Genomic DNA, 56,444 nt, shown 5'->3' on the forward strand with positions numbered 1-56,444 from the left:
AGGCGCGGAGCCAGCGCCGTCGCCCCGGCCGCCGCCGTCACCGCCAGCGCCGACAGCGGCACCCAGTCGCCCAGCCGGACGTACCAGGTGCGGGCCGCCGGATCGGCCGGCGACAGCCGCACCGTCACCGCGCCCGCCTCGCCCGTGGTCATCCGCGCCAGCCGCCGGCCCTGCGCGTCGTACGCCACCGACTCGCCCGTCAACGCCGCCTGCACCACCGGCCGGCCGGACTCCGCCGCGCGGATCGCCCCCAGCGAGGCGTGCTGCGCCGGCGCCCAGGTCGACTGGAAGGTCGAGGTCGCCGACTGGTAGACGATCACCTCGGCGCCCTGCCGGGCCGCGGTCCGCGACATGTCCGGGAACGCCGACTCGAAGCAGATCAGCGCGCCGACCGGCAGCGGCCGCCCGCCCCGACCCTCCACCGGCAGCAGGTGCACCGCGCGGCCCGGCGCCCGGTTCTCGCCCGCCGCCGCGCTCACCCCCGCCACCCAGCCCAGCAGCGGACGCAGCGGAATGTACTCGCCGAACGGCACCAGCCGGATCTTGCGGTAGCGGGCCAGCACGCCCGACGGGTCCACCAGCACCGCGTCCTTGGAGATCCGGCCGTCCGCCTTCCGGGCGTCCTCGCCGACCAGCAGCTGGGCGCCCGTCGCCGCGGACAGCGCCGTCAGCCGCTCCAGCGTCGCGCCGTCGCGGTCCAGGTCGGCGGTGGTCGAACTCTCGCCCCACACCACCAGGTCCACCGGGCGGCCCGCCAGGGAACGGGTGATCCGGATGTTCGCCTCCAGCCGGGCCCGCTCGTCCGCCGTCCCGCCGGCCTGCACCAGCGCCACCGACACCGGGGCGCGGGCCGCCGGCGCGGCCTGCGCCGCGAACGCCGCCGGGCCCGCCAGTACCGCCGCCACGGCCGTCGCCTCCGCGAGCAGCCGGGTCCGGACACCGCGCGCCACCAGCAGGACCACCACCGCGGTGTTGACCGCGACGAGCGCCCAACTCACCAGCCACACCCCGCCGATCGAGGCCAGGCCGAGCACCGCCGGATGCTCCCACTGCGACGCGCCCAGCAGCGCCCACGGCCCGCCCAGCGCATGCCAGGACCGGGCGAACTCGGCGCCCACCCACACCGACGGGACGACCACCAGTGCCGCCGCCGACCGCCGCAGCGCAGGCTCGCCGCCCAGCAGCCACCGGACGGCCAGGCCCACCGGCGCCTGCAGCACCCCGAACAGCACCGCCAGCACCGGCAGCGCCGGACCGATCGACGGGACCAGCCAGTACATCGCGGTCAGGATGAACCCCGCGCCGAACCACCAGCCCCGCACCAGCGCCTCGCGCGCCGTGCCCGCCGCCCGCATCAGCAGCAGCCCCGGCACCAGCGCCACCCAGGCCAGCACGGCCAGGCCGGCGCCCGGGAACGTCAGGACGGGCAACGCGCCCGCGGCCAGCGCGCCGTAGCGCGCCGGGCGGGTCAGGGCGGTTCGCAGGCTCATGCGGAGATTGTCCGCCCGGGCGGACCGGAAGACACCCCCGCGCGATCACCGCCCGTCAAGTGTCGTCCGGCGTTCATCCCCGGGGAACCTCGAAGCTGCGAGCGGCGTCACTCGCCCTCCAGGTCGCCCTCCGTCTCCAGGAAGACCTGCCGCAGCTCCGCCAGCAGCGCCGGATCCGGCTCCGCCCACAGGCCGCGCTCGGCGGCCTCCAGCAGCCGCTCCGAAATGCCGTGCAGCGCCCACGGGTTGGCCTCGGCGAAGAACTCCCGGTTGACCGGGTCGAGGACGTACTCCTCGGTGAGCTTCTGGTACATCCAGTCCGCGACCACGCCCGTGGTGGCGTCGTAGCCGAACAGGTAGTCCACCGTCGCGGCCATCTCGAACGCGCCCTTGTAGCCGTGCCGGCGCATCGCCTCCAGCCAGCGCGGGTTCACCACCCGGGCCCGGAACACCCGGGCCGCCTCCTCGGTGAGGGTGCGGGTGCGGACCGTCTCCGGGCGGGTCGAGTCGCCGATGTACGCCGCCGGGCTGCTGCCCGTCAGCGCGCGCACGGTGGCCACCATGCCGCCGTGGTACTGGAAGTAGTCGTCCGAGTCGGCGATGTCGTGCTCGCGGGTGTCGGTGTTCTTCGCCGCCACCGTGATCCGCCGGTACGCGCTCTCCATCTCCTCCCGGGCGGGCCGCCCGTCCAGGTCGCGGCCGTACGCGTAGCCGCCCCACACCGTGTACACCTCGGCCAGGTCGGCGTCCGTGCGCCAGTCCCGGCTGTCGATCAGCTGCAGCAGACCCGCGCCGTACGTCCCCGGGCGGGAGCCGAACACCCGGACGGTGGCCCGGCGTTCGTCGCCGTGCTCGGCCAGGTCCGCCTGCACGTGCGCCCGGACGAAGTTCTGCCCGGCCGGCTCCTCCTGCCGGGCCGCCAGCCGCACCGCGTCGTCCAGCAGCGCCACCACGTGCGGGAACGCGTCCCGGAAGAAACCCGAGATGCGCAGCGTCACGTCGATCCGGGGACGGCCCAGCTCGTCGAGCGGGATCGCCTCCAGGCCGCTCACCCGGCGCGAGGCGTCGTCCCACACCGGACGCACACCCAGCAGGGCCAGCGCCTCGGCGATGTCGTCGCCGGCGGTGCGCATCGCCGAGGTGCCCCACAGCGACAGGCCCACCGACGGCGGGAACTGCCCGTCGTTGTCGGCCCGGTAGCGCTCGACCAGGGACGCGGCCAGCGCCTGCCCGGTCTCCCAGGCGAGCCGCGACGGCACCGCCTTCGGGTCCACCGAGTAGAAGTTCCGGCCGGTCGGCAGCACGTTGACCAGCCCGCGCAGCGGCGAACCCGACGGCCCCGCCGGGACGAACCCGCCGCGCAGCGCGTGCAGTACCGCGTCCAGCTCGTCCGTGGTGCCGGACAGCCGGGGCACCACCTGGGTCGCCGCGAAGGTCAGCACCTCGGCGACGGCGGCGGGCAGGCCGGCGGCGACCCGCTCGACGGCCGCTGGATCCCAGTCCGCGGCCTCCATCGCCTCCACCAGCGCCCGCGCCTGCGCCTCGGCCGCGTCCGCCGCGCCCAGCGTCGGCGCCGCCTCGTCCAGGCCGAGCGCCTCCCGCAGGCCCGGCAGCGCGCTGACGCCGCCCCAGATCTGCCGCGCCCGCAGGATCGCCAGCACGATGTTCACCCGGTCCGTGCCCACCGGCGCCTGGCCGAGCACGTGCAGGCCGTCGCGGATCTGCGCGTCCTTCACCTCGCACAGCCAGCCGTCCACGTGCAGCAGGAAGTCGTCGAAGCCGTCGTCCTCCGGCCGCTCCGCCAGGCCCAGGTCGTGGTCCAGCTTGGCGGCCTGGATCAGCGTCCAGATCTGCGCCCGGATCGCCGGCAGCTTCGCCGGGTCCATCGCCGCGATGTTCGAGTGCTCGTCCAGCAGCTGCTCAAGACGCGCGATGTCGCCGTACGAATCGGCCCGCGCCATCGGCGGCACCAGGTGGTCGACCAGCGTGGCGTGCGCCCGCCGCTTGGCCTGGGTGCCCTCGCCCGGGTCGTTCACCAGGAACGGGTACACCAGCGGCAGATCGCCCAGCGCCGCGTCCGGACCGCACTCGGCCGACAGCGCCGCCGTCTTGCCCGGCAGCCACTCCAGGTTGCCGTGCTTGCCCAGGTGCACCACCGCGTGCGCGCCGAAACCGCCGTCCTGCTGCGCCGCCGCGATCCAGCGGTACGCCGCCAGGTAGTGGTGGCTCGGCGGCAGATCCGGGTCGTGGTAGATCGCCACCGGGTTCTCGCCGAACCCGCGCGGCGGCTGGATCAGCACCAGCAGATTGCCCGAACGCAGCGCCGCCAGCACGATGTCGCCGTCCGGGTTCTGCGAACGGTCCACGTACAACTCGCCCGGCGGCGGCCCCCAGTGGCGCTCCACCCGCTCGCGCAGCGCCGCCGGCAGGGTGGCGTACCAGCGCCGGTAGTCGGCCGCCGGGATGCGCACCGGATTGCGGGCCAGCTGCTCCTCCGTCAGCCACGCCTGGTCGTAGCCGCCCGCCTCGATCAGCGCGTGGATCAGCGCGTCGCCCTCGTGGCCGTGCTCGGTGTCGGTGTCCAGGCCCGGCAGGCCGTCGCCGAGGTCCATGCCCTCCGCGCGCAGCCGCTCCAGCAGCCGGATCGCGGACGCCGGGGTGTCCAGGCCGACCGCGTTGCCGACCCGGGCGTGCTTCGTCGGATAGGCGGACAGCACCAGGGCGAGACGGCGCTCGGCCGCCGGAATGTGCCGCAGCCGGGCGTGCCGCACCGCGATCCCGGCCACCCGCGCCGCCCGCTCCGCATCCGCCGCGTACACCGTCAGCCCGTCCTCGTCGACCTCCTTGAACGAGAACGGGACGGTGATCAGCCGGCCGTCGAACTCCGGCACCGCCACCTGCGTCGCGGTGTCCAGCGGCGACAGCCCGTCGTCGCTGCCCTCCCACTGCGCCCGCGACCAGGTCAGGCACAGCGCCTGCAGGATCGGCCGGTCCAGCGCCGCCAACGCGCCCGCGTCCCAGGCCTCTTCGTCGCCGCCGGCCTGCGCGTCCGCCGGCCGGGTGCCGCCCGCCGCCAGCACCGTCGTCACGATCGCGTCGGCCGCGCCCAGCTCCGCCAGCAGCTCCGGCTCCGCGCCGCGCAGCGACGCGCAGTAGTACGCGCGGGCCTGCGCGCCCTGCTCCTCGATCGCCCGGCAGAGCGTCTCCACGAACGCCGTGTTGCCGCTCATGTGGTGCGCCCGGTAGTACAGCACCGCGATCCGCGGACCCTCCACGGGCGCGGCGACGCGTTCCAGCGGACCCCAGGACGGGGCCGAGGCCGGCGGCGCGAAGCCGTGACCGGTCAGCAGCACCGTGTCCGACAGGAACGCGCCCAGCTCCGCCAGGTTCGCCGGGCCGCCGTGCGCCAGGTACGCGTGCGCTTCCGCCGCGATGCCCGCCGGCACCGTCGACAGCTCCATCAACTGCGCGTCCGGCGCCTGCTCGCCCGTCAGCACCACCACCGGACGCGGCCCCGCGAGCAGCACGTCCAGCCCCTCCTGCCAGGCCCGCCGCCCGCCCAGCAGCCGCACCACCACCAGCTCGACACCGTCCAGCAGTTCGGGCAGCGCGGCCGGGTCCAGCCGGGCCGGGTTGCCCCACCGGAACCGCACCGGACCGCTCGACGCCCGGGCACTCAGCAGGTCCGTGTCGGACGTGGACAGCAGCAGGATCATGCGAAAGCCCTCCCGGGCGTCTCGAACAGCGCGGACAACCCGGACGCGGAAGCACAGGAGCGGTCGAGGACACGGAACGGCCCGGCGGGGACGAAGCCCGCGGGCACCCGCGGGGACGCAGGCATGCGGCAGCGCATGGCACGAACCTTCCTCGGGGTCCTCGCCCCGGGCAGTGGAGGACGGCCGGAGTTCCTGGCTCCCGCGGCTCACTGAGCCGCGGTCACAGTGGCGGGACCGCACCGGATTCGCACCGGACTTCCTCCGCTGTGCCGTCGCTGGCAGCGGACGCCCCGAGAGGCGCCCGCCAGCATCGTACGGGTTGATGGGCCGTCCGGGGGAGTGTGAGCTGCGACGCGCCTGCGCCGCCGGCCCCTCGCACCGCGCTGAGCTGGGCGAACGCGCGCGATCGCGGGCCGCGGCGGAGCGGGCGCGGGCGCCGCGACGGGCCGGCCGGGGCGGCGGTGGGCGGGCGGTCGCGCGCTCCCCGGCGGGACGGTCGGGGCAGTGGCGCACGCGGCCGCCATGGGTATGCTCGCCGCCATGCCACCCACACCCGACGCCTTCGCGGCACCCTCCGTCGGGCCCGACCGAGGCCGCGCCGACGCCTGCCCCGGCGCGCTCCGGCTGCACCCCGCCGAAGACGGACACCTCGCCCGACTCCGGCTCCCCGGCGGCTATTTGACGCACCGTCAGCTGCTCGCCCTGGCCGATGCCGCCGACGCGCTCGGCGACGGCGAGGTCGAGATCACCTCCCGGGGCAACCTCCAACTGCGCGGCCTGCGCGAACACTGCGCCGCCGACCTCGCCGAACGCCTGCGCGCCGTGGGCCTGCTGCCCTCCGACACCCACGAACGCGTCCGCAACATCGCCGCCTCCCCGCTTGCCGGCCTCGACGACCGAGGCCGCCCCGACGTCGATCTGCCGCACTGGGTACGGGAGTTGGACGCCGCCCTGTGTGCCGCGCCGTGGGCCGCCCGGCTCTCCGGCAAATTTCTGTTCGCCCTCGACGACGGCCGCGGCGACACCGCCGCCCTCGACGCCGATGTGACCTTGATCGCAATCGGCGACGGCCGCGCCCTGCTGCGCCTCGGCCGCGCCCGCCGCGCCAGCGCCGTCGAGCGCCCCGTGGCCGCCGCGCTCGACGCCGCCCGGAGCTTCCTCGACCTGGCCGGCGGCCGCGCCTGGCACCTGCGCGAAGTGCAGGACGAACTGCCCGACGGCGAGCTGCCGCTGCCGCGCTTCGCCGGGGAGCGGCCCGCCCTGGGCGTCGTCGGCGACGCCGTGTCCGTCGGCCTGCGGTTCGGACGGGCCAGCAGCGCGCAGTGGCGACTGCTCGCCGAGGCCCTCGGCCCCGACGCCGCCGACAGCGTGCGGCTCACCCCGTGGCGCGGCGCCGTGGTGCCCGGGGTCGGGCCCGAGTGGCTGCCGCGCCTCGCCGACGCGGGTTTCCGGACCGCGTCCGGCGGACCCTGGGAGGGCGTCAGCGCCTGCACCGGCCTGCCCGGCTGCGGGAAAGCGCTTGCCGACGTCCGCGCGCAGGCCTCCCGGGCGATCGCCGCCGCCCCCGCCGAAGGCCTGCCCGTGCACTGGTCCGGCTGCGAACGCCGCTGCGGGCACCCCGCCGGACGCTGGGTCGACGTGCTGGCCACCGCCACCGGACACCGCGTCACCGTGGACGGCCGGGTCCGCGAGATCCACCGCCGCGCCGTGGCGGGCGAAGCCCCCGAGATGGACACCACCGAGAACGAGACCGCCGAGGCAGTGGCCGAGGCGCGCGATGCCGAATGGCGGAGGACCCGATGATCGACTACGAGAAGGACGGCGCGGCCATCTACCGCCAGTCCTTCGCCACCATCCGCGCCGAGGCCGACCTCGCCGCGCTGCCCGCCGACGTCGCCCAGGTCGCCGTCCGGATGATCCACGCCTGCGGGATGACCGACCTGGTCGAGGACCTGCTGTGGTCGCCGAACGTGGTCGCCGACGCCCGCCGCGCCCTGCACGCCGGTGCGCCGATCCTGTGCGACGTCAACATGGTCGCCAGCGGCGTGACCCGCAAGCGGCTGCCCGCCGACAACGAGGTGATCTGCACCCTCACCGACCCGGCGGTGCCCGAACTCGCCCGCGCCATGGGCACCACCCGCAGCGCCGCCGCCATGGAACTGTGGCTGCCCCGCCTGGAGGGCGCCGTGGTCGCCGTCGGCAACGCCCCCACCTCGCTGTTCCGCCTGCTGGAGCTGATCGAGGCCGGCGCGCCCCGGCCCGCCGCCGTGATCGGCGTCCCCGTCGGCTTCATCGGCGCCGCCGAGTCCAAGCAGGCCCTGGCCGAACACCCGTCCGCCCTGGAGCACTTGGTGGTCCGCGGCCGCCGGGGCGGCAGCGCGATCGCCGCTGCCGCGATCAACGCGATTGCGAGCGAATCAGAATGACGGACCGTCAGGAAATATCGGAGCAGGCCGTCGGGCGGCTGTACGGCGTCGGCGTCGGCCCCGGCGACCCGTCGCTGATCACCGTGCGCGCCGCCGAACTCATCGGCCGGGCCGACGTGGTGGCCTACCACTGCGCGCGGCACGGGCGTTCGCACGCCCGGTCCATCGCCGAACGCTATCTGACGGGCCGTCAGATCGAAGAGCGGCTGATGTACCCCGTCACCGTGGAGGCCACCGACCACCCGGGCGGCTACCGGGGCGCGCTCGACGACTTCTACCAGGAGGCCGCCGACCGGCTCGCCGCCCACCTCGACGCCGGGCGCGCCGTCGTCGTGCTCGCCGAGGGCGACCCGCTGTTCTACGGCTCCTACCAGCACATGCACAAGCGCCTCGCGCACCGCTACCCGACCGAGGTGGTGCCCGGCGTCACCTCGATCAGCGCCGCCGCCGCCCGCCTGGGCACCCCGCTGGTGGAGGCCGAGGAAGTGCTGACGATCATCCCCGGCACGCTGCCCGAGGAGGAGCTGACCGCGCGCCTCGCCGCCACCGACTCCGCCGTCGTGATGAAGCTCGGCCGCACCTTCCCCGCCGTGCGCCGCGCCCTGGAACGCGCCGGCCGCCTGGACGAGGCCCGCTACGTCGAACGCGCCACCATGGACGGCGAACGCACCGGCCGGCTCGCCGAGATCGACGCCGACAGCGTGCCGTACTTCTCGGTCGCCGTGCTGCCCAGCCGGGTCGCCGCCCTCGACTCCACCGGGCAGCCCTTCGAGGCGCTCGCCACCGAACTCCCCGACGGGGCGGCCGAGTCGGGCGAGGTGGTGGTGGTCGGCACCGGCCCCGCCGGACCGCTGTGGCTCACCCCCGAGGCGCGCGGCGCGCTCGCGGGCGCCACCGACCTGGTCGGCTACACCACCTACCTGGACCGGGTGCCGGTCCGCGCCGGGCAGGTCCGGCACGGCTCCGACAACAAGGTCGAGGGCGTCCGGGCCGAATTCGCCCTGGAGCTGGCGCGTCGCGGCCGCCGCGTCGCGGTCGTCTCCTCGGGCGACCCGGGCGTCTTCGCGATGGCCACCGCCGTCCTGGAGGCCGCCTGCGAGGACCCCTACCGGGACGTCCCGGTGCGGGTGCTGCCCGGCATGACCGCCGCGCACGCCGCCGCGTCCCGGGCCGGCGCGCCGCTCGGCCACGACTACGCGGTGATATCGCTCTCCGACCGGCTCAAGCCGTGGGAGGTGATCGCCCGCCGGCTGCGCGCCGCCGCCGAGGCCGACCTGGTCCTCGCGCTGTACAACCCCGGCTCCAAGTCCCGTACCACGCAGGTCGGTTCGGCCCGGGACCTGCTGCTGGAGTACCGCGACCCGGCGACCCCCGTGGTGATGGCCCGCGACGTCGGCGGCCCCACCGAGCGGGTCCGCACCGTCGCGCTCGCCGAACTCGACCCCGCCGAGGTCGACATGCGCACCCTGCTGCTGATCGGCTCCACCCAGACCCAGTGGGTGCGGCGCGGCGAGGACCACGACGTGGTGTGGACCCCGCGCCGCTACCCGGAGGCCTGACTCCTGCTGGTGTGAAGCCAGTCGACCGCCCCGGCGACGTCCGGGGCGGTCAGCACCCCGGGCGGGGCGGGCGGCCGCTGCACGACCACCACCGGAATGCCGAGCTCACGGGCGGCCGTCAACTTGGGGGCGGTGGCGGCGCTGCCACTGTCCTTGGTGACCAGCACGTCGATGCGGTGCACCCGCAGCAGCCCGCGCTCCCCGTCGAGGGTGAACGGCCCGCGCTCCAGCAGCACTTCGATGCGGCCGGGCATCGGCGCCACCGGCGGCTCCACCGAACGGGCCAGGAACCACAGGCCGTCCAGGTGCGCGAACGCGGCGATGCCCTGCCGCCCGGTGGTCAGGAACACCCGCCCGCCCAGCGCCGGCAGCGCCTCCGCCGCCGCCGCCAGGCTCGGCACCGGATGCCAGCGGTCGCCGTCCTGCGGCAGCCAACTCGGCCTGCGCAACGCCAGCAGCGGCGTGCCCGTCGCGGCGACGGCCAGCGCCGCGTTGCGGCTGATGGTCTGCGCGAACGGATGGGTGGCGTCGATCAGCGCGTCCACCCGGTGCGCCCGCAGCCACGCCGCCAGCCCGGCCGGACCGCCGAACCCGCCGACCCGCACCTCCCCGGCGGGCAGCCGCGGCTGCGCCACCCGCCCGGCCAGCGAACTCGTCACCCGCAACGCCGGATCGGCCGCCAGCACGTCCGCCAGCCGGCGGGCCTCGCTGGTGCCGCCGAGGATCAGAACGTGCATGGCGGACTCCGCAGGCCGACGCGATGGGACCGCACCAGCCTAACCGGGCCCGCCGCAGCGACCGAGGGCCCCCGGCGACAGTCGGTCGGGGGCCCGTTCGGAGGCGGCGTCGGGTGGCGGTCGTCAGTCCGTGACGACGGCCTGGGCGTCGATCTCCACCAGCATCGGCTCCTGCGGGAGTTCGACGAAGACGGTGGTGCGGCACGGCTTGACGCCGCCCGGCTTGACGTTCTCGTCGATGAACTCGGCGTAGACCTCGTTCATCAGCGGGAAGTCGGCGCGCTTGGTGAGGTAGACGCGGAACATCACGACGTCCTCGATGGTCGCGCCGCCGGCCTCGACGATGGCCTTGACGTTCTCCAGGGTGCGGCGGGTCTGCGCCTTCACGTCGCCGTGGTACAGGTACTCGCCGGTGGCCGGGTCCTGCGGGCCCTGGCCGGAGACCTGCAGGATCGGGCCCTTGCGGACGCCCTGCGAGAACATCCACGCCGGGGCCGGCGCGCCGTCGGTGCGGATCTCGGTCTTGTCGCTCATGTGCGGTGCTCCAGAAGGTAGTTGACGATGCGTCAGTGATGGCTGCCGCGCGCGGGCAGGCCCGCGTCGGCGGAGATCGCCCGGGTGCAGGCGAGCAGTTGGGGGAGCAGGTCGAGAACCTGCTCGTAGGGCAGGACCACGTCCGGGACGGAGATGGACGCGGCGGCGACCACCCGGCCGGAGACGTCCCGGATCGGCGCGGCCACGCAGTTGATGAACGCCTCGTGCTCGGCGTGGTCCTGCGCCCAGCCCTGCGCGGCGACCTGCTCCAGTTCGGCGAGCAGCGCGTGCGGGCTGGTGATGGTGTTCGGCGTGTGGACGGTGAACTCGATGGTGTCCACCACCCGGCGGCGCTCGGCCGGCGGCAGGTCCGCCAGCAGGATCTTCGCCACCGCCGTGTTGTGCAGCGCCGCCCGCAGTCCGATCCGCGAGTACATCCGCACCGGGTGCCGGGAGTCGTACTTGTCGATGTAGACCACCTCGCCGCCCTCGTACGCGGCCAGGTGCACGGTCTGGCCGGTCGTCGCGTTCAGCTCCGCCAGGTGCGGTGCGGCGGTGCGGCGGATGCCGCGCTGCTCCAGCGCGAGGCTGGACAGCGCGAACAGGCCCGCGCCCAGGTGGTAGCGGTACTGGGGATCGCGGTAGACGAACCGCTCCGCCTCCAGGCTCTGCAGCAGCCGCAGCACGGTGGTCTTGTGCACGCCGAGCAGGTCGGCCAGCTGGTCCAAGGAGCGTTCGCCGTCGCCGAGTTCGGCGAGCAGGCGCAGGGCGCGGGTGACGGTCTGGCTCATGGGTGTCCCGATGTTCCGAGGGTTTTGAGGGCTTCGGGGAGGCTACGGGGTGTCAGGTCCGTCGGGACCGCCGGGTCGGCGGCGGGCAGGCCGGCGGCAGGCGGGTCGGCGTCGAGCGCGCCGGCTGCGCGTGTGGAGGACGCGGCCGGTGAGTGGAGCGCGGGGGAGCGGAGCGCCGGGGCGTCGAGCGCGGGCGAGTCGATGCCGGACGCGGAGACCCGGGTCGCGGCCCAGCTCCGCTCGTCGGCGGCGAGCAGCGCGGCGACCGTGCGGGCGTCCGGCAGGGTGCCGTGGTCGGTGGGGGCGGTGAGCGCGCCGGCGGCCGACAGGTGGCCCAGGCGCAGCCGGGAGCGCTGGTCGAGCCCGCGCAGGGTGCCGGCCAGGTAGCCGGCGGCGAAGGCGTCGCCCGCGCCGGTCGGCTCCACCACCTCGACGCCGAGCGCGGGCTCGCAGACCGCGCCGCCGTCCCGGTCGAGCGCCGTGACCAGGTGTCCGGCGTCCTTGACGACCAGCACGGAGGGCGAGGGGAAGCGCTTTCGGAGGGCGGCCGGGTCGCCGGTGCCGAACGCCTCCTCGGCCTCGTCCGCGCCGAGCAGCAGCACGTCGGCGGCGTCCAGCAGGGCCGGCAGCACCGAGGGGTCGCGCAGGCGCCACAGCGCGGGGCGCCAGTTGAGGTCGAAGGAGACCAGCCGGCCCGGGCGGCGGCGGGCCAGCAGCGCACGCACCAGCGCGAGGCAGTCGTCGGAGAGGGCGGGCGTGATGCCCGTCAGGTGCAGCAGCGGCGCGCCGTCCAGCAGCGCGGCGGCGGCCGGGTCGTCCAGCAGGGCGGGGGAGAGTGCGGACGCGGCCGAGCCGGTGCGGTAGTAGTGCAGGCGGGAGCGGCCCGCGCCGAGGTCGTGCGGGAGGCCGGAGCCGCCGGTCTCCTTCAGGTAGACGCCGGTCGGACGGTGCGGGTCCACGGCGACGGCCGAGACGTCCACGCCCGCCGCCGCCAGGTCGCCGGTGAGGCGGCGGCCGAAGCCGTCCGCGCCGACCCGGCTGATCCACGCGGTCGGCACGCCGAGGGCGGCGAGCGCCGCGGCGACGTTGGACTCCGCCCCGCCCACCGAGGGCCGGAACGCGCCGACGGCCTCGAACGGTCCCGGCCGGTCGGGCAGCAGCGCCGCCATCGACTCGCCCAGGCACACCGCCCGGGCGATCGCCGCCCCGCCGTCCTGATCCGCCATCAATCCCGCTCCCTCACCCTCGGGCCCGTGCCCCCGCTCCCGCCGCGACGGCCCGCAGGCCCCGCGCTCGGCGGTGAGCCCGGATGCTGCGTGCCTGGTGGGAGGGTGGACGGGCCGCGTTGCGGTCCGTTGACCGCCGTCCGGCGTGAATGCTAGAACCGTAACACCAACATGCGCAATAGACGTTGCGTATGTTGCAACATCCCAGCTCGTCGGGCGAGCCGGGACCGGAACGGAGGCAGGCAGGGCCATGAGCGACACGGCAGCAGCACACCAGCAGACCGGGCAGCACCCCGCCGCAGGACCCACCCACTTCGCCGACCCCGTCCACGGACCCGGAATCGACACCGCCGCCGTCGCCGCCCTCGCCGAGGAGACCCTCGACTGGCGCTTCAAGGCCGTCCCCGCCGACGCCTGGGGCCGCACCGTCCGCGACTGGCTCGCCACCGGCCCCACCCTGGACCGGCTCGGCACCCCGCTGCTCACCCTCGACGCCGCCGCCCTCGACCACAACCTGCGCACCATGGCCGCCTGGTGCCGCGACGCCGGCGTGCTGCTCGCCCCGCACGGCAAGACCACCATGGCCCCCGCCCTCTGGCAGGCCCAACTCGCCGCCGGCGCCCACGCCATCACCCTCGCCAACCTCCCCCAACTGCGCGTCGCCCGCGCCTTCGGCGTCCAGCGCCTGCTGCTCGCCAACACCCTCCTCGACCCCGCCGGCCTCGCCTGGCTCGCCGCCGAACTCGACCGCGACCCCGACTTCGCCTTCACCTCCTGGGTCGACTCCGCCGACAGCGTCCGGCAGATGGACGCCGCGCTGCGGGCCGCCGGAGCCCGCCGCCCCGTCGAAGTCATGGTCGAACTCGGCGGCCCCGGCGGCCGCACCGGCGCCCGCGGCATCCCCGCCGCCCTCGACGTCGCCGCCGCCGTGCACGCCGCCCCCACCCTCCGCCTGGCCGGCGTCGGCGGCTACGAAGGCGCCCTCGCCCACGACGCCTCCGACACCGCGCTCACCGCCGTCCGCGGCTACCTGCGCGACCTCGCCGAACTGCACCGCCGCCTCGCCCCCCACTACCCCACCCCCACCCCCGTGATCACCGCCGGCGGCAGCGCCTACTTCGACACCGTCGCCGAAGAACTCACCCCGCTCGCCCAGGAGTTGCCCGGCACCAAGGTCATCGTCCGGGCCGGCGCCTACCTCGCCCACGACGACGGCTTCTACCGCGGCATCTCCCCGCTCGCCCGCACCGCCGGCGCCACCCCGCTGCGCTCCGCGATGCACGGCTGGGCCCGCGTCGTCTCCCACCCCGAACCCCAACTCGCCCTGCTGGACGCCGGAAAGCGCGACCTGCCGTTCGACGAGGGCCTGCCCGAGCCGCAACTCGTGCGCGGCGGAGAGTCGTCGGGCGCTGCATCCGAAGTCTCGTTCGACGGTGGCGAGTTGAAGGGCGCCGAAGTCACCGCGCTGAACGACCAGCACACCTTCCTGCGCGGCGCCGGCGAGCAGGCCCCGATCGGCGCCGTCGTCCGACTCGGCCTCTCGCACCCCTGCACCGCCTTCGACAAGTGGAGCCTGATCCCCGTCGTCGACCACGCGGACGCCCAACACCCGCGCGTGGTCGACCTGGTGAGGACCTGGTTCTGATGCCCGAGCTGCTGCTGCGCGCCGCCACCGTCGTCGACGGCACCGGCGCCGACCGCTACCGCACCGACGTCACCCTCACCGCCGACGGACGCATCGACGAGATAGGCCACGGCCTCACCGCCCGCCGCACCATCGACGCCGACGGCCTCGTCCTCGCCCCCGGCTTCATCGACCTGCACGCCCACTCCGACCTCAACCTGCTCGTCGAACCCGACCACCCCTCCCGCATCACCCAGGGCGTCACCCTCGACGTCCTCGGCCAGGACGGCCTGTCCTACGCCCCCGCCGACGACACCACCCTTGCCGCGCTGCGCCGCCAACTCGCGGGCTGGAACGGCGATCCCGACGGCTTCGAGTGGAACTGGCGCACCGTCGGCGAATACCTCGACCGCCTCGACAGCGGCATCGGCACCAACGCCTGCTACCTCGCCCCGCACGGCACCATCCGGATGCTCGCCATGGGATGGCACAACCGGCCGCCCGGCGAGAGCGAACTCGCCCGCATGCGCGCCCTGTTGGACCAGTCACTGGCCGACGGCGCGGTCGGCATGTCCACCGGCCTCACCTACACCCCCGGCATGTACGCCGACACCGCCGAACTCGTCGAGCTCTGCCGCGTCGTCGCCGCCCGCGGCGGCTACCACGCACCGCACCAACGCTCCTACGGCGCAGGGGCGTTGGAAGGCTACGCGGAAATGGTGGAGATCTCCCGGCGCTCCGGCTGCCCGCTGCACCTCACCCACGCCACCATGAACTTCGGCGTCAACGAAGGCCGGGCCGGCGAATTCCTCGCCCTGGTCGACAGCGCCCTCGCCGACGGCATCGACATCACCCTCGACAGCTACCCCTACCTGCCCGGCTCCACCACCCTGGCCGCGCTGCTGCCCAGCTGGTCCACCGAGGGCGGCCCCGAAGCCACCCTCGCCCGCCTCGCCGACCCCGCCGCCCGCGCCCGCATCCGCGCCGACGTCGAGGAACACGGCAGCGACGGCTGCCACGGCGTGGTCACCGACTGGGACACCATCCAGATCTCCGGCGTCCGCAACAGCGCCCTCGCCGCCGTCGTCGGCCGCCGCGTCAGCGAACTCGCCGCCGAACAGGGCACCACCGGCACCGACGTCTTCTTCGGCCTGCTGCTCGCCGACCAGCTCGGCACCACCATCCTCCAGCACGTCGGCCACGAGGAGAACGTCCGCGCCATCATGCGCCACCCCGCGCACACCGTCGGCAGCGACGGCCTGCTCGTCGGCGCCCGACCCCACCCCCGCGCCTGGGGCACCTTCCCCCGCTACCTCGCCCACTACAGCCGCGACCTGGGCGTCCTCACCCTCGAACAGGCGATCGCCCGGATGACCGGCCGGCCCGCCCGCCGACTGCGCCTCGACCGGCGCGGACTGGTCCGCCCCGGCCACCACGCCGACCTGGTCCTGTTCGACCCGCAGACCGTCCGCGACACCGCCACCTTCGACCACCCGCGCCGACCCGCCGACGGCATCGTCCACGTCCTCGTCAACGGCGTCGCCGCCCTCACCGACGGCAAGCCCACCGGCGACCTGGCCGGGCGCGCCCTGCGCCGCGACGCGGACGGGCTGGTGCGGGCGGCCGGCGGCCGCGACTAGGGCCTAGGGCCCAGGGCCGGACCAGGCGCGGGAACGCACCTTCATCAACAGGAGCCAGTGACAAACCATGGGAACCGAAGTGACCGATCTGCGCGCCGCGCTGGCCGCACAGCCCGTGATAGCCGTGGTACGCGCCCCGGAGATCCCCGACGCCGTCGCCCTGTGCGAGGCGCTCGCCGAAGGCGGCATCGCCTGGACCGAACTCACCTTCACCACCCCGGACGTGACCCGCCACCTTGCCGCCGCCGCCAAGGCCGGCTGCCGCATCGGCGTCGGCACCGTCCTCACCGCCGACCAGGCCCGCCAGGGCATCGACGCCGGCGCCCGGTTCCTGGTCACCCCCGGCCTGCGCCCCGCCGTCGCCGAGATCGCCCGCGACGCCGAAATCCCCGTCGTCATGGGTGCGTTGACGCCCAGCGAGGTCGCCGACGCCCTCGACCTCGGCGCCGCCGCCGTGAAGATCTTCCCCGCCAAGACCTTCGGCCCCGGCTACTTCAAGGACCTCCACGGCCCCTACCCCGGCATCCCCCTGGTCGCCTCCGGCGGCGTCAACGCCACCAACGCCAAGGCCTTCCTCGACCACGGCGCCCTCGCCGTCTGCGCCGGCACCGACGTCGTCCCCCCGCAGGCCGTCGCGGCCGGCGACTGGCCCGAAATCACCCGCCGCGCCAAGGCGTTCATCGCCTCCCTGGCCTGAGCTCACGCCGGGGACGGCCCAGGCCGGGGACGGCTCGGGCCGGGGACGGCTCGGGCCAGGGCGGGAGGCTCAGGCACCCCGGCGAGCCGCTGGCATCAACCGGTCGGTCGGTGCTGGAAGACCACCTCCGGATTGTCCGGCGAGGGGCCGTCCAGCAGCGGACCGGGGATCCCCTTCAGCGTCCGGTCGAAGAACGCCGTCACGTACGCGCGGGTGATCGCCACCCCGCGGGCCGGCGGGAGGGGCGACGCCGGGAACCCGGCCTGCTCCAGGAGCAGTTCCAGGTCGGTGAAGCTGAAGTGGTCGGAGCCGGTGACCGACAGCCACTCCTTGTAGCCGTCGAGGGCCGTCCAGGCCTGCTCCCAATCCTTGTACTGGTCGGTGCCGCCGGGCGTGTGGCTCAGCATGAGGAACGGCCGGTCGAGCTGGCCGGGCTTCGGGACGGGGTGGAAGGTGCCGTCCATGTTCACCCCGGCCCGAACCCGCGGGTCGGCGATCATCGTGGGGACGGTCGCCGCTCCACCCAGGGAGTGCCCGGCCATGCCGATCTCGTGCTTGTCGATGAGGTGCGCCAGGCGCCAGGCCGAATTGCCGTGCGTCAACCGGTCGATCACGAACGACACGTCCAGCGCGCGGCTGGCGGTGACGGAGTCGAAGTCGAGCGTCTCCGGGTGATCGCAGATCGCGCACGGCGGCGTCTCGCCGTTCGCCAGCGTCTCGCCGCTGTCCTCGTGCGTGTGGCCGACGAGCGCGACGACGTAGCCGCGACTGGCCAGCTCGGTCGCGAGCGAGGTGAGCACCATGCGCGGGTCCTCGTAGCCCGGGGAGAGGACCACCAGCGGATACTTGCCGCGCTGCGGCCGCGCGCCGTTGAAGGCGTGCGTGGTGACGCCGGCGAGATTCTGCGCGGTGACGCCGGAACTCGCCGGCATGTTCCGCTGCCGGATGGCGCCGGCGGCCTCGGCGAGAGTCATGTAGGGGGCCGGAGTGCCCGTGCCGGGGACGGCCGGGTACACCATCGTGACGGTCAGTTGACGGGGGCCGGACGACGGCACCCACGGGTCGGGACGGCTCGCGTCGGTGAGGTGGACGACCTCCTCGCCGGCGGCGTAGCGGCCGGTCGGCGCGGGGAGCGCGCCCTGGAAGGAGCGCGGCAGCGCGCCCGTAGCCGTCGCGGCGGCGTGCACGGTGGACGGCGCGGGCGGGACGGGCAGGGCGGGCGGCGCGGCGAATCCGGTGCCGGTCGCGGCCACCGATGCGGCGAGAGCCAGGATCGCGACCGCGCTGATCCGGCGCCTGCGGTTCGAAGTGCTGTTCATGGGCACGATCCTGCCGAGCCCCGCCCTGACGCTCCATCATGCAGGATTCCGTCTTCACGGTGGTGCTGGGTACACCCCCGAGGCCCCGGCGGCGCGCGCTTCCCTTCGCGCGCCGCCTTCGTCCCGGGCGGCATGGTGCCCGCCGGCCGTTGTCACCCGCCGTTGTCGCCGGGCGGGCGAGGTCAGCGGGCCCGGGTGGTCGAGTACAGGTGGCTGTCGCGGAACTCCGTCGCGGCCAGGGTCTGACCCACGATGATCACGGCGGTGCGCAGCACGCCCGCCGCCTTCACCTGGACGGCGATGTCGCCGAGGGTGCCGCGCAGGACCAGTTCGTCCGGGCGGCTGGCCATCGCGACGACCGCGGCGGGGCAGTCGGGGCCGTAGTGGGGGAGGAGTTCCTCGACGACGCTGTCCACGTAGCGGGCCGCCAGGTGCAGGACCAGCAGCGCGCCGCTCCGGCCGAGGACGGCCAGCTCCTCGCCGGGCGGCATCGGCGTCGCCTGCCGGGCCACCCGGGTCAGGATCACCGTCTGGCCGACCGTCGGGACCGTCAACTCTCGCTTCAGCGCGGCCGCCGCCGCGGCGAACGCCGGAACGCCCGGCACCACCTCGTACGGGATGTCTGCCGCGTCCAGCCGGCGCATCTGCTCCGCCATCGCCGAGAACACCGACGGGTCGCCCGAGTGAAGCCGCGCCACGTCCTGGCCCTCGCGGTGCGCCCGGACGATTTCCGCGATGATCTGGTCCAGGTCGAGATCGGCGGTGTCCACCAGCCGCGCCCCCGGCGGGCAGTCCGCCAGCAACTCCTGCGGCACCAGGCTCCCCGCGTACAGGCACACCCCGCAGCTCGCCAGCGTGCGCTGACCGCGCACCGTGATCAGATCGGCCGCACCCGGGCCGGCACCGATGAAATAGACCGTCACTTCGCCGTTCCTCCGACTTCCCGGACCGCACCGGACACCCCGGCGCCGCCGCTCTCCATCTCGCCCTTGACGACGCTCCACTGCGTCACCGGCATCGCCTGCCGCCACCCCGTGAAGCCGCCCACCGGCACCGCGTGCGCCACGCCCAGCTTCACCAACTCGCCGCCGTGCCGCCGGTACCACTGCGTCAGCAGCGCCTCCGACTCCAGCGTCACCGTGTTCGCCACCAGCCGCCCGCCCGGGCGCAGCGCCGCCCAGCAGGCCTCCAGCACACCCGGCACGGTCAGCCCGCCGCCGACGAACACCGCGTCCGGGACGTCGAGTTCGGCCAGCGCCGCCGGCGCCGCGCCGTGCACCACCCGCAGCCGCGGCACGCCCAGCGCCGCCGCGTTGCGGACGATCCGCCCCACCCGGACCGGGTCGCGCTCCACGCTGATCGCGCGGCAACTGCGGTGCGCCCGCAGCCATTCGATGCCGATCGAGCCGGAGCCGCCGCCGATGTCCCAGAGCAGTTCGCCCGGTGTCGGGGCGAGCGCCGCGAGTGTCGCCGCGCGGATGTGACGCTTCGTCAACTGTCCGTCGGACTCGAAGAGTTCGTCACGCAGGCCGGAAGTCAGCTGCGGGCGCGGCGCGTTGGGGTCGGCGACCGCGCAGTCGATCGCCAGCACGTTCAGCGGATCGCCCGCCGGCAGCGACCAGCCGTCCGCCACGCCCTCGCGCAACGCCTCGGCGGGGCCGCCGAGTTGCTCCAGCACCCGCACCCGGCTCGGGCCGAATCCGCGCTCCGTCAGCAGCTTCGCCACCAGCGCCGGGGTCGAGGCGTCCGCGCTCAGCACCAGCACCCGGCGGCCCGGGTAGAGCGCCGCGTGCAGGGACTCCGGGGCGCGGCCGACCAGCGTCACCACCTCGGTCTCCTCCACCGGCCAGCCCAGTCGGGCGCACGCCAGCGACACGGAGGACGGATGCGGCAGCACCCGCAGCGCGCCGACCGGGACGCCGCACTCGATCAGCGTCCGGCCGATCCCGTGGAACATCGGGTCGCCGCTCGCCAGCACCACCAGCCGCTGCCGCGCGAACCGCTCCAGCAGGCCCGGCACCGAGGGCCGCAGCGGCGACGGCCAGGACACCCGCTGCGCCGTCACCTCGGCGGGCAGCAGCGCCAACTGCCGTGTGCCGCCCAGCACCGCCTCGGCCGCGAGCAGCGCGTCCCGGGCCGTCGGTGACAGCCCGGGCCAGCCGTCCGCACCGACCCCCACCACGGTGATCGCAGACACGCGCAAACTCCTCACAGCTCGGGGGACGGGCAGCCGCAGCCTACCCGCAGCCGACCGTCAAACCCCCCACTAGCTGCGAAGATCCGCTGTGCGACATTGGCCACACCGGGCCGGTCCGGGCAGCCGGTCAGCCGGTCAGTGGGGTGCGGGCAGCACCTGGACGGTCGGCGGCGGGGTGGGGGCGGTGGCCGCGTGGTCGGGCGGGCCGGGGAAGGCGCGGTCGAGGAGCAGCAGGGCGAAGATCTCCTGCTTGATGCCGTCCGGGTGGCGGGAGCGCAGGGTGCGGGCCGGCCGGGCAGGCGTCAGGTGGTCGAGCGCGGTGCCGCTGCGGGACTGCCGTGCGTAGCGGGTGGCGAGATCGGCGGCCGGGGCGGCGACGGGGTCGAGCAGGCTGGTGAGCAGCCGGTGGGGCGGGGCGTTGCGGCGGTCGGTGTCCAGTGTGAAGTCGATGACGCGGACCTGCGTCGGGCGGGCGTGCTCGCCCGACCGGCCGGGCGGGGCGGCCGGGTCGGCCTGTTCGACCTGGTCGGTCAGGTGGGAGCCGTCGTCCAGCCGTGCCGTGACGGGGAGTCGGACCCGGGAGGGCACCTGCCAGAGCAGGTCCGCGCCGCCCGCGAGGGCCGCCCGCCAGGTCGCCGGGTCGGTGGTGCCGCGGTCCGCGAGGACGAGCATGTCGCGGGTCAGCGTCGGGTAGATCGCCTCGGCGAGGGCGCGTTCGTGGGTCGACAGCGGGCCGACGTCGGCGGTCAGCGCGGTGCGGGTGCCGCACTCGACCAGCGCGCTGACGCGGGCCTGCGGGTAGCTGTCGGTCTCCTCCGCGCCGAGCCGGGCGGCGACGCCGGGCGTGTGGCGGGAGGCGGTCCGGGTGCGGGCGCGCTTCTCGGCGGGGAACGGACGGCCGAAGTGCGCGGCGTTCGGCGGCGTGTCCGGGACGTCCAGGATCGCGCCGTCCAGGGCGACCAGCCGCCGGCCCCGGTACCAGGCGTCGGCCGTGCCGGGGGCGGGCGGCGGCGGGCAGGTCCGCTCGAACAGGCGGCGCAGCGGCTCCGCTCCGAGTCGGGACCTGGCGCGGCCGATCGCGGTGGTGGTCGGCACCTGCCAGTCCTGCGGCCACCAGCGCTCCCGCTCCAGGTCGCGCACCAGCAGGCGGGCGACGTCCGGGTAGCCGTGCCCGCCGCCGCACAGCGCCATCGCCAGCACGAAGTAGACCACCACCCGCGCGGGCAGCAGCCGGCTGCGCTGCTCGACCCGGCCGCACTCGACGAGCACCTGGTCGACGAGCTCGGGCGGGAACGCACGCGTCAGTATTCCGAGGGTGGCTCGGTCGGCGGGCCGGAACCCGGTCGGTGGGTGGCTCAACGGGTCGCTCTGCCCTGGCGCTGGCACGACCCGTTCAACGAGTGGCGTGCGGCGAAGTCACCACCGTGCGCGGCGGCGTGGTCCCGGCTTCCGGGGTGGGGCGGCGGGGCGTGGGGGCGGGGCGAGGGCGCGGGGGCGGTGGTCGGGCCGCGGGCGGCGGTCGAACGTGTGGGTGGAGGGCGTCAGTCGAGGGTGTCGGCGGCGCGGTGGAGGGCTTCGGCGGCGCGGGCCAGGAGCCGGCGCAGCTGCTCGCGTTCGGCGGCGGTGAATTCGGCGCTCAAGGCGTTCTCGACGGATTCGGCGCGCTCGTCGGCGAGTTCCAGCGCCGCACGGCCCTGGTCGGTGAGGCGGGCCTCCACGATGTTGCGGTGCCAGCGGTGCTGGGCGCGCTCCACCAAGCCGCGCTCGGTCAGGTGCCGCAGCAGGACGGCCATCGCCTGCGGCGTCACCAGGCAGGCCCGGGCGAGTGCGGCGCCGCTGATGCCCGCGTTCTCGGCGAGCACGTACAGGGCCGCGTACTGGGGCACCGTCAGCCCGGCGGGTTCGACGGCGGCGCGCTTCGCGGCCAGGAGTTCCTGGTGGGCGAGGTGCAGATCGAGGCCGAGACGGTCGCTGGCAGGCATTCCCATGGCGAGGATGCTACAAGGGCTGCTCGGCGTACAGGTGTTGACAGGCATCAATGTATTGATGATCATCGGAGTGTTGAACATGGACAGTGCGGTGCTGTCGCCCGCGGCTGCCCGCCACCTTCCCTCCACCATTGTTGATTTGTCGATCTGTCAGCTCGGCCGATGCCCGTGCCCCGGAGGACCGCACCCCGATGACCGACCCGACCGACCTCTCCTTCCTCTCCGCCCCCGGTTTGGCCGCCGGCTTCGCCGCCGAGACCCGCCCGCGGGCCCACGGCGCCGGCATCGACCTCTTCGAGTACGACCGGGTCACCGCCCCGCTGGAGTCGCTGCTCCAGTGGCCCGACGCCTGCCGCGCCGCCGCCCACCGCCACCGCACCGCCGCCGAACAGGCCGCCGCCCGCGGCCGCACCCGGACGGCCGGCGAACACCACCGCCTCGCCGCCCGCTGGTTCCACCTGGGCGCCCTGATCCCCGACCCCGACCCGGCGCGGTCCGCCGAGCTCGAACGGGAGTCGGACCGGTCGATGGAACTCTCGCTCGCCCTGCTCGAACCCCGGGCCCGCCGCCTGTCCGGCGACGGCTTCACCGGCTGGCTGCGCACCCCGGCGGACGCAACGGGCAAGCGCTTTCCCGTTGCGGTGGTGATCCCCGGCATGGACTCCGCGAAGGAGGAGTTCCACGCCGTCGCCGACGCGCTGCTCGCCCGAGGCGTCGCCGTCCTGGCGATCGACGGCCCGGGCCAGGGAGTGCTGGCCGCCACCACGACGCTGAACGCGACGAGCCACCGGCACGCCGTCACCCGGGCCCTGGACGCCCTCGCCGCGCTCGACTCCGAGCCCGGAGCCGACTCGACCACCGCCGCGGAGCGAATCGACCCCGAGCGGATCGCCGTGGTCGGCCTCAGCCTCGGCGGCTACCTCGCCGCCGCCGTCGCCGCCCACGACCCCCGCGTGACGGCGGCGGCACTGGTCAGCGGCCCGTACCGCCTGGAGTGGGACGCGCTCGTCCCGTTCGTCACTGCCACCCTGAGCCGGCACTGCGGGAACCCGGACGCCGCCCGCGAGTTCGCCGACCACCTCGACCTCGCCGCGCTCACACCGCGACTGACCCGCCCGCTCCTGCTGGTGGAGGGCGGCCAGGACCGCATCCCCGGCGTCACCAACGCCGAGGCCCTCGCCGCCCACCTCCCGCACGCCGAGGTCCTGCACGTCCCCCACGGCAACCACCTGCTCGGCAACGCCCTGCCGGACTGGCTGCCGGACACCGCCGACTGGCTGGCCGAGACGCTGCGCGCCGGGTGAGCGAGCCGGACCCTGCTCCACGTCCCGGCGTGAAGCGGCGAACCGCCGACGGCGTGAAAGGTGCGGCGGCACCTCCGGCCGGGGCATCATCGAGCGACCATGGAGTCCTCAATTCCCCTGCTCTACCTCGACGTCGACGGCCCGCTGATCCCGTTCGGCGGCGACCCGGCTCGGCACCGCACCCACCTGACGGCGCGGCGGGTCCGCGAGCTGACCGGCGAGTCGAATCCGCTGCTGATCCGGGTGGATCCGCAGGTCGGACGTCAACTCGCGGCGCTGCCATGCCGGTTGGTGTGGGCGACCACCTGGTTCGAGGACGCCAACGCGTGCCTCGCCCCGCTGCTCGGACTGCCCCCGCTGCCCGTTCTGCCCGACCCGCCCCCCGCTGTGCCCCACCCGGGGCCCCGCGTGCACTGGAAGACTCCCGCGCTGGTCGCCCACGCCGCCGGAAGCCCGTTCGCCTGGGTCGACGACGAGATCGCCGACGCCGATCGCGAGTGGATCGCCCACCAGCATCCCGGGCCGGCCCTGCTGCACCGCGTCGATCCCGAAGTCGGCCTCACCGAAACCGACTTCACCGTGCTCGCCGCCTGGCTGCGCGACCCGACCTGACAGCCCCGCCTGAAGGCCCGGCCCGAATGCCCGGACCTGACAGCGGAGACCGGACCCGCGGAGGCCCGTCCTGGTCGGACGACGGGAGGCTGTTGGGCGCGGGAATGCCCTCCGCCGGGCGACCGGTGGGGGGTCCGGCGCTCGCCCTACGCCTCCGGCCCGTTACGGCGGCCGCGCGGTCCTGCCTACTGTCTCCCCATGGATCTCACCGGGACGTTGGACGAGGCGCTCGAACGCCTGCACCTCTCCGGGCCCGAGCGGCTCGGACGGCTCACCAACCACGCACCGATGGCCGTCGAGGCCCTCGCCGCCCGTGGCCGGGCGGACGCGGTGCACCGCTGGCTCGACCGGTACGCCGACAAGCTGGAGGACCACCCGTCCCGCGTCGAGCCGGTCACGGACGCCAACTGGCCTTCGGCGCTGGGGGATTCGAGGCGGGTGGCCGACTGGATCGAGTACTTCGAGCGCGAACTCGCCGAGCACCCCTGGCGCGAGGTGCTCGGCGCGTGGTGGCCCCGCCTGCTGCCCGGGATCCACGGCGGCTCGACGCACCCGGTGATCCGGGTCGGCCACGCCGTGCGCACCCTGCTGGCCGGCCCGCCGACCGGGCCCCGGCTGGCCGAACTCGCCCACGGCCTGGGCTACTGGGCCGCCCGCCACCGTCTCGTCCCGGCACGTACGGCGCTGCCCGCCGCCGAGTCCGCGGCCGCCGCCCTCGCGCAGGTCCCGCGCATCGCCGTCCAGCAGGGCGGGTTCCCCGACCGGCTCGACCACGTCGCGGCCCTGCCGACCTGGGCGGACGCGACGACCGAACCGGCCGAGGCACAGCGCCGCCTCACCGAACTGGTCCGGGCCGCGACGCACCGGTACGCCACCCACGGCCACGGCGAGCAGACGATGCTGGTGCACGCCGCCACCGCCCCCAACGCCGTCCTGCGCACCCTGCCCGCACTCCCGCCCGCACTGTGGCTGTCGAGCCTGCACGCCGCCTGGACGGCCGCCGCGACCGTGACCGCGATGTACGCCCCGGCCACCGCACTCCACCGCGAACCGGCCGGCGGCCTCACCGCCGAGGACGTCCTCGACCGGGCGCTGGCACACGGCGACGAGCACGTCATCAAACTGACGGACACCGCCCTGGACATCGGCGACCCGCAGTCCTTGGCGGCGGCGCTGCGCGCGATGGAACTGACCGCCCCGATCGGCTGACGACGTCGCTCCCGGGCAGCCCGGCCCCGGGCGACGGCGGAAGCGCAGGTCAGGACGTCGAGTGGTATTCGAGCTGGTACCACGTGCGGGTGTCCGGGTAGGCGGCGCAGGACCACTGGTCGACGCGGGAGTCGTTGTGCTGCAGGGCGGTGCCCGCCTCGAAGCAGTCGAGGTAGGTGCTGAACCCCGCTACCTCGTACCAGCCTTCGTCGGCGGACGCGAGCGGGGCGGCGAGGTAGAGCAGGCCGGTTCCCGCGGCGAGGGAGAGAGCGGTCCAGGCGAGCAGCGAGCGCACGGCGATTCCTCTTCCGGTCGGGCCCGAGGGCGGTTCGGCCGAGGCTATGCCGGGGCCCGTACGGACCGGGCCGCCCGACACAGTGCTGCCGCCCGAGCGCACCCGGACGGCCGAGCGGGGCGGCCGGTGGGGGCGGCCGGTGGGGGCGGCCGGTGGGAGTTCAGCCCGTGAGCGGGCCGCCGAGGTGGCGGTTGCGGGTGCGGCGGGCGGCGAGGCGTGCGGCGTCCGGGAGTTGGGCGAGTTCGGCGAGGGCCCGGGTGATGGCGGCAGCGAGGTGGTCGCGCAGGTGGGCGGGGTCGTCGGTCTCGGGAACGACCTGGTCGACCAGGCCGGTGGCGGTGAGCGCGGCGGCGGTGATGCCCTGGGCGCGGGCGAGTTGAGGGGCGTGCTCGCCGTCGCGGTGGACGATGGCCGAGGCACCCTCGGGCGGCAGCGGGGCGAGCCAGGCGTGCTGGGCGGCGATGACCCGGTCGGCGGGCAGCAGGGCGAGCGCGCCGCCGCCGCTGCCCTGGCCGAGCAGGACGGCGAGGACGGGCGTGCGCAGGCCGACCAGGGTGGTCAGGCAGTGCGCGATCTCCAGCGCCACGCCGTCGAGTTCGGCCTCGACGGAGAGTTCGGCGCCGACCGTGTCGACCACGGTGAGCAGCGGCATGCCCAACTCCTCGGCCAGTTCCGCCTGTTGCCGGACGGCCCGCAAGTCGGCCGCGGTGAAGGGGAGTTCGGAGCGCTGCTGGGCGACCACCATCACCGGGCGCCCGCCGATCAGCGCGAGGGCCCGGACGAGTGCGCTGTCGCCGTCCAGCGGGAGGAGCAACTCTGCGGTGTGTTCGAGGAGTTGGAGTGCGGAGAGCCGGTCGGGACGGCGGCTGCGGAGCACCGACTCCCAAGCGTCCCAGGCGTCCCCGGGGGCGGCGGGGGTGACGGGGGCGTCTCCGGGGGCCGGGGCGGGGGAGGTGGCAGGCGACGGCGGACCCGCGAGGTCCGGTCGGGCGGTGAGGACGGCGAGGGCACGGGAGGCGAACGCGCGCAGCCGCTCCGGCGGGACGATGGCGTCCAGGCGGCCGTTGGCGGCGAGGGTCTCGGCGCGCTGGACGCTGGGCGGCAGCGGCTCGCCGCGCAGTTCCTCGTAGACGCGCGGGCCCAGGAAGCCCAGCCGGGCGCCCGGTTCGGCGAGGACCAGGTGGCCGAGGGTGCCCCAGGAGGCGAACACGCCGCCCATGGTGGGGTTGCGCAGGTAGGACAGGTACGGCAGGCCCGCCGCGCGGTGGGCGTGGACCGCGGCGGTGACCCGGACCATGCACAGGAACGCGGCGGAGCCCTCCTGCATGCGGGTGCCGCCGGAGACCGGCAGGGCCAGCAGCGGGAGGCGTTCGGCGGTGGCACGCTCCACGGCCCGGGTGATCCGCTCGGCCGTGGCGACGCCGATCGAGCCGCCCAGGAAGCCGAACTCGCAGGCGACCAGCGCCAGCGGCCGGCCGTCCAGCAGGGCGCGTCCGGTCAGCACCGCCTCGTCCAGGCCGGTGCGGGCGCGGGCCCGGGCCAGGGCGTCCCGGTAGTCGGGGTCGGCCGGCTCGGTGGTGACGGGCTCGTCCCAGGAGGTGAAGCTGCCGGGATCGACCAGCAGATCGAGGAGCTGGCGTGCCATCACCTGGGGCCTCCGTCGAGGGGGAGCGTGAACACGGGGAGCGTGCGCACGGGGGAGTGTGCCGGGCCGAGGAGCGGGCCGGGCCGGGAAGTGCCGAGCCTACGGGCGGACCGGGGCCGCCGGTGGATGCGCCGCACAGTGGTGACGCGGATCACCGCCGAGCGGGCCGGCCCAGGCTGGTCGGGTCGCCCGGGGCGGTCGGGTCGTCCGGGCCGGTCGGGTCGTCCGGGCCGGGTGCGGGAAACGTGACGCAGCAGACACGGAGCTAATTAGTATCTCAGATACGGAATTGGCTAGAGTCAGCGCCGTGAGGCTGACCAAGAGCACCGACATCGCACTGCGCATCGCCATGCGTCTGGCGGTGCTCGACGAGGACCAGACCCCGACCACCCGCGAGGTGGCCGAGGCGGTCGACGTCCCCTACAACCACGCGGCGAAGGTGGTCAGCCGTCTCCAGCACCTGGGCGTGGTCGAGGCCCGGCGCGGGCGCGGCGGAGGGCTCGTCCTCACCGCCGCCGGCCGCAACGGATCGCTCGGCCGGATCGTCCGGGAACTGGAGGGCGCCGGGGACGTGGTCGGCTGCGAGGACCAGCCGCCGTGTCCGCTGCGCCACTCCTGCCGACTGCGCGGGTTGCTGCGCCAGGCACAGGAAGCGTTCTTCGCGACGCTCGACCCACTGACCGTGAACGACCTGGTCGGTCCGCCGACCGGGCCGGTCCTGCTCGGACTGCCCGGCCGTGGCTAGCCGGGGGTTCGGGGTGGTCCCGGGGCTGCCCCGGCGCGTCCGGAAAGCGCTTTCCAACTGCACTTCGTCAACTGATCGCCAGACGGACGCCGTCGGTCGCCGGCCGATCGCGGGTTGATCGGCACGGGCCAGCAGCAGTCACTTTCCGTCACCATCGGTCAACAGCAGGCATTCCCATACCGTTGAATACGCATCTCAGATGCGAGTTTGGAGCTCCGGATGCTGTCCGAGAAGTCCGCGCAGACCGTTCGCGCCACCCTGCCCGTGGTGGGGGCGGCCATCGAGCAGATCACCGGCTCGTTCTACCAGCGGCTCTTCGCCGCCCACCCCGAGCTGCTGCGCGACCTGTTCAACCGCGGCAACCAGGCCGACGGCAGCCAGAAGTCGGCCCTCGCCGGCTCCATAGCCGCCTTCGCCACCGCCCTGGTGAACAACCCCGACGAGCGACCGGACGCCATGCTCGCCCGCATCGCCCACAAGCACGCCTCGCTGGGCGTCACCGGCCCGCAGTACCAGGTCGTCCACGACCACCTGTTCGCCGCCATCGTCGAGGTGCTCGGCGACGCCGTCACCCCCGAGGTCGCCGAGGCCTGGGAAGAGGTGTACTGGCTGATGGCCAACGCGCTGATCGCGATCGAGGCCCGCCTGTACGAGCAGAGCGGCACCCACGGCGAGCGCCGCCCCTACCTGGTGGTCTCCCGCTCCGCCGAGACCGCCGACGTGGCCACCTTCGTGCTGCGCCCGGCCGACGGCGGCCCCGTCCCGGCCCACAAGCCCGGCCAGTACGTCTCGGTGCAGGTCGAACTCGCGGACGGCGCACGGCAGATCCGCCAGTACAGCCTGTCCGGCCGGCCCGAGAACGGCCTGCGGATCACCGTCAAGCGGGTGGCCGGCGACCCGGCCGGCGAGGTCTCCACCCACCTGCACCAGCACGTCGGCCAGGGCGACACCCTGCTGGTCAGCCACCCCTTCGGCGACGTCCAACTGGCCGACGAGGACCGCCCCGTGGTGCTGGCCTCGGCGGGCATCGGCTGCACCCCGATCATCGGCATGCTGGACCACCTCGCCGAGACCGGCGCCACCCGCAGGGTGATCGCCGTCCACGGCGACCGGCAGGAGTCCGCCCACGCCTTCCGCGAGGACTTCGCCCGCCTGGTCGAGAAGCTGCCGAACGCCGAGGCGCACGTCTGGTACGAGCACCCCGAGGGCGAGTGGCCCGCCGCGCGCACCGGCCGCGTCGACCTGTCCGGCCTGGACGTCCCCGCCGGCGCCGTCGCCTACCTGTGCGGCCCGCTGCCGTTCATGCGCTCGGTGCGCACCCAGCTGCTGGAGGCCGGTCTGCCCGCCGCCGACATCCACTACGAGGTGTTCGGCCCGGACATGTGGCTCGGCCAGAACTGACCCGCCGGGAAAGCGGTTTCCGGCCCCGGTGCGGAACGGCCGCGCCGGGGCCGGGGCTGGGGCCGGGCCCGTCGGCCACAGCGAGGCGGTGACGTCCGCGCCGGGGCCGGATCCTCAGGTCACAGCGAGGCGGTGATCGCGTCCCACAGCGCGACCCGGGCCCGCAGCGCGGTGCGGACCGTCGCCGCGCACTCCTCCCAGCGCTCGGTGTCGTCGCCGCACAGGTCGATCAGCATCTGCATGGCCATCGGGGTGTGCTGCTCGCCGTCCACCTCGATGTGCCGGGCCAGGTAGTCCTTGAAGATGCTCAGCCGGCCCGCCGCGTCGTCGATCCGGACCACCTGCTCGAACATCTCCGGGATCAGGTCCTCCCGGCCGAACGCGAACGCCGCGGCCTGGCAGTGCACCGGCGCGTCCTCGATGATCCCGAACGTGACGGCCGTGAACTCTGCTGCCGCGGACGGGATTTCGGCGAGCTTCGCGGCCTCCGCCACGGGCCGGCCGGAACGCACCGCCGCCAGGAACGCCTCGACCGGGGCGGTGTCGGCCCCCGCCTTCGCCATGCCGTCCAGGTACAGCTCGAAGTGGCTGATGTAGCCGTCGCCGAGCTCGTCGCTCTCCTCCACCAGCACGATCTCGTTGATCAGCCGGCGGCTCGCGGTCGGGCCGTCCGGCAGCCACGGCAGGCTCACACAAGTGAGCTGCCGCTGAAGGCACTTGAGCAGGGACATGAAGTCCCAGACGGCGAACACGTGGGTCTGCTGGAAGGTCCGCACCTTCTCCAGGCTGTCCAGCGCCAGGTACATCGGGTGGGAGACCACCTCGCGGCGGACCTCCTCGATCGACTCGCGCAGGGCGGTCAGGCCGGGGTGGCTGCGGTCCCAGTGGTAGCGGTCGCTCATGGCTGCTCTCCTCAAGGAGTGTGGTGAGGGTGATGTGGTGTGGTGGAACAGGGGGAATGGGGTGAACGGGGGGAATGGGGCCAGCAGGGAACGCGGGGGCAGGGCTACTTGAGGACGGCGCGGATCGCGTCCCGCAGCTGCTCGGCGTCCGGTTGGAGCGCCCGGTCCAGGCCGAGCGCGAACGGCAGCACCGCGCCGTCCGGCCGGGTCACCCGGCGCGGCGGGGCGAGCAGCCGGCCGTCCTCGCTGGCGACCGCCAGCACCTCGGCGGCGAAACCGGCGAAGCGGTTGGAGTCGTCCAGCACGACCAGCCGCCCGGTGCGTTCCAGGGAGGCCAGCAGTGCGGCACGGTCGAGCGGGTACAGGGTGCGCGGATCGAGCACCTCCACCGACACCTCGCCCGCCAACTCCTCGGCCACCGCCAGAGCTTGGTGCACCAGGTGGCCCACCGCGACCACCGTCACGTCGGTGCCCGCCCGGTGCGTGCGGGCCACGCCCAGCGGCACCGGCTCCAGCGGCGCCGTAACGTCCTCGCGGACGCCGAGCGCGCCCGCCGGGGCGAACAGCACCACCGGGTCGTCGTCCGCGATCGCCGAACTCAGCAGCCCGTACGCGTCGGTGGGCGTCGCGGGGACCAGCGTCTTGATGCCGACGTGCGCGAACAGGCCGTAGGGGTGGTCCGAGTGCTGGCCCGCCCAGCCGCTGCGGGAGCCCGAACCCGGCACCACCACGGTCAGCGGCACCCGCGCCTGGCCGCCCGTCATCAGCGAGAACTTGTGTGCCTGGTTGGCGAGTTGCTCGAAGACCAGGAACAGCAGCGAGGGGATCTGCAACTCGATCACCGGCCGCATCCCGGCCAGCGCCGCGCCGATGCCCGCCGAGGTGAACGCCTGCTCCGACAGCGGGGTGTCCACCACCCGCTCGGCGCCGAAGCGCTGCTGCAGGCCCAGCGTCAGCCCGGCCAGGCCCGCGCCCACGTCCTCGCCGAGCACGCACACCGCCGGGTCGGCCGCCAACGCGTCCGTCAGCGCCCGGTTCATCGCCTTCGCGTACGACAGCAGGGTCACAGTGCCGCTCCCGACCGGGGCCGCAGCCCGCTCGCGTACAGGTGGTCGCCGGCCGTCGCCGGATCAGGCTCGGGCGAGGCTAGCGCGAACCCGGCCGCTTCGGAAAGGAGTTGGACGATCTCCGCATCGACGGCGGAGACCGCGGACGCGGACAGCGCGGCCGCCGCCGACACCAGCGGATCGCGGGCCCGCCAGGCCGCCACCTCCTCCGGGGTGCGGTAGGCGAGCCGGAAGCGGCGCTCCATGGTGTGGTGCGCCTCGAAGCGGTACGTCAGGCACTCCAGGAAGGCCGGGCCGCCGCCCGCGCGGGCCCGGGCCACCAGCCGCTCGGCCGCCGCCCGGACGGCCTCCACGTCCATGCCGTCCACCGTCTCCGCCGCGATGCCGAACGCCTCCGCCCGGCCGCACGCCGAGCCGCCCACGGCCGCCCCGGCCGGCAGCGTCGTCGCATAGCCGTTGTTCTCGCACACGAACAGCACCGGGGCCCGCCAGATCGACGCCAGGTTCAACGCCTCCAGCAGCACCCCCTGGTTGAGCGCGCCGTCGCCGAAGAACGACGCCACCACCCGGGAGCGGCCCTGCCGCTGCGCCGCCCAGGCCGCGCCGACCGCGATCGGCGCGCCCGCCCCGACGATGCCGTTCGCGCCCAGGATGCCCAGCGAGAAGTCCGCGGCGTGCATCGACCCGCCCCGGCCCCGGTTCAACCCGCCGACCCGGCCCGCGAGTTCGGCCAGCAGCCGGCCCGGGTCGGCGCCCTTGGCGAGCACGTGGCCGTGGCCCCGGTGGGTGGACGTCAGCTGGTCCTCCGGCGCGAGCGCGGCGCACACGCCGACCGCCACTGCCTCCTGGCCGATGTACGGGTGGGTGCCGCCGACGATCAGCCCCGACCGCACCCACTCCAGGGCCAGCTCCTCGAAGGAGCGGATCAGTCGCATCGCCCGGTACCGCCCGGCCGGGTCCGCGAGGTGGGGCAGGCTCACCGGCCCGACCGCCACAGCACCGGGCAGAACTCCGGGTCCGCGTAGTCGGGAAGGCCGTCCGCCGTCCGCCGCACCACCGCGTCGTGGTTGTACACCACCGGCGAGCCGTCCGGCCGGAGGTACGAGCGGTAGCGGTTGGCACCGTCCTGCAGGTGCAGCGAGACGGCCCGGCGCGGCTGCGCGGAGCGGTTCGGGCCGGAGCCGTGGTAGGTCCGGCAGTGGTGGAAGGAGACGTGCCCGCGGGGGATCTCCACCGGCACGATGTTCACCTCCGAGCCGTTGAACTCCGCGTTCTCGTGCAGCAGTTGCTCCAGCTCGGAGCGGTCGCGGGCGGCGAAGTGCCGGGTCGAGTCGTCGCCGCCCGGGCGCTCCTCCCAGCGGTGGCTGCCGTCCACCATGGCGATGGTGCCCATCTCCCGGGTGCAGTCGTGGAACGGCACGAACGCGGTCAGCATCCGCTGCGAGGTGGAGGTCTGCCAGTAGTGCTTGTCGAAGTGCCAGGGCACGATGTTGCTCGGCTCGCCCGCCACCGGCGGCTTGTAGATCAGCGTCGCCTGGAACACCCGGATCTCCTCGGCCTGCGCCAGGCGCGCCGCGACCGCGCCCAGCAGCGGCTTGCGCAGGATGCGGCCGATCTCCGCGTGCTCGTAGTGCACGTAGTCGTTGTGCCGCTGCACCGGGCCGTCGGCCGGCGTCCAGGACGCCAAGTGCGGCGGCCGCGCGGGCAGTTCGCGATCCCGCTCGCCCGCGTAGTACCGCTCGGTGGCGGCCTGCAGCGCGTCCAGCTCGTCGTCGTCGAACAGCCGCCGCGACAGGTACCAGCCGCGCTCCGCGTACTCCAGCACCTCCTCGGCGGTCGGCAGCAGCGCCGACTCCTCCTCCGACAGCCCGAACGGGTCGATGGCGGTGGTCACTTGAGGGCTCCCCTTCGGTCGATGGTACGGGCGTCGGTCAGTGGTCGGCGGTGGCGGCGCGCTCGCGCTCCACCGCCTCGTAGAGAGCTTTGATGTTGGCGGTGCCGAACGAGCCCGCGCCACGCCGCTCCACCAGTTCGAGGAAGAAGGTCCGGCGCGGATGGGTGGAGCGGGCGAAGATCTGGAACAATTCGCCGCCGTGGTCGCGGTCCACCAGCACGTTCGTCTCGCGCAGCTCGCCGACCGGGATGCCGGTCGGGCCGAGGCGCGCCTCCAGCGCCCGGTAGTACGCGCCCGGCGTGGACAGGAAGGCCACGCCCCGGGCGCTCAACTCCCGTACCGAGGAGGTGATCGAGGCGGTGGAGAACGCCACGTGCTGGACGCCCGCGCCGCCGTGCGCCTCCAGGAAGCCGTCGATCTGGCCGGCCGCCCGCGAGGTGTCCGGCTCCAGCAGGGTGAACGTGACGCGGCCGCACGGGCTCTGCACCACCCGCGAATCCATCGCCTGGGCGCCGACCTCGATGTACTCGCGGAAGATCTCCCGGAAGCCCAGCCCGCGGATCGCCCACTCCACCGAGGCGTCCAACTCCCCGCCCGGCACCACGATCGCGACGTGGTCCAGCTCCAACAGCCCGCCCCCGCCGAGCAGTTCATCCGGGGGAAGGAGGTCCTGCGCGTCCGCGAAGCGCACCGCCAGGTCGCCGAACCCGGAGACCGTGCCCGCGCCGTCCAGGCAGCCGCCACCCGCGTTCAGCGCCCGCTCGGCCGCCGCGGCCGCCGCCACCTGGTCCGCGTGCCGCAGCGCGATCACCGCGACGCCGTCCCCGTGCCGCCGCACCCACTCGGTGACCTGGTGCTCGGCGTCCGCCGCCGAGGTCACCAGCAGCCGGATCGAGCCCTGGTGGGCCAGCACCTGCACGGTGCCCGGCGAGGTGCGCAGCGGCCGGTCCAGTGCGAAGCCCCAGTCGTCGCGCAGCTGCGCGGCGTACTTGTGGGCGTCCTCCACGTACAGTTCGAGGTAGGCGATGCCCGACACGGTCATGAGTTCCCTCCGAGGTGCGTGCCCGCGTGGCCGAAGTGCCGCTCCGCGAGGCCGAGTTGCCGGCCCGGAATGCTCGGCGGGCCGAACACCAGGCTCAGGTTGTGCCCGCCGAAGGCGAACGAGTTGGACAGCGTGTGGCGCACCGGGCGGCGCTCCGCCGAGCCGCGCACGTGCCGCAACTCGCAGTCGGCGTCGACCTGTTCGAGGTTGAGCGTGGGCGGCAGCAGGCCCTCGGCGACGGCCAGCGCCGACACCGCCGCCTCCACCGCCCCGGCGGCGCCCAGCAGGTGGCCGGTCGCGCCCTTGGTGGAGCTGACCGGCGGGCCGGCCGCGCCGAACACCTCGCGCAGCGCGGAGACCTCCGCCCGGTCGCCCAACTTGGTGCCCGTGCCGTGGGCGTTGACGTAGTCCACCGCCGAAGGCTGCAGCCCGGCCGAGCGCAGTGCCGCGCGCATCGCGCTCGCCGCGCCGGCCCCGTCGGGGCGCGGCATGGTCGGGTGGTGGGCGTCGGTGGCCGCGCCCCAGCCGGACAGCTCCGCGTACGCCGACGCGCCGCGGGCCGCCGCGTGCTCGGTGCGCTCCAGGACCAGGACGGCGCTTCCCTCGCCCAGCACGAACCCGTTGCGGCGGGCGTCGAACGGTCGGGACGCCTGCCTCGGGTCGTCCCAACCTGCGGCGAGCGCACGGGAGTTGTCGAAGGCTGCGGCGATCGTGGGGTGCAGCGGGGCCTCGGCCCCGCCGCACACCACCACGTCCGCCTCGCCGCCGCGGATCAGCCGCAGGCCCTCGGCGACGGCCTGGGCGCCGGCCGCGCAGGCGGTGATCACGGCCGAGCTGTAGCCGCGGATGCCGTGCGTGATGGCGATCCGGGCGGCCGCCATGTTGGACAGCATGCCCGGCAGCAGGTACGGGCTGACCGCCGCCCGGCCGCGCTCGCGGCGCCCGGCGGCCTGCTGCTCGTAGCTCTCCAGCCCGCCGCCGCCGGTGGCCAGGACGACCGCCACCCGTTCGGGGTCGGTGTCCTGACGGATCGTCAGTTTCGCGTCGGCGAGGGCGTCGTTCGCGGCGGCCAGGGCGAGCAGCAGGAAGCGGTCGGCGCACCGGGTCTCGGTCGGCGGCAGGACTTCGGCGGCGGGCACGGCCGGGGCGATGCCGGCGACCCGCAGCCAGCCGGCCGCCGGGTGGTCGGCGGGCGGGGCGCTCAGCCCGGAGCGGCCGTCGGCGAGGGCCCGGAACACCTCGGGGACGTCGCGGCCGAGCGGTGTCACCCAGCCGATGCCGGTGATCTGCGCGCCGGGCGCCCTCACCGGGCGCCGGCCGCGTTGAGGTGCTGCTGCCGCAGCAGGACCTTGCGGACCTTGCCGGTCGGGCCGACCGGGATGCGGTCGTCCGGCACGGCGAGCACGGCGCGCACGGTGTCGGCGACGTACGGCTCCAGCGCGGCCAGCACCCGGGCGGTCAGCTCGTCGGACTCGCTTGCGTCCGGGGCGAGTTGGAGCAGCACGTCGGTGACGACGCGGTCGCCGTCGCGGAACGCCACCATCGTGCAGTCGAGCACGTCCGGGCAGGCGGCGAGGACGCGTTCCTCGCCGGCGGCGGTGTGCAGGCGGCGGCCGTCGCCGAGGTCGACAGTGTCGACGGCGCGGTCCACGTGGTAGTAGTAGCCGTCCTCGTCGCGGTACATCAGGTCGCCGGTGAGGAAGTAGTCGCGCAGGCGGGTGCGGTGGGTGGTGGCGGAGTCGTTCCAGTAGCCGACCGCGAGGGTGGGGGAGCGGGTGCCGAGTTCGCCGACCTGGTTCGGGCCGAGCTCGTTGCCGTCGGGGTCGAGGATCGCGCAGTCGACGAAGGCGTGCGGGCGGCCCACGCAGCGGCCGTAGCGGTCGGAGTCGACGGTGTGGGTGATGAAGAAGTGCGAGTGGCCCATCTCGGATGAGCCGAGGCCGTCGATGAACACCGAGCCGGCGGTGCGGACCCGGCCCTGCCGGGTGGCGATCTCGCGGGAGCCCTGGGCGACCAGGCGGCGGATGTGGGTCTCGTGCGCGCAGTCGCCGGTGTTCCACCACAGGCCGACCGAGGACAGGTCGCGGGCGGACAGGTCGTGCCGAGCCAGGTCGGCCCAGGTGGTGGCGAACCCGTACACGCCGAGCGGCTGCCAGCGCTCGACGGCGTCCAGCACCACGCGGCCCGACTGGCTGGACAGCAGGTGCAGTTGGGCGTCGAAGCTGAGCGCCAGGTTGACCGCGATCAGGGTGGCGGCGTGCGCGGCGGGCAGCGCGCTGAGCACCCGGTCGATGCCCTGCGGGCGGGGCAGCAGCAGCCGGTGGCGGATCGCCGCGTACAGGCTCTGATGCGAGTGCAGCACCGCCTTGGGCAGGCCGGTGGTGCCCGAGGAGTGCGTGATGGCGACCGGGTCGGAGGGCCAGTGCCGGTACGGGTCGGGAGCGGACTCCGGATCGCCGTCGGCGAGTTGCTCGGTGCCGGTGAGCAGCTTGGTGCCGATGTCGCGGCCCGCCAGCGCCCTGGCGTGGTCGCTGTCCGCGAGCAGGCCGACCGCGTTCAGGCGGCGCAGGTAGCGAGCCGAAGTGTCGGCGTCCAGCGCCGGGTTGAGCAGCGCGGGGATGGCGCCGAGCCGGGTCAGCGCGAGGAACGCCAGCACCTGGTCGGCCGCCGCGGACGCCTGCACCGCCACCGGATCGCGCCGCCGCACCCCGAGCCGGTGCAGCGTGGACGCCCGCTTCCTTACCGCCAGGTCGAGCTGACGGAGCGTCAGGGCGGTGTGGGCGGGGTGGCCGTCGACGGGCGTGTCGAAGGTCAGGGTCGGCGAGTCGAGGCCGAGTCCCTGCTCGACCCGGGTGGTCAGGACGTTGCCGGCGCCGACGGAACTGTCCTCGGACAGCACGGCGCGCAGGGTGCGGAGGCTCATGGATCCCGTTCTTCTCGTGGTGCTTCTCGTGGTGCGGGGATGTCGGCGGGGCCGGTGCGGGGATGTCGGCGGGGCTTCGGCGTCTCAGGGGGCGAGCAGGACGGCGCTGGCGCGGTCGGGCGGACCCTGGACGGCGGTGATCAGGAGGACCTGCTCGGCGTCGCCGTCCTCGATCAACAGCCGGGCGCGGTCGTGCAGTTCGGCCTCGGCGTCGAAACCGGGGCCGAGCGCGACCACCGGCCCGTCGAGCTGCCAGCGGGCGGCGAGGTGGCCGAGGACGGCGTTCGGGTTGGACTGGAAGAACAGCAGCGGCGGGACACGCCGCCCGGCGCCGGTGGCCCGGGAGAGGGCGTCCGCCGTGCCGGTGTCGCCGGTCGGGCTGACCAGCAGCAGGGCGGTGCACGGCGCGCCGAGGGCGGGCGGCGGGCCGTAGTGGCGGTGCAGGCAGCGGTCGGCGGTGGCGGCCACCAGCGGGTTGAAGCTGGACTCCACGAACCCGGCGATGGGCGGGAGGCGGTCGTCCGGGCGCTCGGGCCAGGCGGCGGACGCCAGCACCCGCAGCGGGCCGGTCAGCTCCCGGGGCGCGAGGGCGTCCTGCGGGGGCGTGGTGACGGCGGCGGTGGTCATGCGGCGGCCACCAGGAGTGCGGTGTTCGCGCCGCCGAACGCGGAGTTCAGGGTGAGTGCCAGGCCGGGTGCGGCGCGGCGCGGACGGTCGAGCACCAGGTCGAGCGGGCAGTGCGGGTCCGGGTGCTGCCAGCCGGCGTTGACGGGCAGCTGCCCGGCCTGCAACACGCCGACGGTGACGGCGAGTTCGAGCAGCGCGGAAGCCTCCAGGGCGTGGCCGTGGACGGACTTGGTGGAGCTGACCGGCGGGGTGCCGGCGGGGAAGACGGTGCGCAGCGCGGCGGCCTCGGCGAGGTCGCCGAGCTTGGACCCGGCCCCGTTGGCGTTGACGTAGCCGATCGCGTCCGGCCTGGCGCCCGCCCGGGCCAGGGCGTGCCGCACCGCCCGGGCCAGGCCGGTGCCGTCGGGGTGCGGCCGGCAGACGTGGTGGGCGTCGCCGGTGCGGGCCCAGCCGGCGATCCGCGCCAGGGGTTCGGGCCCGCCGCGGCGGCGCAGCGAGGGCACCGATTCGAGGACCACGGCCACCACCGCGTCGCCCAGCAGCATGCCCTGCCGGCCGAGGCTGAACGGGCGGACGGCGCCGTCCCCGGCCAGCGCCCGGCCGGCGTCGAACACCGCGAAGGTGTCCGGCTCGACCAGGTAGCCGGCCGCGACCAGCACGCGTTCGCGGCGGCCGGAGGCGATCAGCGCGGCGGCGTCGGCGACGGCCGTGGCGGCCGCCACGCACGCGCCGGTGTACACCCTGGGCCGCAGCCCGGTGCGTTCGGCGACCTCGGCGGCGACCGGTGCGGCCCGCCGGTCGCCGTGCAGGGCGAGCAGCAGTTCCTCGGGTGCGCCGCCGGCGAGTGCGCCCGCCTCGCCCAGCACGGCCACCAACTGGTCTGCCAGACCCGGGAGTTCGGAGCCGGAGGCGGTCGCGGCGCGGTCGGTGCGGTGCCCGGCGGTGGAGAAGCGGTCCACCGGGGCGAACGCGGGACGGCCGGCCAGCGCGCCGTCCAACAGGGCCGGGAGCCCCGGGCCGAACGCGGAGCGGACGCCGATGCCGCCGACCAGGACGGTGCGCCGCGGCGGACCGTTCCGGAGAGCGGTCCCGGTCATTGGGCGGGAGCGGGCCGGGCGGCGGGCGCGGCGGTGACGTCGGCTGGCTCGGCGGTGACGGTGGCGGGCGAGGCGGTGACGGCGGCGGGCGGGGCGCCGTGCGCGGTGAGCTGGGCGCCGATCGCGGCGACCGCGTCGTCCACCGTGCGGATCGCGTCCAAACGGTGGTCGTCCAGGTCGAGTTGGACGCCGTAGGCCTGCTCGGCCTCGGCGATCAGCCAGGTCAGTTCGAGCGAGCCGAGATGGTCGTCGACCTGCTCGGGGGAGCGGTCGCCGTAGCGGGCGAGCATCGCGACCGCCTCGGCCCGGTCGAAGCGCGGCTCGGGGAGGCCGGTGCCCGGCTCGGGGGTGCCGGTGCTCATCAGGCCGCGTCCACCGAGGACTTGGCGATCCGGGCGGCGACCTCGGCGCTGAACTCGTCGATGGTCATCAGCGCGGTGGACTCCATGTCGTCCAGCTCGAAGCGGATGCCGAACTCCTCCTCGACCTGCACCGCCAGGTCGGCCAGTGCGAGGGACTCCAGGTCGAGGCCGGCCGGGCCGAGGTCGGTCTCCGAAGTGACCTGCGAGACGTCGTAGTTCATCGCCGCCAGGGTGTCGAGGATGAACGTGCGGATCTGTTCCTGCATGGACTTGCTCTCTTCAGTGCGTCGGGGTCTGGTCTGGTGCCACGGGGCGGGGAAAGGTGTTCCGGGCAGGGCGCACCGACGGGCGGGCGGACGGTGTCTGGAGCCGTCGCCCGGCCGGGCGCACCGCGTCGGAGCGGGGAGAGGAAGGGGTGCGGATCAGCGGGCGGCGTCGACCTGTCGGCGCAGGGCGGCGACGTCCCGCAACAGCTTCCCGGTGGCGGTCCGGGGGAGCTGCGGCATCAGGTGCAGGCGGCGGGGCAGCTTGTAGCCCGCCAGCTCCCGGCCGAGCAGTTCGCGCAACTGCTCGGCCGCGTCGCCCTGTTGGGGCGATGCGGGGGAGGCGCCGTCGGCGGTCGCGGCGTACGCCTCGATCGCGCCGTCGGCGAACACCACCACGGCCTCGACCACGCCGGGGAGCCCGGTCAGGGTCTGCTCGACCTCGTTCAGGTCGACCTTGAGGCCGCCGATGGAAATCTGTGAGTCGCGCCGCCCCAGCACCGTCACCCGGCCGGTGCCGGCGTCGAGCAGTGCGGCGTCCCTGGTGTGCAGCAGGCCGTCCGACCAGCGGGTCGGGTCGGTCAGGCCCAGGTACGGGGAGCGGGCCCGGGCGATGTGCAACTCGCCCGCTGCCAGCGACAGTTCGAGTCCGTGTACGGGTTGCAGGGCCGGATGGTGGCGGCCCGTCAGGTCGGTGGCGATGACCCCGGTCTCGGTCATCCCGTACATGGTGCCCAGCGGCACACCGTAGCGCTCGCGGAACGCCTCGGGAAGTCCCGGCCGGATCAGCTCGCCGGCCACGATCATCCGCCGCAGCTGCGGGAGTCGGGGCGGCGCGGCCACGGCGGCCAGCAGCTCCGCGTGGAACGGCACCCCGATGACGGTGGTCGGGGCCGATCCGTCGGCGATCGCGGTCAGGATGCCCGCGGGGGTCATCCGCTGCGGCACCACCAGTTCGACGCCCGCGTGCAGGGCGTGCAGCAGCCCGCCGACCAGGCCGAGCACGTGCACCGTCGAGGACAGCAGCACGGTGCGTTCGCCCCGGGCCGGGAACTCCGGAAGCCGTGCGTAGCAGTCGAGTTCGCGCAGCAGGTCGCCCGCCGTGCGACCGATCACCTTGGACGGGCCGGTGGAGCCCGAACTGAGCTGGATCAGCGCGTGGTCGCCGGCCGTGAGCGGCTCGGCGGCCGACCGGTACGGCGGCTCGGCGGCCGTGGACGGCACCGAGCCGGCAGCCGCGGACGGTGCCGGGTCGGCGGCCGGCGCCGCGTCCGGGATCGACCTGAACTGCGGCCGCCCGTCGGCGAGTTCGACCAGCACCCGGGGGCGCAGCCGGTCCACGGCGCGGTCGACCTCGACGGCGGTGAGGCGGTGGTCGAGCAGCACGGCCCGGGCGCCGGCCCGCCAGGCGGCCAGCAGCACCGCGACGAACTCCGCCGACGGCGGCATCCGCAGCGCGACCGTGCCGCACTCGCCGAGGCCGGCCGCGGCCAACTGCCGCTGCCGCTCGGCCACCAGTGCCCGCAGGGTCCCCCTGCTCACCGGAGCGCCGAAGCGCAGGCACGGTTCGCCGTCCGGTCCGGCGAGTAACTGCTCGTCCACCCAGTCCGCGGCAACCGTGCGGCCGCGCACCGGGGTTGGGATCAGCGTCAACGCAACTCCACGCGCTTGGATGGGAAGCATGGGTCGGAAGTTGTGATGCTTCAGTGTGGATCCCCCGTCGGTGCCGACCTTTGCACGGGAGCGCATCAAGGGTCAAGGTCTATACCAGTGGCGGCCGGACCCCTACGCTGTCCCTCGCTTTCGCACCGGTTGACGGATCATCAGGAGGTTCGGAGACGATGGTTCCGCTCACCCTGGCGGACCACGGCGCACTGGCCAAGGGCCAACTGCCCGCCGTGATCTGGGACTTCTTCGAAGGCGGAGCCGGAGCGGAGTGGACCCGGCGCGCCAACCTCGACGCCTGGCGCCGCCACGTGCTGCGCCCGCGCGTCCTGGTGGACGTCTCGGCACCCGACTGCGGCACCGAGCTGCTCGGCGCCCGGCTGTCCGCGCCGTTCGGGGTCGCACCGATGGCCTACCACCAACTCGCCCACCCCGACGGGGAGTGCGCCACCGCCCGGGCCGCCGCCGAGGCCGGCGCCCTGCTGATCGTCAGCATCTTCGCCAGCCGCACATTGGAGCAGATCGCCGCCGCCGCACCCGGCGCGCCGCGCTGGCTCCAGCTGTACTGGCTGCGCGACCGCGAGGCGCTCACCGCGCTGGTGCGGCGCGCCGAACAGGCCGACTACCGGGCGCTGGTGCTCACCGTGGACGCGCCCAAGGTCGGCCGCCGCCTGCGCGACCTGCGCAACGCGTTCGCGCTGCCCGCCGGCCTGTCCGCCGCCAACCTCGACCCCGAACTGACCGACAGCGCCCGGCAGTCGGCGGCCGGCCGGTCCGGCATCGAGGAGCACTCCCGGCAGCAGTTCGACCCCGCCATCGGCTGGGCCGACCTGGCCTGGCTGCGCCGGCGCACCCGCCTGCCGCTGGTCCTCAAGGGCGTGCTCACCGCCGAGGACGCCGCGCTGGCCGTCGAACACGGCGTGGACGCGCTGATCGTCTCCAACCACGGCGGCCGCCAACTCGACGGCACCCCGCCCGCGTTGGCGGCCCTGCCCGAGGTGGTGGACGCCGTCCCCGCCGAGTACCCCGTCCTGGTGGACGGCGGACTGCGGCACGGCGCCGACCTGGCCAAGGCCCTCGCGCTCGGGGCCCGCGCCGCGCTGGTCGGCCGCCCCGTGCTCTGGGGGCTGGCCCACGGCGGCGCGGACGGCGCGCGGGCGGTGCTCGACCTGCTGCGCGAGGAGCTGCTCAACACCATGGTGCTGGCCGGGCGACCCAGGCTCGCGGACCTCGACCGGGCTGCGCTCGCGCCCTGGCCGGCCGAGCCCGCGGCCCGTCCGGGCGCGCCGTTCTCTCCTTATATATAGGGGCTCATGACGAGACACCGACAAGCATCGGTGTCCGTGCACCCCGCCGCCCCTCCTCCAGGCACGAAAGGACACCGTGGCGACCACCGCAGGACCCGAACCCGTCAGACCCGCCGAACCCGTCGGACCCGCCAGATCCGCCGCACCCACCGGACCGGCCGCACCCGCCGCACCCGCCGCATCCGCCGCACCCGCTCGGCCCGAAGCGGACCTGTTCGCCGACTGGGACTGGGAGGACCCCGCCGGGCTCGAAGCCCGCACCGACGCGTTCACCGAGGACCTCGCCCGCTGCACCTCGATCGCGACCGTCCACCCCGAAGTCCCGTACACGCACCAGGACTTCCAGCAGCTCGGCATCACCGGCATCGAGTTCGCCGCGTTCCGCACCCGGCACCCGCAGGGCCTCGGCACCGACCTGGTCGGCCTGCACACCGACCGCGAAGCCACCCGCCCAGGCCCGGTCTACCGGATCGACGGCACAAGCCTGTTCACCCAACTCGACATCACCGGCCCGCTCCCGTTCGCCGACCGCAGCGTCGACTGGGTGTACGCCGAGCACCTGATCGAGCACGTCCCGCTCGCCACCGCCGTGCACTGGCTCGCCGAAGTCCGCCGCATCCTGCGCCCCGGCGGCGTGCTCCGCCTCACCACCCCCGACCTGGCCCGCTACATCGACGGCTACCTCGACGGCCGGGAACAGTTCTTCCGCCGCCACCGCCGCCGCCTGCGCACCATGCGGGTCGGCCCGCCGATGCCGGAGCGCCGCGCCTTCATGCTGAACCAGATCTTCTACCATTTCGGACACCGGTGGATCTACGACGAGGCCGAGCTCCGGCACGTCCTCGACCGCGCCGGCTACCACGAATTCGCGATCGCACGACGGGAGTTCCAGAGCGGCGCACGCCCCGACGTGGCCGACCTCGACACCGCGTTCCGAAAGGACGAGTCGATCTACCTGGAGGCCGTCGCCCCCGGAGGAACGCACTGATGCCACTGCACCCGCAGGCCGAGGCCTGGCGCGCCCGCCGCGCCGCCGCCGGCACCCCGCCGCTGTACACCCGCACCCTGGAAGCGGCCCGCGCCGCCGACCTCGCCGACCTGCGCGCCGCCGCCGGCACCGGTGAACCCGCCGGGGCCGTCGAGGAGTTCACCATCGACGGCCCCGGCGGCCCGCTCACCCTGCGGCACTACCACCCCGCAGCCCGCGCCGAACGGCCCGGCCCCGCGCTGCTGTACCTGTACGGCGGCGGCTGGGCGCTCGGCTCGCTGGAGACCGGCGACCCGATCTGCCGCTCACTCGCCAACGCCACCGGCGCGGACGTCCTCGCCGTCGGCTACCGGCACGCCCCCGAACACCGCTTCCCCGCCGCCGTCCACGACTGCTGGGCCGCCCTCGACTGGATCGCCCGCCACGCGCCCCGCCTCGGCCTCGACCCGGCCCGGATCGCCGTCGGTGGAGACAGCGCGGGCGGCAACCTCGCCGCCGCCCTCACCCTGCTCGCCCGCGAACGCGGCGGCCCCGCCATCGTCCACCAGCTGCTGGTCTACCCCAACACCGACCACCGCGTCCCGGCCGCGGCCCCCGACGGCGAGGACCCGGCACTGTTCAACCGGCGCTCGGTCGCCTGGTACTGGTCGCACTACCTCGCCGACCCCGCCGACGCCGCCCACCCCCTCGCCAGCCCGCTGCGCGCCCCCGACCACCGGGGACTGCCGCCCGCCACCGTCATCACCGCCGAGTACGACCCGCTGTGCGCGGAGGGCGAGGAGTACGCCGCCGCCCTGCGCGCCGCCGGCGTCCCCGTCGTGCTGCGCCGCTACCCGGGCATGCCGCACGGCTTCTTCGCCATGCCGGGCGTCCTGGACGACGGCCGCTCCGCCCAACTCTTCGCCGCGGAACGCCTGGTGGCCGCGTACGCCGAGGCCCGCGCGGCGGTCGGCGCGGCGGCCCCCGCGGCGGCCCCTGTGGCGGCTCTCGCGGCGGACGGAACGGAGGCCGGGCGGTGAGCGGCGTGCTGCGCCTGAGCGAGCTGCACGGCTCGCTGTCGGACCCGCTGCTGGACGCGATGACCTTCCTCAACGAGGTGACCGGACGCTACCCCGAGGCGATCTCCTTCGCCCCCGGCCGCCCCCACGAGGAGTTCTTCGACCCCGCCGACATCCCCGGCCACCTCGACGCCTACCTGCGCCACCTGCGCGAGGACCGCGGGCTGACCGAGAGCCAGGTCCGGCAGGAGGTGTTCCAGTACGGGCGGACCAAGGGCCTGATCGCACCGCTGATCGCCCGGGCCCTGGCGGCCGACGAACGGATCGCCGCCGACCCCGAGGCGCTGGTGGTCACCGTCGGCGCGCAGGAGGGCATGCTGCTGGTGCTGCGCGCCCTGTGCGCCGACCCGGACGACGTGCTGCTGGTCTCCTCGCCGTGCTACGTCGGCGTCACCGGCGCCGCCCGGCTGCTCGACCTGACAGTCCGCCCGGTGCCCGAGGCCGGCCCGGACGGCGGCCTCGACCCGCAGGCCCTCGCCGCCGCCGTCCGCGAACTGCGCGCCGCCGGGAAACGCCCCCGGGCCTGCTACGTCGTCCCCGACTTCGCCAACCCGAGCGGCGCCAGCCTGGACGAGACCGCCCGGCGGCGGCTGCTGGACGTCGCCGAGTCGGCCGGCGTCCTGCTGATCGAGGACAACCCGTACGGCTTCTTCGGCCGCACCGGCCCGGCCAGGCCCACCCTGAAGGCGCTGGACGGCGACCGCCGCAACGTGATCTACCTCGGCTCGTTCGCCAAGACCTGCTTCCCCGGCGCCCGGGTCGGCTACGTCCTCGCCGACCAGCGGGTGGCGGACGCCGACGGCCGGACCGGCCTGCTCGCCGACGAACTCGCCAAGCTCAAGAGCATGACCACCGTCAACACCTCGGCGCTCAGCCAGGCCGTGATCGGCGGCATGCTGCTGACCGGCGGGCTGCGCCTGCGGGAGGCCAACGAGCCCGCCCGGCAGTTCTACGCGCACAACATGGACGTGCTGCTGACCCAACTGGAAACCGCTTTCCGTTCGCTTCCCGGCGTCACCTGGAACAGCCCGGAAGGCGGCTTCTTCGCGGTCGTCACCGTCCCGTTCCGCGCCGACGCGCGGGCGCTGGACACCTGCGCCCGCGAGTACGGCGTGCTGTGGACCCCGATGGACGGCTTCCACCCGGGCGGCGGCGGCGAGCACCAGCTGCGGCTGTCCTGCTCCTACCTGACGCCCGAGCAGATCGTCGAGGGCGTGCGGCGGCTGGCCCGCTTCGTGACGGAGCACGCGGCCCGGCAGCCCTGACGGACGGCAGCACCGAGTGGGGCCCGGCACGGTACGCCGGGCCCCACTCGGTGCTGCGGTGAGCGTGCCGCCGCGGTGGCCGCCGTCAGCGGATCCGGCGGGCGAACAGCCGGGCCGCCCAGGCCACCGCGAGGACCGTCATCAGGCCGGTCAGCAGCAGCCCGCGCCACACCTCGGGCGCGTCCAGGTGGCCGGCGAACAGCGCCCGCATGCCCTCCACGGCCCAGTAGCACGGGTTCCAGGACGCGGCGGTGCGCAGCCAGGCCGGGGCGAGCGCGATCGGCAGCAGGGTGCCGGAGAGCAGCGCCAGCGGCTGCGCGATGGTGTTGACCACGGGGCCGAGCGCGGCGTCGGTCGGAACCAGCAGGGCGAGCCCGTAGGAGACCGAGGAGGCCATCAGCGCCATCAGTGCCAGCAGCGCCATGGCGAGCAGCAGATCGGTGAACCCGACGGTCAGGCCGAACGGGATGGCCAGCACCGCGATCAGCAGCGACTGCACCAGCAGCGCCGTGGTCTCCCGCAGCGCGCGGCCCAGCAGCAGCGCGACCCGGCTGACGGGCGTGACCCGGGAGCGTTCGATGACGCCGGCGTGCAGTTCGCCGAGCAGCGTGAACCCGGTGAACAGGCCGCCCATCACGGCCAGCGCGGACAGCAGGCCGGGCACGTAGACGCGGTAGGCGTCGGCGGTGCTGTGCGCCCCGGAGGCGGCCAGCGCGGAGGTCAGCAGCGGGGCGAACAGCAGCAGGTAGCACAGGGGTTGGAGCAGGCCGACGGCCAGCCACGCGGGGGAGCGGGCCATCAGGAGCAGTTGGCGCTGGTAGACCAGCCAGGTGTCGCGGGCGAGCTTCACGGAGACCTCGGGGCGTCGGGGGAGTGGTGGGCGGACGTCAGCCGGCGTGCACCGGCGGGCGGCCGGTGAGCGCCAGGAACACGTCGTCCAGGCTGGGCCGTTGCAGCTGGACGTGGTCCGGCGCCAGTCCGGCGGCGGCCAGCGCGCCCAGCAGCTGCGGGATCGCGGTGGCGGCGGAGTCCACGTGCAGGCGCAGCCCGTCCTGCTCGGACAGGGCCTCCAGGCGCTGCACGCACGGCAGTTCGGCGAGCACGCGCTCGGCCGCGGCGGTGTCCTCGGCGGCGGGCAGGCCGATGGTGACGGCGTCGCCGGAGATCTCCTGCTTGAGCTGTTCGGGGGTGCCCTCGGTGACGATGCCGCCGTGGTCGACGATGCCGATCCGGTCGCAGAGCGCGTCGGCCTCGTCCAGGTAGTGGGTGGTGATGAGCACCGTCATGCCCTGCTCGCGCAGGCGGCGGACCTCGGACCAGACCTGGGCGCGGCTGCGCGGGTCGAGACCGACGGTGGGCTCGTCCAGGAACAGCACCGAGGGGCGGTGGACGACGCCGAGCGCCAGGTCGAGGCGGCGGCGCTGGCCGCCCGAGTAGGTCTTGCAGGGGCGGTCGCCGAACTCGGTCAGGTCGAAGGCGGCCAGGCCCTGTTCGGCGCGGCGCAGGGCCTCCGCCTTGCGGACGCCGTACATCCGGGCCTGCAGGACGAGCTCCTCGCGGGCGGTGGCCTGGTCGGTGGTGCCGCCGCCCTGGGCGACGTAGCCGATGCGGCGGCGGACCTCGCCGGGCTCGCCGAGCAGGTCGGCGCCGGCCACGGTGGCCGCGCCGCCGTCGGGGGTGAGCAGGGTGGCGAGCATGCGCAGCGTGGTGGTCTTGCCTGCGCCGTTCGGGCCGAGGAGGCCGTAGATCTCGCCCTCCGCGACGTTGAGGTCGATGCCGCGCACCGCGTCGACGGTGGCGGCGCCGCGGCGGGGCCGGAAGGACTTGCGCAGCCCCTTGGTCACGATCAACCCGGACTCCTGTGCTCGGTCGGTGGGTTCGTTTGCGGTGGGATCGCATGCGGTGGGACCGGATGCGGTGGGTGGGTTCGTCTGCGTCGGGTTCTTCGCGTCGGGGATGGCGGCGGGTGCCGAGGCAGGTGGACGCGCAGGCCGGCGCCGGAGCAGACCCTAGGGCCCGACCCCGCCCGCCCACAATGGTCTGGACCAGGTGACGCGCCGGTGGCCTGGGTCGGCTCAGCGCGGTGCGCGCGCGAACCGCTCCAGCCGCTCGACGGCCGCCACCGCGCCGCCGCCCGAGCGGAGTTGAGCTCCGATCGCCTGCGCGGCGGTGCGGTACGCCGGGTCGTCGAGGACGGTTCGCAGCGCCGCACGCAGCTGCTCGGGGCCGGCGGTGGCGAAGTCGACCCGGACGGCCGCGCCGAGGTCGGCCAGCCGTCCCGCCGTCACCGGCTGGTCGTGGCGGATCGGAGCGACCACCAACGGCCTACCGTGGACCAGGGATTCGGCCACGGTGTTCATCCCGCCGTGGCACAGTACGGCGTCCACCGCCCCGCGCTCAAGCAGTTCCAGCACCGGAACGCGCTCACAGGCCACCGCGTCCGGCGGCAGGACGGCGTCGCCGGGCGACGCCACCACGGCCTGCACGTCCGGGAGTTCGGCCAGTGCGGCGGCCGTCCGGCGCAGGAAGCCGCCCGCGACCTCCGCCGACAGCGTGCCCATGGTGACCAGCACCCGGCGGCGTCCCGGCGTCAACCGCTCCCAGGGGAAGGGAAGTTCGGGCCGGTCCGCGAGCAGCGGTCCGACCAGGGCGTACTCGGCGGGCACCCGGTCGAGCCCGGCCAGCTCCCGGCAGGTCGGGGCGATCACCAGGCCGGGGGAGAAGCGCGGGTCGGCGAACTCGTCGGCGGGCAGGCCGGCCCGCTCCCACAGGCCGCGCAGCACCCCGTCCCGCCAGGCGGTCAACTCGCCGTCCCCGCCCAGCGGATCGCCGATCTCCAGCGAGGACGGCGCGAACGTCGCCCACCGCACGCCCGCGCCGTGGGCGGCCAGCGCGCCCGCCGGACTGTGCTGGTCGACCAGCACCACGTCCGGCCGCCACTGCTGGACGGCCCGCCGCACCGCACCGAGCGTGAACCGGGTGTGCGGCACCACGAACCCGTCCCAGAGCGAACGCACCGCCGCCGCCCCGCCCGCCGCCTGCTCCCGGAACACCCGCGCGCCGGTCGGCAGGACCACCGTGTCCGGGCCGAGCACCGGGCGCAGCGCCGACTCCGGCCCCACCCAGGCGACTTGGTGACCGCGCGCGGCCCAGGCCAGGGCCAGTGCGCGGGCCGGCAGCAGGTGCCCGGCGAGCGGCGGCACCACGATCAGCAGGCGCGGCGCGGAGGGTTCGGACATGGGCGGAGTCCTTCCGGGAGGGGGCTCGACGACGGAGCGGAGCAGGCGGGGCGGCCGGCCGGGCGAAGAAATCTGTACGTGTCGTGTGCAAACGACGGGCAACTGGTACAGACCACAAGGGGAAATCGGGAACCGAGCGCCGGAGATCCCTTGTGCGGGCCGGTGAGGCGTGGGAATACTAGCCCGCGTGACCGCTCTGGAAGCAGTCGCCGTCCACCTTCCGCCCGTCGCCGAACCGATCGAACTGGTCGGAGCGCGCCTCGGACTGACGGACCGTCAGATCAGGCTCTTCCGCCGGTTCCACGGCCTCGACCAGGTCAGGGTGGACCACGACGGAGACCTGACCGACCTGCTCACCACCGCAGCGAAGGCCCTGGCCCCGCTGCCCGGAAACGAACACCGCGTGAAGTACGTGCTGCACGCGCGCAGCCTGCCGATCGCGGCGCCCTACCCGCACAACCCGCTGCACGAGGTGCTCGGCCGTCTGGGGCTGACGTACGCACGTGCCTTCACCATCACCCACCACGCCTGCGCCGGCTCCCTGCTGGCACTCGACGTGGCCGGTCGGCTGCTGGCGGCAGACCCCGACCCCGAGGCGCTGGCGTTGATCCTGGCGGGCGAGAAGACCTTCACCCGGGACGCCCGCATCGTCCCGGACACCGCCCTGTTCGGCGAAGGGGCGGCGGCCGCCCTGGTGCGGGCCGAAGGCGAACACGACCGCGTGCTGTCCTACGCGGTCGACCAGCGCGGCGAGTTCGACGGGCGACTCGCCGCCGATCCGGAGCTGATGGCGCGCTACCAGCGCAGCTATCCGGAACTGATGACCGCGGTGATGGAAGCCGCGCTGGACGAGGCCGGCGAGAGCTGGGACTCGATCCGGCTGCTGCTGCCGCACAACGTCAACCAGATCTCCTGGCAACGGATCTGCCGCCGCATCGGGTACCCGCCCGAGCAGGTGGTGCTGGACAACGTCCCGGCGGTGGGGCACAGCTTCGCCGCCGACATCCTGCTCAACCACCACACCGCCACCCGCCGCGGCCTGCTCCGCCGCGGCGACCGCTACCTGGTCGCCGCGTCCGGACTCGGCGCGACCTTCGCCGCCATGGTGCTCCAGCACTGAGGCACGCCCCGATCCCGGGGTGCCCCGGCGAAGGACCCGCGCCGAACGGATGCCGCCCGATCGCCGCACCCGGCCCGCACTTCCCGGGCCCCGCCGACAGGGATTCGCCATGACCGACCCGTCCCCCTCCGCCCCGCCGTCCGGCCCGCCCGCCGACCCCGACCTGCCCGCCGGTGACGCCGACGCCGCACCGCCCGCCGACGCCGCGCCGCCCGCCGACGCCGTCGACCCCGAACTGCGCGGCCGCGCCCTCGACGGGATCCTGCTGCTGCTGCCCCGCGTCCTCAAGCGCGAACTGCCCCAAGTCACCGAGAACGCCTGCCTGTTCGACGAAGTCGGCCTCACCTCCGCCGCCACCCTGGAACTCATCCTGGAACTAGAGGACCACCTCGACGTCCAGATCGACGTCGAAGGCATCGACCAGGACGACCTCCGCTCGGTCGGTACCCTGGCCGGCTTCGTCGCCGGACACGTCATCGCCGAGGACTGAACCGTGCGCGTCCACGGACCGCGGCCCGCCACCACCCTGCCGCGCACCGCCTCCCCACTGCGCCTGACCACCGCCCACGCCCTCGACCTGCCCGGCGACTCCCCGCTCGCCGCCGACCCCGACCTGCGCACCTTCACCGCCGACCTGGCCCGCCCCTACGGCGTGGCCCTCGACGAGGACGCGCTCACCGGGGCCCGCGGCCAGTCCTACGCGGCACTCGCCGAGCTCGCCGTGCGCCGCCTGGTGGACGCGTCGCGCCCCGTCGACCTGCTGGTGCTGGTCTACGCCACCCCCGACGTCCGGCCCGGCCAGTCGGTGGCGATCCAGCTCGGCGGTGAGTGCCCGGGCGAGCCGCTGTCCTTCGCGCTGTGCGACGAGGGCGCCGGCGGCGCCTTCAGCGCGCTGCGCATCGCCGACGCCTACGCCCGCACCGGCGGCGCCCGGCGCGCCCTGCTGATCGCCGTCGAACAGGCCGACCTGCACCACCGGCCGCACCGCTCCGCCCGGCTGCCCGACCGGCACTCCGCCGCCGCGCTGCTCTGGGAGGCGGCCGGCGGCGGCCGCCCGCTCCGGCTGCTGAACAGCACCACCGCGGCGGCCGGGATCGAGGACGTGGCCGCCGAACTGCCCGAGGACGCAGTGCTGGTGCTCGGCCCCGGACTCGCCGACGCCGAGGTGCCGCACCCGGTGGAGACCCGGCGCGCCCGCCCGGGCAGCCCGTACACCGGCGGCTGGGCCGCGCTCGGCGAAGCCCTCGCCGACCCCCGGCTCGCGGGCCGTCCGCTCGCGCTCGCCGACCTGGAACCCGAGACCGGCCGCCTCGACCTGGCCTGCTGGGCGCCCGAGGAGCCCGCCCGATGACCGAGATCTGGCTGATCGAGGCCGACATCACGCCCGAACAGGCTCTCGCCGCATTGGAGTTGCTCGACCCGGACGAGCGCGCCCGGGCCGCCCGCACCCCCGACGGCCCGCACCGCCGCCGCTGGATCGCCGCCCACGCCGCCGCCCGCCGACTGACCGCCGCCGTCGCGGGCATCCCGCCGGAGCGCGTCCGCTGGCGGCGCGGCCCGCACGGCCGACCCGAACCCGTCGGCCTGGCAGCCGAGTTGAGCGTCAACCTGAGCACCGCCGGCCGCTGGGCGCTGTTCGCCGTCCAGCGACGGGCCCGCGGCGAAGGCGAGATCGGCGCCGACCTGGAACCCGTCCCGCCGGACAGCGCCGCCGCCCGGCTCGCCCACCGCTACTACCGGCCGTCCGAAGTCAACGGCGGCGCAGCCGAGTTCACCCTCCGCTGGACCCGCAAGGAGGCGTACGCCAAGGCCCATGGCGGCCGCCTCGCCGACGGGCTGCGCACCCACGCCGGACCGGTCGACGGCCCCGGCCCGCACCGGATCGACGGGCCGCTCGGGCCCTGCACCGTCCACGACCTGCCCGCGCCGTCCGGCCACCGGGCCGCCGTCGCCCGCACCGGCACCGTGCCGCTCCGGCCCCGCCTGCTGTGCTACCCCGCCGACCCGGCAGGCGAGTTCGGCACCCCCCTCCCCGCCGCTGCCGGCCGGCCCGACCCCGAAAGCAGACCATGACCCGCCACCCCGACGACGCCACCCCGCTGCCCACCGAGGCCCCCGGCGTCCAACTCCAGCCCGCCGCCTACGAGAAGCTGCTCGTCGCCCTGCGCGGGTCGATCGCCCGGCTCGCCGCCGACGAGCCCTTCGAGCGGCTGGTCGTGCCGCCCGTGATCTCCCGCGCCACCATCGAACGGGCCGGCTACGTCGCCTCCTTCCCGCACCTGCTCGGCACCGTGCACAGCTACACCGGCAACGCCGCCGACTGGCGCCGACTCGCCCCGCTGATCGCCGAATCCGGGCCCTGGCACCTGCGGCAGACCGTCTCCGACCTGGTCCTGCTGCCCGCCGCCTGCTACCCCGTGTACGCCGGCCTCACCGGACGCGAACTCGGCGAGCACCCCGCCAGGTTCAGCGTCGAAGCCCAGTGCTTCCGGCAGGAGGCCACCGCCGAACCCGGCCGCCTGCGCACCTTCCGGATGGCCGAACTCGTCACCGCGGGCACCCCCGACCACTGCCTCCACTGGCGCGAACACTGGCTCGACAGGGTCACCGGCTGGCTGGAGGCGCTCGGCCTCAAGCCGACGGTCGAACTCGCCGACGACCCGTTCTTCGGCGGCGGCCGACGCATCTACCAAGCCGCCCAGCGCGCCCAGGAGTTGAAGTTCGAACTGCGGGTCGAACTCGCCGCCGGACACGTGCAGGCGATCGCCTCCGCCAACATCCACAAGGACCACTTCGGCGAGGCCTTCGCCTTCACCGCCGACGGCGGCCCCGGCCACACCGCCTGCACCGCCTTCGGCCTCGACCGGATCGCCCTGGCCCTGCTGCACACCCACGGCCCCCGGCCCGTCGACTGGCCCGAGGCCATCAGCACCGCCCTGAACGGAGACTGATCGCGTTGTCCCAACCGCAAGACGTCGCAGTGCAGTTCAGCGTCGAAGGCGTCGACGCCGAGGGGCCGCTCACCCTCGGCCAGGACAACATGATCCGCTGCCTGCGCCACGACGAACCCTCGCACATGAACAAGCAGGCCACCTGGACCGTCCCCGCCGGCGTCGACCTCCCCGCGGCCCTGGCCGCCCTGCGCACCCTCGCCGAACGGCACGCCGCCCTGCGCACCGTCTTCCCCGGCCCCGCCGACCGCCAGCCCGAACGCCAACACGTGCGTCACCAAGGCGAGTTCACCGTCCGGCTGATCGAACTCGACCACGACGAGGACCCCGCCGAACGCGCCGAACGCTTCTGCTGGGACGGCCGCCGCCGGGCCTTCGACCTGGCCTCGGAATTCCCGCTCAGATTCGCCCTGCTCACCCGCCACGGCACCCCTGTGCTGCTCGCCGTGGTCATCTGCCACGCCCAACTCGACGGCGTCGCCACCGGGTTGCTCTACCAGGAGTGGCTGATCCTGGCCGCCGGAGGCACCCTGCCGCCGCACGCCGCACCCACCCCGATCGAGGTCGCCGAACAGGAACGCTCCAGCTCCGGACAGCGCCGCACCCGCGCCGCCCTGAGGCACTGGGAGCACATCCTCACCGACCGGCCGTCCGCCGTCTTCGCCGACGACCGGATCGGCCCCAACGACACCCTGCTGCCCACCCTCGGCGTCCGCTCCACCGCCGGCGCCGCCGCCCTCGCCCGCGCCGCCGCCCGCACCGGGGCCTCCAACTCGGCCGTCCTACTGGCCTGTTACGCCGCCCTCGCGGCACACCGGGCCGCCCGCAGCACCGTCGTGATGGCCGCGCTCTCCGCCAACCGCCACCGCCCCGGACTCGCCGACCACATCGGCACCCTCGCCCAGGACGCCCTGCTCGCCGTCGACACCGACTGCCCCGACCTCGACACCCTGATCGGCCGCACCCAGGCCCAGGCCCTGTCCGGCTACTGGCACGCCACCTTCGACGCCGAACGGATCTGGCAGCTCATCGAGGACACCGCCCACCGCCGAGGCGCCCGCTTCGCCCGCCACGTCGTCGTCAACGACCTCAGCACCACCGTCCCCGCGAGCGTCGCCGCCGCCCGACCCGACCCGGCCGTCGAACCCGACCTCGCCTGGTACCCCGCCGAACCCACCCCCACCCGCCTGATGCTCAACATCTGGCGCACCACCGGCTGCCTCGAACTCACCCTGCACACCCACCCCGACGTCCTGGACCGCGAAGAGACCGAACTCTTCGCCCACGCCCTGCTCCGCCTCCTCGACCTGGCCGGCCACCGCACCGTCCGCCTCGGCCCCGACGGCGAACTCGCCGACCTGACCGGCCTCCCCACCGGCCGCCGCGACAAGGCCCGCTGGCAGCAGATCGGCGCCAACTGGATCGACCTGGACGCCGTCGCCGACCTGGTGCGCGCCGCACTCGACGACGCACGGAACGTCGAAGTGCACTACCAGGACGGCGAATTGACCGCCACCGCGGACTCCTCGACGACGCCCCGGCAGGCCCACGCCGCCGTGATGGCCGCCCTCCCCGGCCACGACACCGCGATGGCGCCGCACCGCTACGTCCTCACCGGCGGCACCGGTACCGGCCGGGACTGACCGGCGGCACCCGGGCGGAGCAGTCTGCGCACCGCCCGGGCGCGTCGCGGCCGGGCCCCGAGCAGCACGCCGCCAGGATGGGACGCGACACCGTCCCCGATTCGTCCAACCGGAGCGCGCCATGGACCTGTTCCCGCCCCTGCCCCTGGAGTCCTGGCGGGACACCAAGGAGACCCTGCACCGATTCGCCCAGGTCATCGGCAAGATCCGGTTGGCCGGCAGCCCCCGCCGCAACCACTGGTGGAACGTCCCCTTCCACCTCACCGGGCGCGGCATCACCACCCGCCCCACCGGCCCCACCCGCGGCGGCGACGCCTTCACCATCGACTTCGACTTCACCGACCACCGCCTGTACATCCGCACCCTCGACGGCGCGGAGGACTCCTTCCCGCTGACCGGCCGCTCCGTCGGCGACTTCTACCGCGACACCCTGCGCGCGCTGATCCACCTCGACATCGACATCGTCCCCGACCACCCCTACCCGTACGACCTGCCCGACGCGCACCGCCCGTTCGCGGACGACGACGAACACCGCAGCTACGACCCGGCCGCCGTCACCACCTACTGGCACATCCTCAGCCAAGTCGCCCTGCTGCTGGAGGAGTACGCCGCCGGATACTCCGGCAAGACCAGCCCAGTCCACCACTTCTGGCACACCTTCGACCTCGCCGTCACCCGCTTCTCCGACCGCGAGATCGACCAGCCCGCCGCCGACCCCGTCACCCGCGAGGCTTACTCGCGCGAAGTCATCAGCGCCGGCTTCTGGTTCGGCGACAGCAACATCCCCGAACCCGCCTTCTACTCCTACACCGCCCCCGAACCCACCGACCTCACCACCCGCCCCCTGCACCCGGCCACCGCCTCCTGGACGGCAAGCCGGGGCAGCCACCTGGCACTCCTGCGCTACGACGACGCCCGCGCCGCCGCCGACCCGTGGGCGACCGCCCTCGACTTCCTCGACTCCGCCTACCGCGCAGGCGCCGAACTGGCCGGCTGGGACCACAAACGCGAATGCCCGGGCGGCGTCACCGACACGGTCCTGCGCACCGACCCGCCGGCGTAGCGGCCCCTGCGCCGCTCGGGTCAGAACAAGTGCAGTATTCGGAGGGGGAGTTGGGGCCGGGGCGCGACGGGAGGGCGACCCCGGCCCAGTCCGGTCGGCCGCCGCGCACCGCGGCCCGGAGGCTAGGCTCGGGCCCTGTGAACGGCACCCCGGACCCCACTGACCTGCCGACTTCGACCGACGGCCAGGCCCCGACCGACCACCGGGCGGCATTCGCCGTCCTGGCCACCGAGGCCCGGCGGGCCGAGTACGCCGACATCGACCTGCTGCCGACGCTGGAGATCGCCCGGCTGATGAACGCCGAGGATCGCACCGTCCCGGACGCCGTCGCCGCCGCGCTGCCCGCGATCGCCGCCGCCATCGACGCGATCGCCGAACGGATGGGCCGCGGCGGCAGGTTGATCCACGTCGGAGCCGGAACCGCCGGCCGGCTCGGCGTCCTCGACGCCGCCGAATGCCCGCCCACCTTCAACACCGCACCCGGCCAGGTCCGCGCCCTGATCGCCGGCGGACCCGCCGCCGTCACCGCCGCCGTCGAGAACGCCGAGGACGACCGCCGGGCCGCCGTCGCCGACCTCGACGCGCTGCGCCTGACCGCCACCGACACCGTCATCGGCATCTCCGCCTCCGGCCGCACCCCCTACACCCTCGCCGCCGTCGCCCACGCGCGCGCCGCCGGCGCCCTCACCGTCGGCCTGTCCGGCAACCGCGGCTCCGCCCTCACGGCCGCCGCCGAGCACGCCGTCGAGATCGTCACCGGACCCGAACTGATCGGCGGATCAACCAGGTTGAAGGCCGGAACCGCCCAGAAGC

Annotated in this window: 51 protein-coding genes and 1 riboswitch (1 of these 52 running past the window's edge); of the genes, 23 read left to right on the top strand and 28 right to left on the bottom strand. The window is 74.9% G+C overall.

What is annotated here, in order from left to right; genetic code table 11:
- A partial coding sequence (lnt, locus tag ACWEMJ_RS08500; protein WP_452136211.1) for an apolipoprotein N-acyltransferase occupies positions 1-1,490 on the bottom strand: 1,490 nt, incomplete at its 3' end.
- Between the two features lie 107 nt (positions 1,491-1,597).
- Positions 1,598-5,206, bottom strand: coding sequence for a cobaltochelatase subunit CobN (gene cobN / locus ACWEMJ_RS08505; protein WP_452136212.1), 3,609 nt, complete (start codon positions 5,204-5,206; stop codon positions 1,598-1,600).
- A 190-nt stretch (positions 5,207-5,396) separates the two neighbouring features.
- Positions 5,397-5,461, bottom strand: a riboswitch (cobalamin riboswitch).
- A 285-nt stretch (positions 5,462-5,746) separates the two neighbouring features.
- Here cobN and ACWEMJ_RS08510 point away from each other — a divergent pair.
- From ACWEMJ_RS08510 to ACWEMJ_RS08520, 3 genes are read left to right on the top strand one after another with little or no spacing between them, the layout of a single operon-like run.
- Positions 5,747-7,009 carry a hypothetical protein gene (locus ACWEMJ_RS08510; protein WP_452136213.1) on the top strand — a complete coding sequence of 421 codons (1,263 nt, stop codon included), beginning with the start codon at positions 5,747-5,749 and terminating at the stop codon, positions 7,007-7,009.
- Positions 7,006-7,632 (top strand): precorrin-8X methylmutase, encoded by a 627-nt coding sequence (locus ACWEMJ_RS08515; protein WP_452136214.1) that lies wholly within the window; start codon positions 7,006-7,008, stop codon positions 7,630-7,632. The genes ACWEMJ_RS08510 and ACWEMJ_RS08515 overlap by 4 nt, the downstream gene beginning before the upstream one ends.
- Positions 7,629-9,191, top strand: a complete 1,563-nt coding sequence (locus ACWEMJ_RS08520; protein ID WP_452136215.1) for a precorrin-2 C(20)-methyltransferase — start codon at positions 7,629-7,631, stop codon at positions 9,189-9,191. The genes ACWEMJ_RS08515 and ACWEMJ_RS08520 overlap by 4 nt, the downstream gene beginning before the upstream one ends.
- Here ACWEMJ_RS08520 and ACWEMJ_RS08525 read toward each other — a convergent pair.
- The 4 genes from ACWEMJ_RS08525 to ACWEMJ_RS08540 all read right to left on the bottom strand — a co-directional run bounded on the left by ACWEMJ_RS08525 (position 9,176) and on the right by ACWEMJ_RS08540 (position 12,479).
- Entirely contained in the window at positions 9,176-9,928 is a 753-nt protein-coding gene (locus ACWEMJ_RS08525; protein WP_452136216.1) for a cobalt-precorrin-6A reductase, read from the bottom strand. The two genes, ACWEMJ_RS08520 and ACWEMJ_RS08525, sit on opposite strands and share 16 nt — an antisense overlap.
- Before the next feature lie 123 nt (positions 9,929-10,051).
- Entirely contained in the window at positions 10,052-10,462 is a 411-nt protein-coding gene (locus ACWEMJ_RS08530) for a RidA family protein (RefSeq protein WP_452136217.1), read from the bottom strand.
- Positions 10,463-10,494: 32 nt separating this feature from the next.
- Positions 10,495-11,253 (bottom strand): IclR family transcriptional regulator, encoded by a 759-nt coding sequence (locus ACWEMJ_RS08535; protein ID WP_452136218.1) that lies wholly within the window; start codon positions 11,251-11,253, stop codon positions 10,495-10,497.
- Positions 11,250-12,479, bottom strand: coding sequence for a sugar kinase (locus tag ACWEMJ_RS08540; protein WP_452136219.1), 1,230 nt, complete (start codon positions 12,477-12,479; stop codon positions 11,250-11,252). The genes ACWEMJ_RS08535 and ACWEMJ_RS08540 overlap by 4 nt, the downstream gene beginning before the upstream one ends.
- Positions 12,480-12,729: 250 nt before the next feature.
- On the opposite strand from ACWEMJ_RS08540, the gene ACWEMJ_RS08545 reads away from it, so the two are divergent.
- The 3 genes from ACWEMJ_RS08545 (at position 12,730) to ACWEMJ_RS08555 (ending at position 16,440) form a co-directional block, all read left to right on the top strand.
- A complete protein-coding gene (locus ACWEMJ_RS08545; RefSeq protein WP_452136220.1) occupies positions 12,730-14,124 on the top strand; it encodes an alanine racemase in 1,395 nt (464 codons plus the stop codon).
- Complete coding sequence (locus tag ACWEMJ_RS08550) at positions 14,124-15,743, top strand: N-acyl-D-amino-acid deacylase family protein (protein ID WP_452136221.1); 1,620 nt, start codon at positions 14,124-14,126, stop codon at positions 15,741-15,743. Before ACWEMJ_RS08545 ends, ACWEMJ_RS08550 begins: the two co-directional genes overlap by 1 nt.
- Before the next feature lie 67 nt (positions 15,744-15,810).
- A complete protein-coding gene (locus ACWEMJ_RS08555) occupies positions 15,811-16,440 on the top strand; it encodes a bifunctional 4-hydroxy-2-oxoglutarate aldolase/2-dehydro-3-deoxy-phosphogluconate aldolase (RefSeq protein WP_452136222.1) in 630 nt (209 codons plus the stop codon).
- 95 nt (positions 16,441-16,535) lie between these two features.
- Here ACWEMJ_RS08555 and ACWEMJ_RS08560 read toward each other — a convergent pair whose 3' ends face one another.
- The 5 genes from ACWEMJ_RS08560 to ACWEMJ_RS08580 all read right to left on the bottom strand — a co-directional run bounded on the left by ACWEMJ_RS08560 (position 16,536) and on the right by ACWEMJ_RS08580 (position 21,944).
- The gene (locus ACWEMJ_RS08560) at positions 16,536-17,759 is read right to left on the bottom strand and encodes an alpha/beta hydrolase family protein (protein WP_452136223.1); all 1,224 of its coding nucleotides are present in this window, start codon (positions 17,757-17,759) and stop codon (positions 16,536-16,538) included.
- A gap of 182 nt (positions 17,760-17,941) precedes the next feature.
- Positions 17,942-18,682 (bottom strand): precorrin-4 C(11)-methyltransferase, encoded by a 741-nt coding sequence (gene cobM, locus ACWEMJ_RS08565; RefSeq protein ID WP_452136224.1) that lies wholly within the window; start codon positions 18,680-18,682, stop codon positions 17,942-17,944.
- The gene (gene cbiE, locus ACWEMJ_RS08570; protein ID WP_452136225.1) at positions 18,679-19,956 is read right to left on the bottom strand and encodes a precorrin-6y C5,15-methyltransferase (decarboxylating) subunit CbiE; all 1,278 of its coding nucleotides are present in this window, start codon (positions 19,954-19,956) and stop codon (positions 18,679-18,681) included. The genes cobM and cbiE overlap by 4 nt, the downstream gene beginning before the upstream one ends.
- A gap of 135 nt (positions 19,957-20,091) precedes the next feature.
- Entirely contained in the window at positions 20,092-21,315 is a 1,224-nt protein-coding gene (locus tag ACWEMJ_RS08575; RefSeq protein WP_452136226.1) for an IS4 family transposase, read from the bottom strand.
- Positions 21,316-21,497: 182 nt separating this feature from the next.
- Positions 21,498-21,944 carry a MarR family winged helix-turn-helix transcriptional regulator gene (locus tag ACWEMJ_RS08580; protein WP_452136227.1) on the bottom strand — a complete coding sequence of 149 codons (447 nt, stop codon included), beginning with the start codon at positions 21,942-21,944 and terminating at the stop codon, positions 21,498-21,500.
- 191 nt (positions 21,945-22,135) lie between these two features.
- Between ACWEMJ_RS08580 and ACWEMJ_RS08585 the strand changes: the two genes are divergently transcribed.
- From ACWEMJ_RS08585 to ACWEMJ_RS08595, 3 genes are all read left to right on the top strand, one after another.
- A complete protein-coding gene (locus tag ACWEMJ_RS08585) occupies positions 22,136-23,248 on the top strand; it encodes an alpha/beta hydrolase family protein (RefSeq protein WP_452136228.1) in 1,113 nt (370 codons plus the stop codon).
- Between the two features lie 99 nt (positions 23,249-23,347).
- Positions 23,348-23,860 carry an HAD domain-containing protein gene (locus ACWEMJ_RS08590; protein ID WP_452136229.1) on the top strand — a complete coding sequence of 171 codons (513 nt, stop codon included), beginning with the start codon at positions 23,348-23,350 and terminating at the stop codon, positions 23,858-23,860.
- A gap of 198 nt (positions 23,861-24,058) precedes the next feature.
- A complete protein-coding gene (locus ACWEMJ_RS08595; protein ID WP_452136230.1) occupies positions 24,059-25,069 on the top strand; it encodes a questin oxidase family protein in 1,011 nt (336 codons plus the stop codon).
- Positions 25,070-25,118: 49 nt separating this feature from the next.
- Here the strand turns inward: ACWEMJ_RS08595 and ACWEMJ_RS08600 are convergent, their stop codons facing one another.
- Together ACWEMJ_RS08600 and ACWEMJ_RS08605 are read right to left on the bottom strand one after the other, a co-directional pair.
- Positions 25,119-25,364: a hypothetical protein gene (locus tag ACWEMJ_RS08600; RefSeq protein WP_452136231.1), complete on the bottom strand. Its 246-nt coding sequence runs from the start codon at positions 25,362-25,364 to the stop codon at positions 25,119-25,121.
- Between the two features lie 160 nt (positions 25,365-25,524).
- Positions 25,525-27,009, bottom strand: a complete 1,485-nt coding sequence (locus ACWEMJ_RS08605) for a carboxyl transferase domain-containing protein (protein WP_452136232.1) — start codon at positions 27,007-27,009, stop codon at positions 25,525-25,527.
- A 307-nt stretch (positions 27,010-27,316) separates the two neighbouring features.
- Here ACWEMJ_RS08605 and ACWEMJ_RS08610 point away from each other — a divergent pair, with 307 nt between their 5' ends.
- Positions 27,317-27,754, top strand: a complete 438-nt coding sequence (locus ACWEMJ_RS08610; protein ID WP_452136233.1) for an RrF2 family transcriptional regulator — start codon at positions 27,317-27,319, stop codon at positions 27,752-27,754.
- Between the two features lie 219 nt (positions 27,755-27,973).
- Entirely contained in the window at positions 27,974-29,155 is a 1,182-nt protein-coding gene (locus tag ACWEMJ_RS08615) for a globin domain-containing protein (RefSeq protein ID WP_452136234.1), read from the top strand.
- A gap of 119 nt (positions 29,156-29,274) precedes the next feature.
- On the opposite strand, the gene ACWEMJ_RS08620 is transcribed toward ACWEMJ_RS08615, so the two are convergent.
- From ACWEMJ_RS08620 to ACWEMJ_RS08675, 12 genes are all read right to left on the bottom strand, one after another.
- Positions 29,275-30,057, bottom strand: a complete 783-nt coding sequence (locus tag ACWEMJ_RS08620; RefSeq protein WP_452136235.1) for a DUF3050 domain-containing protein — start codon at positions 30,055-30,057, stop codon at positions 29,275-29,277.
- Positions 30,058-30,161: 104 nt separating this feature from the next.
- Entirely contained in the window at positions 30,162-31,124 is a 963-nt protein-coding gene (locus ACWEMJ_RS08625) for an alpha-ketoacid dehydrogenase subunit beta (protein ID WP_452136236.1), read from the bottom strand.
- Positions 31,121-32,104 (bottom strand): thiamine pyrophosphate-dependent dehydrogenase E1 component subunit alpha, encoded by a 984-nt coding sequence (locus ACWEMJ_RS08630; protein WP_452136237.1) that lies wholly within the window; start codon positions 32,102-32,104, stop codon positions 31,121-31,123. Before ACWEMJ_RS08630 ends, ACWEMJ_RS08625 begins: the two co-directional genes overlap by 4 nt.
- A complete protein-coding gene (locus tag ACWEMJ_RS08635; protein ID WP_452136238.1) occupies positions 32,101-33,018 on the bottom strand; it encodes a phytanoyl-CoA dioxygenase family protein in 918 nt (305 codons plus the stop codon). Before ACWEMJ_RS08635 ends, ACWEMJ_RS08630 begins: the two co-directional genes overlap by 4 nt.
- A 37-nt stretch (positions 33,019-33,055) precedes the next feature.
- Complete coding sequence (locus ACWEMJ_RS08640) at positions 33,056-34,060, bottom strand: VOC family protein (RefSeq protein ID WP_452136239.1); 1,005 nt, start codon at positions 34,058-34,060, stop codon at positions 33,056-33,058.
- Complete coding sequence (locus ACWEMJ_RS08645) at positions 34,057-35,367, bottom strand: beta-ketoacyl-[acyl-carrier-protein] synthase family protein (protein ID WP_452136240.1); 1,311 nt, start codon at positions 35,365-35,367, stop codon at positions 34,057-34,059. Before ACWEMJ_RS08645 ends, ACWEMJ_RS08640 begins: the two co-directional genes overlap by 4 nt.
- The gene (locus ACWEMJ_RS08650) at positions 35,364-36,983 is read right to left on the bottom strand and encodes an AMP-binding protein (protein ID WP_452136241.1); all 1,620 of its coding nucleotides are present in this window, start codon (positions 36,981-36,983) and stop codon (positions 35,364-35,366) included. Before ACWEMJ_RS08650 ends, ACWEMJ_RS08645 begins: the two co-directional genes overlap by 4 nt.
- 84 nt (positions 36,984-37,067) lie before the next feature.
- Positions 37,068-37,610, bottom strand: coding sequence for a beta-ketoacyl synthase chain length factor (locus ACWEMJ_RS08655; protein WP_452136242.1), 543 nt, complete (start codon positions 37,608-37,610; stop codon positions 37,068-37,070).
- Entirely contained in the window at positions 37,607-38,707 is a 1,101-nt protein-coding gene (locus ACWEMJ_RS08660) for a beta-ketoacyl synthase N-terminal-like domain-containing protein (RefSeq protein ID WP_452136243.1), read from the bottom strand. Before ACWEMJ_RS08660 ends, ACWEMJ_RS08655 begins: the two co-directional genes overlap by 4 nt.
- Positions 38,704-39,069, bottom strand: coding sequence for a hypothetical protein (locus tag ACWEMJ_RS08665; RefSeq protein ID WP_452136244.1), 366 nt, complete (start codon positions 39,067-39,069; stop codon positions 38,704-38,706). Before ACWEMJ_RS08665 ends, ACWEMJ_RS08660 begins: the two co-directional genes overlap by 4 nt.
- The gene (locus ACWEMJ_RS08670; RefSeq protein ID WP_452136245.1) at positions 39,069-39,335 is read right to left on the bottom strand and encodes an acyl carrier protein; all 267 of its coding nucleotides are present in this window, start codon (positions 39,333-39,335) and stop codon (positions 39,069-39,071) included. Before ACWEMJ_RS08670 ends, ACWEMJ_RS08665 begins: the two co-directional genes overlap by 1 nt.
- A gap of 156 nt (positions 39,336-39,491) precedes the next feature.
- Positions 39,492-40,985 (bottom strand): class I adenylate-forming enzyme family protein, encoded by a 1,494-nt coding sequence (locus ACWEMJ_RS08675; protein ID WP_452136246.1) that lies wholly within the window; start codon positions 40,983-40,985, stop codon positions 39,492-39,494.
- Positions 40,986-41,173: 188 nt separating this feature from the next.
- Between ACWEMJ_RS08675 and ACWEMJ_RS08680 the strand changes: the two genes are divergently transcribed.
- From ACWEMJ_RS08680 to ACWEMJ_RS08695, 4 genes are all read left to right on the top strand, one after another.
- Positions 41,174-42,304, top strand: coding sequence for an alpha-hydroxy acid oxidase (locus ACWEMJ_RS08680; RefSeq protein ID WP_452136247.1), 1,131 nt, complete (start codon positions 41,174-41,176; stop codon positions 42,302-42,304).
- Positions 42,305-42,380: 76 nt separating this feature from the next.
- Positions 42,381-43,292: a class I SAM-dependent methyltransferase gene (locus ACWEMJ_RS08685; RefSeq protein ID WP_452136248.1), complete on the top strand. Its 912-nt coding sequence runs from the start codon at positions 42,381-42,383 to the stop codon at positions 43,290-43,292.
- Positions 43,292-44,311 (top strand): alpha/beta hydrolase, encoded by a 1,020-nt coding sequence (locus ACWEMJ_RS08690; RefSeq protein ID WP_452136249.1) that lies wholly within the window; start codon positions 43,292-43,294, stop codon positions 44,309-44,311. Before ACWEMJ_RS08685 ends, ACWEMJ_RS08690 begins: the two co-directional genes overlap by 1 nt.
- A 59-nt stretch (positions 44,312-44,370) precedes the next feature.
- Entirely contained in the window at positions 44,371-45,615 is a 1,245-nt protein-coding gene (locus ACWEMJ_RS08695; RefSeq protein WP_452136292.1) for an aminotransferase-like domain-containing protein, read from the top strand.
- Positions 45,616-45,700: 85 nt separating this feature from the next.
- Here ACWEMJ_RS08695 and ACWEMJ_RS08700 read toward each other — a convergent pair whose 3' ends face one another.
- From ACWEMJ_RS08700 to ACWEMJ_RS08710, 3 genes are all read right to left on the bottom strand, one after another.
- On the bottom strand, positions 45,701-46,465 hold the full coding sequence (locus ACWEMJ_RS08700; protein WP_452136250.1) for an ABC transporter permease: 765 nt from the start codon (positions 46,463-46,465) through the stop codon (positions 45,701-45,703).
- Positions 46,466-46,502: 37 nt separating this feature from the next.
- Positions 46,503-47,459, bottom strand: a complete 957-nt coding sequence (locus ACWEMJ_RS08705; RefSeq protein WP_452136293.1) for an ATP-binding cassette domain-containing protein — start codon at positions 47,457-47,459, stop codon at positions 46,503-46,505.
- A 231-nt stretch (positions 47,460-47,690) separates the two neighbouring features.
- On the bottom strand, positions 47,691-48,854 hold the full coding sequence (locus ACWEMJ_RS08710; protein WP_452136251.1) for a glycosyltransferase: 1,164 nt from the start codon (positions 48,852-48,854) through the stop codon (positions 47,691-47,693).
- A gap of 187 nt (positions 48,855-49,041) precedes the next feature.
- Here ACWEMJ_RS08710 and ACWEMJ_RS08715 point away from each other — a divergent pair, with 187 nt between their 5' ends.
- From ACWEMJ_RS08715 to murQ, 8 genes are all read left to right on the top strand, one after another.
- Positions 49,042-49,974, top strand: coding sequence for a 3-oxoacyl-[acyl-carrier-protein] synthase III C-terminal domain-containing protein (locus tag ACWEMJ_RS08715; protein WP_452136252.1), 933 nt, complete (start codon positions 49,042-49,044; stop codon positions 49,972-49,974).
- Between the two features lie 109 nt (positions 49,975-50,083).
- Entirely contained in the window at positions 50,084-50,464 is a 381-nt protein-coding gene (locus ACWEMJ_RS08720; RefSeq protein WP_452136253.1) for an acyl carrier protein, read from the top strand.
- A gap of 3 nt (positions 50,465-50,467) precedes the next feature.
- Positions 50,468-51,325 (top strand): hypothetical protein, encoded by an 858-nt coding sequence (locus tag ACWEMJ_RS08725; protein ID WP_452136254.1) that lies wholly within the window; start codon positions 50,468-50,470, stop codon positions 51,323-51,325.
- A complete protein-coding gene (locus ACWEMJ_RS08730; RefSeq protein ID WP_452136255.1) occupies positions 51,322-52,047 on the top strand; it encodes a 4'-phosphopantetheinyl transferase family protein in 726 nt (241 codons plus the stop codon). Before ACWEMJ_RS08725 ends, ACWEMJ_RS08730 begins: the two co-directional genes overlap by 4 nt.
- Positions 52,044-52,925, top strand: coding sequence for a hypothetical protein (locus ACWEMJ_RS08735; RefSeq protein ID WP_452136256.1), 882 nt, complete (start codon positions 52,044-52,046; stop codon positions 52,923-52,925). Before ACWEMJ_RS08730 ends, ACWEMJ_RS08735 begins: the two co-directional genes overlap by 4 nt.
- A gap of 5 nt (positions 52,926-52,930) precedes the next feature.
- Positions 52,931-54,568, top strand: coding sequence for a condensation domain-containing protein (locus tag ACWEMJ_RS08740; RefSeq protein WP_452136257.1), 1,638 nt, complete (start codon positions 52,931-52,933; stop codon positions 54,566-54,568).
- A gap of 121 nt (positions 54,569-54,689) precedes the next feature.
- The gene (locus tag ACWEMJ_RS08745) at positions 54,690-55,631 is read left to right on the top strand and encodes a DUF5996 family protein (protein ID WP_452136258.1); all 942 of its coding nucleotides are present in this window, start codon (positions 54,690-54,692) and stop codon (positions 55,629-55,631) included.
- Between the two features lie 164 nt (positions 55,632-55,795).
- Positions 55,796-56,444: the 5' portion of an N-acetylmuramic acid 6-phosphate etherase gene (murQ, locus tag ACWEMJ_RS08750; RefSeq protein ID WP_452136294.1), read on the top strand. It continues 299 nt past the right edge of the window; only the first 649 of its 948 coding nucleotides appear in the window; its start codon is at positions 55,796-55,798; the stop codon falls past the right edge of the window.

Source organism: Kitasatospora sp. NPDC004531, from assembly GCF_053602195.1.

Excerpts from the sequence above, each read along its gene's own strand:
- cobN (WP_452136212.1), bottom strand. The coding sequence starts at position 5,206 with ATGATCCTGCTGCTGTCCACGTCCGACACGGACCTGCTGAGTGCCCGG.
- ACWEMJ_RS08510 (WP_452136213.1), top strand. The coding sequence starts at position 5,747 with ATGCCACCCACACCCGACGCCTTCGCGGCACCCTCCGTCGGGCCCGAC.
- ACWEMJ_RS08515 (WP_452136214.1), top strand. The coding sequence starts at position 7,006 with ATGATCGACTACGAGAAGGACGGCGCGGCCATCTACCGCCAGTCCTTC.
- ACWEMJ_RS08520 (WP_452136215.1), top strand. The coding sequence starts at position 7,629 with ATGACGGACCGTCAGGAAATATCGGAGCAGGCCGTCGGGCGGCTGTAC.
- ACWEMJ_RS08525 (WP_452136216.1), bottom strand. The coding sequence starts at position 9,928 with ATGCACGTTCTGATCCTCGGCGGCACCAGCGAGGCCCGCCGGCTGGCG.
- ACWEMJ_RS08530 (WP_452136217.1), bottom strand. The coding sequence starts at position 10,462 with ATGAGCGACAAGACCGAGATCCGCACCGACGGCGCGCCGGCCCCGGCG.
- ACWEMJ_RS08535 (WP_452136218.1), bottom strand. The coding sequence starts at position 11,253 with ATGAGCCAGACCGTCACCCGCGCCCTGCGCCTGCTCGCCGAACTCGGC.
- ACWEMJ_RS08540 (WP_452136219.1), bottom strand. The coding sequence starts at position 12,479 with ATGGCGGATCAGGACGGCGGGGCGGCGATCGCCCGGGCGGTGTGCCTG.
- ACWEMJ_RS08545 (WP_452136220.1), top strand. The coding sequence starts at position 12,730 with ATGAGCGACACGGCAGCAGCACACCAGCAGACCGGGCAGCACCCCGCC.
- ACWEMJ_RS08550 (WP_452136221.1), top strand. The coding sequence starts at position 14,124 with ATGCCCGAGCTGCTGCTGCGCGCCGCCACCGTCGTCGACGGCACCGGC.
- ACWEMJ_RS08555 (WP_452136222.1), top strand. The coding sequence starts at position 15,811 with ATGGGAACCGAAGTGACCGATCTGCGCGCCGCGCTGGCCGCACAGCCC.
- ACWEMJ_RS08560 (WP_452136223.1), bottom strand. The coding sequence starts at position 17,759 with ATGAACAGCACTTCGAACCGCAGGCGCCGGATCAGCGCGGTCGCGATC.
- ACWEMJ_RS08580 (WP_452136227.1), bottom strand. The coding sequence starts at position 21,944 with ATGGGAATGCCTGCCAGCGACCGTCTCGGCCTCGATCTGCACCTCGCC.
- ACWEMJ_RS08585 (WP_452136228.1), top strand. The coding sequence starts at position 22,136 with ATGACCGACCCGACCGACCTCTCCTTCCTCTCCGCCCCCGGTTTGGCC.
- ACWEMJ_RS08590 (WP_452136229.1), top strand. The coding sequence starts at position 23,348 with ATGGAGTCCTCAATTCCCCTGCTCTACCTCGACGTCGACGGCCCGCTG.
- ACWEMJ_RS08595 (WP_452136230.1), top strand. The coding sequence starts at position 24,059 with ATGGATCTCACCGGGACGTTGGACGAGGCGCTCGAACGCCTGCACCTC.
- ACWEMJ_RS08605 (WP_452136232.1), bottom strand. The coding sequence starts at position 27,009 with ATGGCACGCCAGCTCCTCGATCTGCTGGTCGATCCCGGCAGCTTCACC.
- ACWEMJ_RS08615 (WP_452136234.1), top strand. The coding sequence starts at position 27,974 with ATGCTGTCCGAGAAGTCCGCGCAGACCGTTCGCGCCACCCTGCCCGTG.
- ACWEMJ_RS08620 (WP_452136235.1), bottom strand. The coding sequence starts at position 30,057 with ATGAGCGACCGCTACCACTGGGACCGCAGCCACCCCGGCCTGACCGCC.
- ACWEMJ_RS08640 (WP_452136239.1), bottom strand. The coding sequence starts at position 34,060 with ATGACCGTGTCGGGCATCGCCTACCTCGAACTGTACGTGGAGGACGCC.
- ACWEMJ_RS08650 (WP_452136241.1), bottom strand. The coding sequence starts at position 36,983 with ATGAGCCTCCGCACCCTGCGCGCCGTGCTGTCCGAGGACAGTTCCGTC.
- ACWEMJ_RS08655 (WP_452136242.1), bottom strand. The coding sequence starts at position 37,610 with ATGACCACCGCCGCCGTCACCACGCCCCCGCAGGACGCCCTCGCGCCC.
- ACWEMJ_RS08660 (WP_452136243.1), bottom strand. The coding sequence starts at position 38,707 with ATGACCGGGACCGCTCTCCGGAACGGTCCGCCGCGGCGCACCGTCCTG.
- ACWEMJ_RS08665 (WP_452136244.1), bottom strand. The coding sequence starts at position 39,069 with ATGAGCACCGGCACCCCCGAGCCGGGCACCGGCCTCCCCGAGCCGCGC.
- ACWEMJ_RS08670 (WP_452136245.1), bottom strand. The coding sequence starts at position 39,335 with ATGCAGGAACAGATCCGCACGTTCATCCTCGACACCCTGGCGGCGATG.
- ACWEMJ_RS08680 (WP_452136247.1), top strand. The coding sequence starts at position 41,174 with ATGGTTCCGCTCACCCTGGCGGACCACGGCGCACTGGCCAAGGGCCAA.
- ACWEMJ_RS08690 (WP_452136249.1), top strand. The coding sequence starts at position 43,292 with ATGCCACTGCACCCGCAGGCCGAGGCCTGGCGCGCCCGCCGCGCCGCC.
- ACWEMJ_RS08695 (WP_452136292.1), top strand. The coding sequence starts at position 44,371 with ATGACCTTCCTCAACGAGGTGACCGGACGCTACCCCGAGGCGATCTCC.
- ACWEMJ_RS08710 (WP_452136251.1), bottom strand. The coding sequence starts at position 48,854 with ATGTCCGAACCCTCCGCGCCGCGCCTGCTGATCGTGGTGCCGCCGCTC.
- ACWEMJ_RS08720 (WP_452136253.1), top strand. The coding sequence starts at position 50,084 with ATGACCGACCCGTCCCCCTCCGCCCCGCCGTCCGGCCCGCCCGCCGAC.
- ACWEMJ_RS08730 (WP_452136255.1), top strand. The coding sequence starts at position 51,322 with ATGACCGAGATCTGGCTGATCGAGGCCGACATCACGCCCGAACAGGCT.
- ACWEMJ_RS08735 (WP_452136256.1), top strand. The coding sequence starts at position 52,044 with ATGACCCGCCACCCCGACGACGCCACCCCGCTGCCCACCGAGGCCCCC.
- ACWEMJ_RS08745 (WP_452136258.1), top strand. The coding sequence starts at position 54,690 with ATGGACCTGTTCCCGCCCCTGCCCCTGGAGTCCTGGCGGGACACCAAG.